Annotated in this window: 52 protein-coding genes, 1 tRNA gene and 1 pseudogene (1 of these 54 only partly in view); 28 read left to right on the forward strand and 26 right to left on the reverse strand. The window is 65.0% G+C overall.

Going from position 1 to position 56,490, the window contains the following annotated elements; genetic code table 11:
• The 7 genes and pseudogenes from V6M48_RS07215 to V6M48_RS07245 form a co-directional block, all read right to left on the reverse strand.
• Window positions 1–371, reverse strand: a pseudogene (locus V6M48_RS07215) (hypothetical protein); the annotation flags it as partial.
• A 7-nt stretch (window positions 372–378) separates the two neighbouring features.
• Complete coding sequence (locus tag V6M48_RS07220) at window positions 379–873, reverse strand: aromatic-ring-hydroxylating dioxygenase subunit beta (RefSeq protein WP_332811859.1); 495 nt, start codon at window positions 871–873, stop codon at window positions 379–381.
• Window positions 874–952: 79 nt separating this feature from the next.
• Window positions 953–2,260 carry an aromatic ring-hydroxylating oxygenase subunit alpha gene (locus V6M48_RS07225; RefSeq protein WP_332811860.1) on the reverse strand — a complete coding sequence of 436 codons (1,308 nt, stop codon included), beginning with the start codon at window positions 2,258–2,260 and terminating at the stop codon, window positions 953–955.
• Between the two features lie 89 nt (window positions 2,261–2,349).
• On the reverse strand, window positions 2,350–2,988 hold the full coding sequence (locus tag V6M48_RS07230; protein ID WP_332811861.1) for a TetR/AcrR family transcriptional regulator: 639 nt from the start codon (window positions 2,986–2,988) through the stop codon (window positions 2,350–2,352).
• 126 nt (window positions 2,989–3,114) lie between these two features.
• On the reverse strand, window positions 3,115–3,414 hold the full coding sequence (locus V6M48_RS07235; protein ID WP_332811862.1) for a putative quinol monooxygenase: 300 nt from the start codon (window positions 3,412–3,414) through the stop codon (window positions 3,115–3,117).
• Window positions 3,415–3,531: 117 nt separating this feature from the next.
• Complete coding sequence (locus V6M48_RS07240; RefSeq protein ID WP_332811863.1) at window positions 3,532–4,761, reverse strand: NAD(P)/FAD-dependent oxidoreductase; 1,230 nt, start codon at window positions 4,759–4,761, stop codon at window positions 3,532–3,534.
• A 122-nt stretch (window positions 4,762–4,883) separates the two neighbouring features.
• Complete coding sequence (locus V6M48_RS07245; protein WP_332811864.1) at window positions 4,884–5,810, reverse strand: LysR family transcriptional regulator; 927 nt, start codon at window positions 5,808–5,810, stop codon at window positions 4,884–4,886.
• 86 nt (window positions 5,811–5,896) lie between these two features.
• Here V6M48_RS07245 and egtD point away from each other — a divergent pair, with 86 nt between their 5' ends.
• Both egtD and egtB read left to right on the forward strand, forming a co-directional pair.
• A complete protein-coding gene (gene egtD, locus V6M48_RS07250; RefSeq protein WP_332811865.1) occupies window positions 5,897–6,856 on the forward strand; it encodes an L-histidine N(alpha)-methyltransferase in 960 nt (319 codons plus the stop codon).
• Complete coding sequence (egtB, locus tag V6M48_RS07255) at window positions 6,853–8,070, forward strand: ergothioneine biosynthesis protein EgtB (RefSeq protein WP_332811866.1); 1,218 nt, start codon at window positions 6,853–6,855, stop codon at window positions 8,068–8,070. The genes egtD and egtB overlap by 4 nt, the downstream gene beginning before the upstream one ends.
• A 36-nt stretch (window positions 8,071–8,106) precedes the next feature.
• On the opposite strand, the gene V6M48_RS07260 is transcribed toward egtB, so the two are convergent.
• A complete protein-coding gene (locus V6M48_RS07260) occupies window positions 8,107–9,453 on the reverse strand; it encodes an MFS transporter (RefSeq protein WP_332811867.1) in 1,347 nt (448 codons plus the stop codon).
• Window positions 9,454–9,587: 134 nt separating this feature from the next.
• Between V6M48_RS07260 and V6M48_RS07265 the strand changes: the two genes are divergently transcribed.
• From V6M48_RS07265 to V6M48_RS07280, 4 genes are all read left to right on the forward strand, one after another.
• Window positions 9,588–10,433, forward strand: a complete 846-nt coding sequence (locus V6M48_RS07265) for a DUF72 domain-containing protein (RefSeq protein WP_332811868.1) — start codon at window positions 9,588–9,590, stop codon at window positions 10,431–10,433.
• A gap of 10 nt (window positions 10,434–10,443) precedes the next feature.
• Window positions 10,444–11,601, forward strand: coding sequence for an aminotransferase (locus V6M48_RS07270; protein WP_332811869.1), 1,158 nt, complete (start codon window positions 10,444–10,446; stop codon window positions 11,599–11,601).
• A gap of 137 nt (window positions 11,602–11,738) precedes the next feature.
• On the forward strand, window positions 11,739–12,170 hold the full coding sequence (locus V6M48_RS07275) for a DUF4383 domain-containing protein (RefSeq protein WP_332811870.1): 432 nt from the start codon (window positions 11,739–11,741) through the stop codon (window positions 12,168–12,170).
• 287 nt (window positions 12,171–12,457) lie between these two features.
• Entirely contained in the window at window positions 12,458–13,729 is a 1,272-nt protein-coding gene (locus V6M48_RS07280) for a L,D-transpeptidase family protein (RefSeq protein WP_332811871.1), read from the forward strand.
• 60 nt (window positions 13,730–13,789) lie between these two features.
• Here V6M48_RS07280 and V6M48_RS07285 read toward each other — a convergent pair whose 3' ends face one another.
• Window positions 13,790–14,362, reverse strand: coding sequence for a murein L,D-transpeptidase catalytic domain-containing protein (locus V6M48_RS07285; RefSeq protein ID WP_332811872.1), 573 nt, complete (start codon window positions 14,360–14,362; stop codon window positions 13,790–13,792).
• A 288-nt stretch (window positions 14,363–14,650) separates the two neighbouring features.
• Between V6M48_RS07285 and V6M48_RS07290 the strand changes: the two genes are divergently transcribed.
• The 5 genes from V6M48_RS07290 to msrA all read left to right on the forward strand — a co-directional run bounded on the left by V6M48_RS07290 (window position 14,651) and on the right by msrA (window position 20,440).
• Window positions 14,651–15,700, forward strand: a complete 1,050-nt coding sequence (locus V6M48_RS07290; RefSeq protein WP_332811873.1) for an ATP-dependent DNA ligase — start codon at window positions 14,651–14,653, stop codon at window positions 15,698–15,700.
• Window positions 15,697–16,608 carry a non-homologous end-joining DNA ligase gene (gene ligD, locus V6M48_RS07295; protein WP_332811874.1) on the forward strand — a complete coding sequence of 304 codons (912 nt, stop codon included), beginning with the start codon at window positions 15,697–15,699 and terminating at the stop codon, window positions 16,606–16,608. The genes V6M48_RS07290 and ligD overlap by 4 nt, the downstream gene beginning before the upstream one ends.
• A gap of 291 nt (window positions 16,609–16,899) precedes the next feature.
• On the forward strand, window positions 16,900–17,550 hold the full coding sequence (locus tag V6M48_RS07300) for a response regulator transcription factor (protein WP_332811911.1): 651 nt from the start codon (window positions 16,900–16,902) through the stop codon (window positions 17,548–17,550).
• A gap of 81 nt (window positions 17,551–17,631) precedes the next feature.
• Complete coding sequence (locus tag V6M48_RS07305) at window positions 17,632–19,734, forward strand: PAS domain-containing protein (protein ID WP_332811875.1); 2,103 nt, start codon at window positions 17,632–17,634, stop codon at window positions 19,732–19,734.
• Between the two features lie 157 nt (window positions 19,735–19,891).
• The gene (msrA, locus tag V6M48_RS07310; protein ID WP_332811876.1) at window positions 19,892–20,440 is read left to right on the forward strand and encodes a peptide-methionine (S)-S-oxide reductase MsrA; all 549 of its coding nucleotides are present in this window, start codon (window positions 19,892–19,894) and stop codon (window positions 20,438–20,440) included.
• A gap of 118 nt (window positions 20,441–20,558) precedes the next feature.
• Here msrA and V6M48_RS07315 read toward each other — a convergent pair whose 3' ends face one another.
• A complete protein-coding gene (locus tag V6M48_RS07315) occupies window positions 20,559–21,536 on the reverse strand; it encodes an L-threonylcarbamoyladenylate synthase (protein WP_332811877.1) in 978 nt (325 codons plus the stop codon).
• A gap of 269 nt (window positions 21,537–21,805) precedes the next feature.
• On the opposite strand from V6M48_RS07315, the gene V6M48_RS07320 reads away from it, so the two are divergent.
• Complete coding sequence (locus V6M48_RS07320; RefSeq protein ID WP_332811912.1) at window positions 21,806–22,771, forward strand: PhnD/SsuA/transferrin family substrate-binding protein; 966 nt, start codon at window positions 21,806–21,808, stop codon at window positions 22,769–22,771.
• 55 nt (window positions 22,772–22,826) lie between these two features.
• Here V6M48_RS07320 and V6M48_RS07325 read toward each other — a convergent pair whose 3' ends face one another.
• From V6M48_RS07325 to V6M48_RS07335, 3 genes are all read right to left on the reverse strand, one after another.
• A complete protein-coding gene (locus V6M48_RS07325) occupies window positions 22,827–24,194 on the reverse strand; it encodes an MFS transporter (protein ID WP_332811878.1) in 1,368 nt (455 codons plus the stop codon).
• 174 nt (window positions 24,195–24,368) lie between these two features.
• The gene (locus V6M48_RS07330; protein WP_332811879.1) at window positions 24,369–25,580 is read right to left on the reverse strand and encodes an acyl-CoA dehydrogenase family protein; all 1,212 of its coding nucleotides are present in this window, start codon (window positions 25,578–25,580) and stop codon (window positions 24,369–24,371) included.
• A 151-nt stretch (window positions 25,581–25,731) separates the two neighbouring features.
• Window positions 25,732–26,484 (reverse strand): GntR family transcriptional regulator, encoded by a 753-nt coding sequence (locus V6M48_RS07335; RefSeq protein WP_332811880.1) that lies wholly within the window; start codon window positions 26,482–26,484, stop codon window positions 25,732–25,734.
• 483 nt (window positions 26,485–26,967) lie between these two features.
• On the opposite strand from V6M48_RS07335, the gene V6M48_RS07340 reads away from it, so the two are divergent.
• Complete coding sequence (locus V6M48_RS07340) at window positions 26,968–28,299, forward strand: MFS transporter (protein ID WP_332811881.1); 1,332 nt, start codon at window positions 26,968–26,970, stop codon at window positions 28,297–28,299.
• 71 nt (window positions 28,300–28,370) lie between these two features.
• On the opposite strand, the gene V6M48_RS07345 is transcribed toward V6M48_RS07340, so the two are convergent.
• Window positions 28,371–28,718: a GntR family transcriptional regulator gene (locus tag V6M48_RS07345; RefSeq protein WP_332811913.1), complete on the reverse strand. Its 348-nt coding sequence runs from the start codon at window positions 28,716–28,718 to the stop codon at window positions 28,371–28,373.
• A 58-nt stretch (window positions 28,719–28,776) separates the two neighbouring features.
• Window positions 28,777–29,370 (reverse strand): nitroreductase family protein, encoded by a 594-nt coding sequence (locus tag V6M48_RS07350; RefSeq protein WP_332811882.1) that lies wholly within the window; start codon window positions 29,368–29,370, stop codon window positions 28,777–28,779.
• A 232-nt stretch (window positions 29,371–29,602) separates the two neighbouring features.
• On the opposite strand from V6M48_RS07350, the gene V6M48_RS07355 reads away from it, so the two are divergent.
• Entirely contained in the window at window positions 29,603–31,261 is a 1,659-nt protein-coding gene (locus V6M48_RS07355; protein WP_332811883.1) for a peptide MFS transporter, read from the forward strand.
• A gap of 43 nt (window positions 31,262–31,304) precedes the next feature.
• Here V6M48_RS07355 and V6M48_RS07360 read toward each other — a convergent pair whose 3' ends face one another.
• Complete coding sequence (locus tag V6M48_RS07360) at window positions 31,305–31,760, reverse strand: DUF1003 domain-containing protein (RefSeq protein WP_332811884.1); 456 nt, start codon at window positions 31,758–31,760, stop codon at window positions 31,305–31,307.
• A gap of 225 nt (window positions 31,761–31,985) precedes the next feature.
• Here V6M48_RS07360 and glmM point away from each other — a divergent pair, with 225 nt between their 5' ends.
• The 6 genes from glmM (at window position 31,986) to folP (ending at window position 37,860) form a co-directional block, all read left to right on the forward strand.
• Window positions 31,986–33,320 (forward strand): phosphoglucosamine mutase, encoded by a 1,335-nt coding sequence (gene glmM / locus V6M48_RS07365; protein WP_332811885.1) that lies wholly within the window; start codon window positions 31,986–31,988, stop codon window positions 33,318–33,320.
• Window positions 33,320–33,541 carry a DUF1272 domain-containing protein gene (locus V6M48_RS07370; protein WP_332811886.1) on the forward strand — a complete coding sequence of 74 codons (222 nt, stop codon included), beginning with the start codon at window positions 33,320–33,322 and terminating at the stop codon, window positions 33,539–33,541. Before glmM ends, V6M48_RS07370 begins: the two co-directional genes overlap by 1 nt.
• Window positions 33,538–34,329: a bifunctional hydroxymethylpyrimidine kinase/phosphomethylpyrimidine kinase gene (thiD, locus tag V6M48_RS07375; RefSeq protein WP_332811887.1), complete on the forward strand. Its 792-nt coding sequence runs from the start codon at window positions 33,538–33,540 to the stop codon at window positions 34,327–34,329. The genes V6M48_RS07370 and thiD overlap by 4 nt, the downstream gene beginning before the upstream one ends.
• A gap of 148 nt (window positions 34,330–34,477) precedes the next feature.
• Window positions 34,478–35,080 carry a ribonuclease HII gene (locus V6M48_RS07380; RefSeq protein WP_332811888.1) on the forward strand — a complete coding sequence of 201 codons (603 nt, stop codon included), beginning with the start codon at window positions 34,478–34,480 and terminating at the stop codon, window positions 35,078–35,080.
• A gap of 181 nt (window positions 35,081–35,261) precedes the next feature.
• Window positions 35,262–36,395: a site-specific DNA-methyltransferase gene (locus V6M48_RS07385; RefSeq protein WP_332811889.1), complete on the forward strand. Its 1,134-nt coding sequence runs from the start codon at window positions 35,262–35,264 to the stop codon at window positions 36,393–36,395.
• A gap of 373 nt (window positions 36,396–36,768) precedes the next feature.
• The gene (gene folP / locus V6M48_RS07390; protein WP_332811890.1) at window positions 36,769–37,860 is read left to right on the forward strand and encodes a dihydropteroate synthase; all 1,092 of its coding nucleotides are present in this window, start codon (window positions 36,769–36,771) and stop codon (window positions 37,858–37,860) included.
• 111 nt (window positions 37,861–37,971) lie between these two features.
• Here folP and V6M48_RS07395 read toward each other — a convergent pair whose 3' ends face one another.
• A complete protein-coding gene (locus V6M48_RS07395; RefSeq protein ID WP_332811891.1) occupies window positions 37,972–38,481 on the reverse strand; it encodes a hypothetical protein in 510 nt (169 codons plus the stop codon).
• Window positions 38,482–38,690: 209 nt separating this feature from the next.
• Window positions 38,691–40,151, reverse strand: a complete 1,461-nt coding sequence (locus V6M48_RS07400) for a sigma-54-dependent transcriptional regulator (protein ID WP_332811892.1) — start codon at window positions 40,149–40,151, stop codon at window positions 38,691–38,693.
• A gap of 207 nt (window positions 40,152–40,358) precedes the next feature.
• Between V6M48_RS07400 and V6M48_RS07405 the strand changes: the two genes are divergently transcribed.
• The 6 genes from V6M48_RS07405 to V6M48_RS07430 all read left to right on the forward strand — a co-directional run bounded on the left by V6M48_RS07405 (window position 40,359) and on the right by V6M48_RS07430 (window position 44,380).
• Window positions 40,359–40,496, forward strand: a complete 138-nt coding sequence (locus V6M48_RS07405) for an aa3-type cytochrome c oxidase subunit IV (RefSeq protein ID WP_332811893.1) — start codon at window positions 40,359–40,361, stop codon at window positions 40,494–40,496.
• Window positions 40,497–40,500: 4 nt separating this feature from the next.
• The gene (locus V6M48_RS07410) at window positions 40,501–41,628 is read left to right on the forward strand and encodes an NAD(P) transhydrogenase subunit alpha (RefSeq protein WP_332811894.1); all 1,128 of its coding nucleotides are present in this window, start codon (window positions 40,501–40,503) and stop codon (window positions 41,626–41,628) included.
• Between the two features lie 22 nt (window positions 41,629–41,650).
• Entirely contained in the window at window positions 41,651–41,935 is a 285-nt protein-coding gene (locus V6M48_RS07415) for a proton-translocating transhydrogenase family protein (RefSeq protein WP_332811895.1), read from the forward strand.
• Entirely contained in the window at window positions 41,935–43,374 is a 1,440-nt protein-coding gene (locus tag V6M48_RS07420; protein ID WP_332811896.1) for an NAD(P)(+) transhydrogenase (Re/Si-specific) subunit beta, read from the forward strand. The genes V6M48_RS07415 and V6M48_RS07420 overlap by 1 nt, the downstream gene beginning before the upstream one ends.
• Before the next feature lie 110 nt (window positions 43,375–43,484).
• On the forward strand, window positions 43,485–44,222 hold the full coding sequence (locus V6M48_RS07425) for an aspartate/glutamate racemase family protein (RefSeq protein WP_332811897.1): 738 nt from the start codon (window positions 43,485–43,487) through the stop codon (window positions 44,220–44,222).
• Window positions 44,223–44,304: 82 nt separating this feature from the next.
• Window positions 44,305–44,380, forward strand: a tRNA-Val gene (locus tag V6M48_RS07430).
• A 6-nt stretch (window positions 44,381–44,386) separates the two neighbouring features.
• Here the strand turns inward: V6M48_RS07430 and V6M48_RS07435 are convergent.
• A complete protein-coding gene (locus V6M48_RS07435; protein ID WP_332811898.1) occupies window positions 44,387–44,983 on the reverse strand; it encodes an NADPH-dependent FMN reductase in 597 nt (198 codons plus the stop codon).
• Between the two features lie 762 nt (window positions 44,984–45,745).
• On the opposite strand from V6M48_RS07435, the gene V6M48_RS07440 reads away from it, so the two are divergent.
• Together V6M48_RS07440 and V6M48_RS07445 are read left to right on the forward strand one after the other, a co-directional pair.
• Window positions 45,746–48,055 (forward strand): EAL domain-containing protein, encoded by a 2,310-nt coding sequence (locus V6M48_RS07440; RefSeq protein WP_332811899.1) that lies wholly within the window; start codon window positions 45,746–45,748, stop codon window positions 48,053–48,055.
• 515 nt (window positions 48,056–48,570) lie between these two features.
• Window positions 48,571–49,899: a dicarboxylate/amino acid:cation symporter gene (locus tag V6M48_RS07445; RefSeq protein WP_332811900.1), complete on the forward strand. Its 1,329-nt coding sequence runs from the start codon at window positions 48,571–48,573 to the stop codon at window positions 49,897–49,899.
• 83 nt (window positions 49,900–49,982) lie between these two features.
• Here V6M48_RS07445 and V6M48_RS07450 read toward each other — a convergent pair whose 3' ends face one another.
• The 7 genes from V6M48_RS07450 to pstC all read right to left on the reverse strand — a co-directional run.
• On the reverse strand, window positions 49,983–51,518 hold the full coding sequence (locus tag V6M48_RS07450; RefSeq protein WP_332811901.1) for an OprO/OprP family phosphate-selective porin: 1,536 nt from the start codon (window positions 51,516–51,518) through the stop codon (window positions 49,983–49,985).
• Between the two features lie 137 nt (window positions 51,519–51,655).
• Entirely contained in the window at window positions 51,656–52,693 is a 1,038-nt protein-coding gene (locus tag V6M48_RS07455) for a substrate-binding domain-containing protein (protein WP_332811902.1), read from the reverse strand.
• A 169-nt stretch (window positions 52,694–52,862) separates the two neighbouring features.
• Window positions 52,863–53,561 carry a phosphate regulon transcriptional regulator PhoB gene (gene phoB / locus V6M48_RS07460; protein WP_332811903.1) on the reverse strand — a complete coding sequence of 233 codons (699 nt, stop codon included), beginning with the start codon at window positions 53,559–53,561 and terminating at the stop codon, window positions 52,863–52,865.
• A 36-nt stretch (window positions 53,562–53,597) separates the two neighbouring features.
• Window positions 53,598–54,299, reverse strand: a complete 702-nt coding sequence (phoU, locus tag V6M48_RS07465; RefSeq protein ID WP_332811904.1) for a phosphate signaling complex protein PhoU — start codon at window positions 54,297–54,299, stop codon at window positions 53,598–53,600.
• A gap of 10 nt (window positions 54,300–54,309) precedes the next feature.
• Window positions 54,310–55,104: a phosphate ABC transporter ATP-binding protein PstB gene (gene pstB / locus V6M48_RS07470; RefSeq protein WP_332811905.1), complete on the reverse strand. Its 795-nt coding sequence runs from the start codon at window positions 55,102–55,104 to the stop codon at window positions 54,310–54,312.
• Between the two features lie 23 nt (window positions 55,105–55,127).
• Window positions 55,128–56,378, reverse strand: coding sequence for a phosphate ABC transporter permease PstA (pstA, locus tag V6M48_RS07475; protein WP_332811906.1), 1,251 nt, complete (start codon window positions 56,376–56,378; stop codon window positions 55,128–55,130).
• A protein-coding gene (gene pstC, locus V6M48_RS07480; protein WP_332811907.1) for a phosphate ABC transporter permease subunit PstC crosses the window boundary here: on the reverse strand, window positions 56,371–56,490 show its final stretch. The gene runs 1,269 nt beyond the window's last position; only the last 120 of its 1,389 coding nucleotides appear in the window; its start codon lies off the right edge, out of view; the stop codon is at window positions 56,371–56,373. Before pstC ends, pstA begins: the two co-directional genes overlap by 8 nt.

Genomic DNA, 56,490 nt, shown 5'->3' on the forward strand with positions numbered 1-56,490 from the left:
CCGGCGTTGACGTTGGGCGCGATCGGCGCATCGGCGAACACGCAGGCGACACGCTCGACCATGCCCGACTGCACCGCGAGCGCCGCATATTGGATCATCTGGACCGCCGAGCTGCCCTCACCCTCGATCGAGGCGAGCAGCCGCAAGTCGCGCATGCCGAGATCGCGCTGGACGTTGAGCGGCAAGGTCTCGAACGGCTCGATCGGGCTGCGGTTCAGCAAGAGCCCGTCGATCGACGACAAGGCCAGGCCGGCGTCGGCGGCGGCGTCGCGTACGGCATCGCAAGCGAGGCGGCGCACGCTCGGCCCCGGTTTGCGCGAGAGGGCGCTGAAGCCAAGGCCGGTGATCGCTGCGATGGGACGGCCGGCCATATAGTGCTCAGATGATGAAAGGGAGGCCCGGGAGCGCGTCCGAGGCGGACACCAGATAGACGCCCTTGAAGGAGATCTTCAGCCCGTCGGCATGGCGACGCAGCCGATATTCGACCCGCGCCGGCCAGGTGACCGTCTCGCGGGTCGACTGGATGCGATATTCATAAAGGATCTGGGTGCAGAATATCGTGTAGGTGTCCGCGCCGGTGGCTTCGATCTGAAAGTTGGTCTGCGTGCGGACCATCGGCGACGCCGGCACCTGCGAATGGCGCTTGCCGGTATTCAGCTGGCGCATCCGGGTGGCGACCCGCGAGCGGTTATCGAAGATGATCGAGATCTTGTCGCCCGGCGGCAGGACGGCGCCTTCGGCGGTCGGCACCCAGTAGATCATGTCGTCGTCGACCAGCGCTTCCCACTCGCTGTAACGCGATTCATCGGCCAGCCGGGCCTCGAGCGCCAGGAATTCCTCGATCTCCAGACGCTCTTCAACCGAAACGTTCATTAATTCCCCCCAACACGGTCGGCAATCGGGCCACCATAAGCGGCCAAACAGGCCCGCTTCACACGGGCTCTCGCTAAATTCAGGCTGCCTTGACGAGGCGCGCGGGCTGGGGACCTCCGGTCATGACATCGCGATAGTGATGCCAGAAACCGCGATTGGTGAGCTCGTCGGTGAGGTGGCCGACCATGATACCGTCTTCCTCATGCTCGCGATCGATGCCGCGGCTGAGGTCGAGCCAGCCGCCCGACTGGCCTAGCGCTTCCTGGGTGCGCTCGGCGATCACCGCATCATCGGCGAGCAGGAACGCCGCCGGGCCAAGCGCGCCTTCGGATTGGCGCTTCAGGCGGTCGTTGACGCCCTTCTCGACGCCTTCGAGCAGCAACGGCGTGTGCCAGTGGATGCATTCGGTGGGGCTGACCGGCTCGAACATGCCGATATTGCCCTCGGCGAGGAACAGGTTCGGGAAGATGCAGGCGTGCGGCGGGCCCATCGTCAGCTTCTTGCGTCCGAGCTCCGCGCCATAGGTTTTGACCATGTTGGCGACATATTCGGGATAGCGGGTCTCGTCGCAGCCGAACCATTCGAGCACGGTCGTATAGGCTTTGCTGAAATCGATCTCGGTATGGCCCATGCCCCAGTAGCGCGCTTCGGAGACCAGATCCTCCTCGTCATTCTTGAACGCGGCGGCGTCATAGTTGGAGCGGATCGCCTGCGCGAACGAGGGGTGGACGAAATTGACGTGATAGCCGTCGACATCATTCTCCGGGAGCATCTTCCAGTTCGACTTGAAGCGATGCTGGACCCAGCCGCCGTCGAGCTTGAGCTTGCCGGTCGGCGACATCTCGCAGGCGCGGTCGATCAGCGCCGCCGACTTGCCGAGATGCTCCATCAGCGGAATGACATTGTCGTTGAAGCTGGCGAAATAGAAGCCGCGATAATTGTCGACGCGCGGCAGCCTGGTGAGGCCGAGCGCCTTGCGGTCGCCGGTGAGACCTGCCGGGTAGGGAACGTCGACCAGCTTGCCCTGAAGATCATAGGCCCAGCCGTGATATTTGCAGACGATCGCCCGTGCCGAGCCCCTGTCCTCCGCGCACAGCAGATTGCCGCGATGGGCGCAGCGGTTGACGAACACGTTGATCTGCTCGTCCTCGGCGCGAATGACGACGACCGGATCGCCAGCGATGCGGCGGCGAACGAAATCGCCGCGCTTGGGGATTTCCGACTCGTGGGCCACGTAGACCCAGCCCTCGCGGAAGATGCGCTGCATCTCGTCCTTGAAGATGGCCTCGCTGGTGTAGAGCGATCCATGGATACGGTCCTCCTGGATCAACGCGGCATAGTCCGGGCGAGCCTCGCTCGAACTGGCGGTCTTTCCGTGGAACGACATATCCGTCTCCCTTGCGTCCTTCGGCGGGTGTCAGAAGCCGTTATAATTGATCAAGCGATCAGTCAAGGCGTGGCCAACAAGCAGGCCGGTCAGGAGGCTTCGCTTTCCTTACGCAGGAGCGCACGAAATGTTTCGACGGGCTTGTTGAGGATCGCCGCGCAGATCTGCTCGCCCAGTAAGGCACGCGAGCGTTCGTCGGGCAGGTCTGCCCAGGCGGTGGTCCAGTTGAGCGCCGGCAGCAGCAGATGCCGCGCCGTCGCCGGATCGGTCTGGAGATGGCCGTCCTCGGTCAGCGAGAGCAGGAGATTGTCGAGCAACGCGCGATATTGCTCCGCCGGCGGGCGCAGACGAAGCCGTGCTTCGGCACCGAGCCGATCCCATTCGCGGATCCACACCCGGTGAACGTGGCGCAGCTCGCCGTGGACGACGCCGATATGGGCGGTGACGAGCGCAAGGAAGCGGGCCAGCGACCCAGGGCCGGCCCGGCTCAACGCCTCGTTCATCTGCGTGATGCCGTCGTTGATCCCCTTGCTGATCACCGCCTCGAGGAGGTCGTCCTTGGTCTTGAAGTGATAGAACATCGTGCCGGAGGTGAGGTTGATCGCCTGGGCGATGTCGCGGACCGAGGTCCGGTCGTAGCCCTGCTGCGCGATCAGGCGCGAAGCGGCGTCGATGAATTCGGCGATACGCGGCGTATCCGCGTAGGTGCGAAGTGGAGCCAGTGACATCCGCAAAATCTTTCTACAACAGCCACCCTCGAGAGGCTCTACTGTCTACGCCATTTCGGACCGATTTCAATGGCACGCCACGGTGGCGGCAAATAACAGCACCGAGCCCCGATCAGCTGCTCGGGCTCAGAAGCCGTCGACCACTTTTTGGACATGCTCGACCTGCGCCGGCGCGGCGAAACAATCTGCAACCAGCGAGCGCCACTCCTGGAAGGCAGGAGATTCGCGGAAGCAGATCATATGATCGTCGACGCTGTCCCAGCCGACGATCAGGCGATAGCGCTCGGGATGTTCGATCGAGCGATGCAGCGAGAAGCTGCGGCAGCCGCGTGCGGCGCGGAACAAGGGCTCGGCGGTGCTCACTCCGGCTTCGAAATCCTCTTCCGTGCCTGGCTTTATTTCGATCTGGGCGATTTCAAGGATCATCGCGGCCTCGCTGGTTGGGTGCTGGTGTCCGGTAATGACCTGCCGCGCTTTCCCTTATGGTGAAAGCCGAAAGCACATCGCTTCCAGTCTGCCGCTCCTTTGGGGGCGCAGCAAGGTCTAGCCGGCGGCGTACAACTGCTTGAGCGGGGTGGCAGCGTCGGCGAGCAGGCTTGGGTCGGGGCTGAGGCCTTCGGCGACCAGCTTGCGGCCCTGGACATAGTCGCGCGGCACGTTGACGCAGTCGAGCGCAATCACCTGACCCTCGCGCAGATAGACGACCGAGAAGCTGCGCGCCGCGGGATCGCCGCGTACCACGACATCGTCATAGCCGAGCGACAGGCCGACGGTCTGGAGCTTGAGGTCATATTGGTCGGACCAGAACCATGGCACGGCGTCGTAAGGCACGGGCTCGCCGACAATCGCCTTGGCCGCAGTGGTGGCTTGGTCGTTGGCGTTCTGGACCGATTCGAGGCGCAGCAGCGCGCCGCGCGCGAAGCGATTGTGGTGCGCGGCGCAATCGCCGACCGCGTAGATGTCGGCGAGGCTGGTCCGGCAATATTCGTCGACCTCGACTCCGTTCGAGACCCGCGCGCCGGCGGCGGCGAGCGGTTCGACATCGGGCATTATGCCGATGCCGACGATCACCATGTCGGCAGGAATGATCGTCCCGTCGTCAAGCCGCACGCCATTGGCCGTGCCGTTCTCGCCGAGGATAGCGTCGACCACGACCCCGGTCCTGAGGTCGACGCCGTGGGCGCGATGCTCGGCTTCGTAGAAGCGCGACAGCGGCTCGCCGGCGACTCTCGCCAGCACGCGGTCGAGCGCCTCGAGCAGCACGACCTTTTTGCCGAGCTTCGACAGCACCGCGGCGGCCTCGAGACCGATATAGCCGCCCCCGATCACCACCGTCCGCTCGACCTGGGAAAGCTCGGCCTTCATCTTCTCGACGTCGGCGCGGCAGCGGATGGTATGGACCCGCGCGAAATCGCCGCCGGCGCAGCCGAGCCGCCGCGCACTTCCGCCCGCCGCCCAGATCAATGCGCCGTAGCCGAGCATCTGCCCGTCCGCGAGTGTCACCCGATGCGCCTCCGCATCGACCAAGGTCACGCGGCCGCGCAGCATCGCGACCTGACGTTCCTCCCAATAAGCGGCGGGCCGGATCAGCAGCCGTTCGAATTCCTTGGCGCCGGCAAGATAATCCTTGGACAAAGGCGGACGCTCGTAGGGCAGCTCCGGCTCGTCGCCGACGATCGCGATGCTTCCTTCGAACTTCTGCTGCCGGAGCGCGATGGCTGCCTGCGCGCCGCCGTGGCCTGCGCCGACGATCAGGACGTCATATTGCTGCATCTCGCTGCCTCCAAACCACCATCAGCGGCCCTGTGTTCGTCGCCGCAGCGCCCGTTCGCAGGCAAAGTGGCGCGTTGCAAGTGCCGACGGCACCCGCCACGGAGCAAAGGCGGCGCATTCGATCAAGGCCGCCCGAGCAGCCGATCACGGTGCCGCTGAACCAGCTCCGTCATCCAGTCGGAAAAAGCCACGATCCGCCCGAGCCGGCGCGTATCCTCATGCGTCACCAGCCAGAAGGAGCGGGTGATCCGCACCTCCGGCACGATCCGCACAAGCTGCGGATCCTCATCGCCGATGAAGCAGGGCAGGACCGAGATGCCGGCCCCGGCCGCGGTGAGCCGATATTGGGCGTTGATGCTCGAGCTGCGGATCGTCAGCGCAAGGCCGGGCGCGACATCGTCCATGTAGCGCAGTTCCGGAGCATAGATGAAATCCGGAATATAGCCGATCAGAGGATGGGCGTGCAGCTCGGCGGCATCCTCGATCGTTCCGCCGTGGCGGTCGAGATAGGCACGCGATGCGTAGAGACGAAGGCAATAATCGGACAATTTTCGGCTGACGAGCGGTCCCTTGCGCGGCCGTGCCAGCAGCACGGCGACGTCGGTTTCGCGGCGCGAAGGGCTGAGGAAGCCGCTGTTCGCGACGAGATCGACCGACAGGCGCGGATGGGCCTCGGTAAACGCGCTGAGATGCTGCGCGACGAACCATGTCCCGAAGCCTTCGGAGACGCTGATCCGCAGCAACCCGCTCAGCCCCTGGCCATCCGCCGAGCGATTGTCAATCTCGCTCGCCGCCTGCTCCATCGCCTCGACCTTGAGGAGCAGGCGCTCGCCGGCCTCGGTCAGGGTCTGGCCGGCCCGGGTCTGCTCGAACAACGTCTGCTCCAGCGCTTGCTCGAGCCGGCGGAGGCGGCGCCCGACAGTGGTCGCGTCGACGCCGAGCGCGGCCGCCGCACGCGCGAGCTGCCCGAAGCGCGCGACAGCCAGAAAGATCTGCAGATCGTTCCAATGCACGACCTGCGCATATGCAGGCGTCCGCAAGGAGTCCATGGAGCGGGCCGCAACCTGGCTTGCGAAACACCCAAAGTTGCATCAAATGGAGCTGCCGAGCACGGCTCGCGGGGGAGGAAGCCTAGTTGCCGCAGCTTATCGACGTATTGGTCGGCGATTTCGAGCAGGCCGTGCTCACCGGACTCGCGCAGCCGCAAAAGGTGATCCCGGCGCGCTTCTTCTATGATCGCCGCGGCTCCGAGCTGTTCGAGCAGATCACCCAATTGCCCGAATATTATCCGACCCGGACCGAGACCGCGCTGCTGCGCGCACACGGTGAGGACATCGCACGCTATACCGGCACCGGCCGCACGGTAGTCGAATTCGGCTCGGGCTCCTCGGCCAAGACGCCATTGCTGCTCTCGGCCGTCCGGGCGAACACCTATGTCCCGATCGATATATCCGGCCCGTTCCTTGCGGACGCTGCGGCCGGGCTGGCGAAGGCTTATCCCAATCTGAAGGTGCTTCCGATCGCCGGCGACTTCACGCAGCCGTTGCGCCTGCCCGACGCCATCGCCGCCGACGCGCTGCTCGGTTTCTTCCCCGGTTCGACAATCGGAAATTTCGCGCCCCGTCAGGCCATCGACCTGCTGCGCAGCTTCGCTGCGACGCTCGGCGAGGATGCGCGGCTGGTGATCGGCATCGACCTGCGCAAGAACCCGCGGCTGATCGAAACGGCCTATGACGATGCCGGCGGAGTCACGGCGGCGTTCAACCTCAACCTCCTGCACCGCATCAACAACGAGCTTGACGGCGATGTCCCGATCGAATTGTTCGAGCATCGCGCCGTTTGGCAAGACGCGCTCGGACGGATCGAGATGCACCTCGCGGCGAGCCGGGATCTCAGCTTCGAAGTGGCCGGCCGGCGCTTCGCGATGAAGGCGGGGGAGACGATCCACACCGAGAACAGCTACAAATACCGGCCGGAGGAAGCGCGCTTGCTGGCGCGCGCGTCGGGGTGGGAGCCGATGGCCGCCTGGTGCGATGCGGACGCTTTGTTCAGCCTGCATGTGTGGCAGGCGCAGGGACGGAAGCTCGAACCATGATCCTCGCGCGGATCCTCGGCGGCGATCGCGGTGCGGCAATGCTCGAGCGTTACCGCGAGGTGCGGAGCGGGAGCGAGGCGCTGGCGGCGCCGCTTTCCGCCGAGGATTGCCAGATCCAGTCGATGCCGGACGTCAGCCCGACCAAATGGCATCTGGCGCACACCAGCTGGTTCTTCGAGACGTTCCTGCTGACGCCGCGGCTCCAGGGCTATGTGCCGTTCGATCCGGCCTATGCGGTCCTGTTCAACTCTTATTATGTCGGCGTCGGCGAGCGCCATCCGCGGGAGCAGCGCGGCTTGCTGTCGCGCCCATCGCTCGAGGAGGTGCGCGCCTATCGGCGGCACGTCGATACGGCCATGGCGAGGCTGATCGAGATCGGCGGCGCAGAATACGCCGACCTGATCGAACTGGGTCTGCAGCATGAGCAGCAGCATCAGGAGCTGATCCTGATGGACATCAAGCATGTGCTATCCTGCAATCCGCTCGATCCGGTGTTCGCGCCCTCGGCCGCGACGCCGTTCGAGCCGCCGCCGCCGCGTGCCTGGTGGCAGCATCCCGGCGGGCTGTGCGCGATCGGCCATGACTCTAGCGACGACAGGGCGGGGGCCTTCGCGTTTGACAATGAAGGGCCGCGGCACCGGATATGGCTCGAGCCGTATCGCATCGCCAATGCGTTGGTGACCGCGGGCGAATATATCGCTTTCATCGAGGACGGCGGTTACCGCCGGCCGGAATTATGGCTCTCCGACGGCTTCGCGACCGCACAGAAGGAAGGCTGGGAAGCGCCGCTCTACTGGCGGCGCGAGGATAATTACTGGAGCCAGTTCACGCTCGGCGGCCGCACCGCCGTCCACCCCGACGAGCCGGTGCTCCACGTCAGCTATTATGAGGCCGATGCGTTCGCGCGGTGGTCCGGGTGTCGGCTGCCGACCGAGGCCGAATGGGAAGTGGCGGTCGCCGCGAGCGGACCACGCCAGGTCGAGAGGATCGCCTGGCAATGGACCAGCTCTCCTTATGTCGCCTACCCCGGCTTCAAGCCGTCGGATGGCGCGGTTGGCGAATATAACGGCAAGTTCATGATCAACCAGATGGTGCTGCGCGGCGGATCGTCGGCGACACCGACCGGCCACGCGCGGCTCACCTACCGCAATTTCTTTCCGCCGGGCGCACGCTGGATGTTCTCCGGGATCAGGCTGGCGGACGATCCGAACTGACCTGCGGGCTGTTGAAGCTGCTGGGGAAGCGGCGGATCACCGCTCATCGAGCCTGAAGTCGGAATTGGGATTGAGGCTTTTCGGCCGCGCCTCGATCGAGAATTCCTCGCTCCGTCCGCGGCCGGCGAGCCACAGTGCCGCGAAACTGACCGCTGCTGCCACGCTCAGATAGACACCGACCCAGAACAAGCCGCCGTTGTCGGCAAGCCATTGCGAGATGATCGGCGCCAACGCGCCGCCGAGAATACCGCCCACGTTGAATGCGACCGAGGCCCCCGTGTAGCGCACCTGCGGCGGGAACAGGCCGGGGAGCCAGTCGCCGAGCGGGCCGTAGACGAAGCCCATCAACAGCAAGGCGAGCGAGAGATAGAAGAAGATCAGGATCAGCGATCCGCTGCCGATGAAGGTCGACAGCAAGAGGCCCGTCGGAATCGTTCCCAGGCATCCGGCCATCAGTATCAGCCGAGTGTCGGTGCGGTCCGACAGCCAGCCCGAGAGGAGGATGCCGACGGCAAGGAACAGGATTGCGCCCAGCTGCACGCTGAGGAAGGTCTCGCGCGGATAGCCGAGCGTGGTCGTGCCGTAGCCAAGCGCGAAGGCGGTCGCGATGTAGAAGATCGCGAAGCAGGCGACCGCGGTGAAGGTGCCGGCGAGCGTCTCGCGCCAATGATGGCGCATCAAGGTCACGAGCGGGATGCGCGGCGGTGCCTTTTCGGCGATCGCGGCCTCGAAGGCGGGGGTTTCGGTGAGCTTGAGCCGGATCCAGAGGCCGAGCCCGACCAGCACTGCGCTCAGCAGGAACGGGATCCGCCAGCCCCATTCGCGGAATTCCTCCGCGCTCAGGGTCAGGCCGAGGATCAGGAACAGGCCGTTGGCGGCGATGAAGCCAACCGGGGCGCCGAGCTGGGGGAACATGCCGAACCGGGCGCGCCAGCCCGGTGGTGCATTTTCGACCGCGAGCAAGGCCGCGCCGCCCCATTCGCCGCCCAGCCCAAGCCCCTGGCCGACGCGCAATATGCACAGCATCAGCGGCGCGAGCCAGCCGGCGGTCTCGTAGGTCGGCAGGAATGCGATCGCGGTGGTCGAGCCGCCCATCAGCAGCAGCGAGGCGACCAACGTCGATTTGCGGCCGATGCGGTCGCCGAAATGGCCGAACAGGCTCGCGCCGAGCGGGCGGGCGAGGAAGGCAAGGCCGAAGCTCGCATAAGCGGCGAGCAGTTGCGCCGAAGGCGAGCTCGCCGGAAAGAACAACGGCCCGAACACCAGCGACGCCGCCGTCGCGTAGATATAGAAATCGTAGAATTCGATGGCGGTACCGACGAGACTGGCGGTGAGCACCCGCGACGAGGAATTCTTATTGCCTTGCTGCTTGTGTCCGGCCATCGATCCCCCCAGCGCGAAAGCGCTACCAAATCGAGCGCGCGGCAAATAACAAGAGGGAAGAATCCCTCGACCGGAGCCGCTTTGGCGAAAGCGGCGCCAAAGTCCAGCAGAGGTGGAGTCCGGCAAGGGTGGCCATGAGCACGTCCGCAGCGTCACAGCCAAAGCCGGGATCGGGCTCGATCCACGTCGGCGTCGGCGGTTGGGATTTCGATCCGTGGCGCGGCACTTTCTATCCGCCGGGCCTCGCCAAGGCGAAGCAGCTCGAGCATGCGAGCCGCCGGCTGACCGCGATCGAGATCAATGCGACCCATTACAAGCTGCAGAAGCCAGAGCTGTTCAAGCGCTGGGCGGACAGTGCGCCCGACAGCTTTCGCTTCGCGGTCAAGGCATCGCGGTTTTGCACCAACCGTCGCGTGCTCGCCGAAGGCGAGGAGGCGATCGCCCGCTTTTGCGCGCAGGGCCTGACCGAATTGGGCGCGAAGCTCGGCCCGATCCTGTGGCAATTCATGGGCACCAAGCGCTTCGATCCCGACGATTTCGGCGCGTTCCTCGAGATGCTCCCGAAAAGCCAGGACGGCGTGAAGCTGCGCCACGCGATCGAGCCGCGGCACGAAAGCTTCAAGGATCCCGCCTTCATCGCGATGGCGCGCAAGGCAGAGGTCGCGGTGGTGTTCGCCGATTCCGACGATTATCCGGAGATCGCCGACGTCACCGCCGACTTCACCTACGTACGCCTGCAGCGATCGCGCGAGGATGAGCCGGCGGGCTATAACGCGGCGGCGCTCGACCGGTGGGCGGCGATCGCCCGGGAGTGGGCGTCGGGCGGAAGCCCGGAAGGCCTCGCCTATGTCGTACCCGAGCCGGCGCCGGTGCAGCCGCGCGACGCATTCGTTTTCGTGATCGCAGGCGCGAAGGTGCGCGCGCCGGCCGCGGCCGAGGCGCTGATCGCGCGCCTGGCGAGCGACACCGCGAAAGGCTGAGAGGCACACGATGAATCGCCTGTTCGCCGAACAGCCGGTGACGATCTTCGAGCATGTCTCGGGGCTTGCCCGCGAGCACGACGCGGTGAACCTCGGCCAGGGCTTTCCCGATTTCGGCTGGCCCGAAGACGTGATCGCGCGCGCCGCCGATGCGCTGATCAGCGCATCGAACCAATATCCCTCGATGCGCGGCCTCCCGGAGCTGCGCGAGGCGGTGTGCAACCATTATCGCGTCCACCAGGGGCTGGAGCTCGACGTCGGCCAGGTGACCGTAACCTCGGGCGGCACCGAAGCGCTGACCGCAGCGATCATCGGGCTGATCGAACCCGGCGACGAGGTGCTGCTGTTCGAGCCGCTGTACGATTCCTATCTTCCGATCGTGCGTCAGTGCGGCGGCATCGCCAGGATCGCGCGGCTCGAGCCTCCTGGCTGGCGAGTCACGCAGGCCTTAATCGATGCTTCCTTCAGCGATCGTACCAAGCTGGTCATCTTCAACAATCCCCACAACCCGACCGGCCGTCACTTCGACGAGGCCGAGCTCGCGCTACTGGCGGCGGCGTGCGTGCGTCACGACGTGATCGCGCTGGTCGACGAGGTCTGGGAGCATCTGCTGTTCGATGGGCGGCGGCATCGGCCGCTCTCGTCGCTCCCCGGCATGGCGGAGCGCACCGTCAAGGTCGGCTCGGCCGGGAAGATCTTCTCGGTGACCGGCTGGAAGGTGGGCTGGATGGTCGCGCCCGAGCCGCTGTCGGCGGCGATCGCCCGGGCGCATCAGTTCATAACCTTCACCACGCCACCCAATCTGCAATCGGGGGTCGCTTACGGGCTCGGCAAGGGCCAAGCTTATTTCGACGACATGCGCACGCAATTTGCCGCCGCACGCGAGAGGCTGGCGGCCGGCCTGAACGAGGCGGGGTTCGTGACCCTTCCGTCCGAAGCGACCTATTTCCTGTGCGTCGATCTTGCCGCATCGGGAATCGCAGCCGACGACCTCGATTTCTGCGAACGCGCGGTGCGCGAGGCGGGGGTGGCCGCGATTCCGCTCTCCGCCTTCTACGACCAGGAGCCGGTGCGCCATATCATCCGACTGTGCTTCGCCAAGCGCGAGGAGACGCTCGCCGCGGGGATCGAGCGCTTGCGTGCGGCGCGGCAATTGTTTGCCCGCTAAAGCAATATTCCAAGCACCGTTCAACAGGCCACGCCCGAGAAGATCGCCCAAGCCACGCTTTGCTGGTTAATCGGACCTAATTCATATATACTGTGGGAACAAGTGCTGCGTAGCCATAGATATGGGGAGGATGCATGATGACCACTCGTCACTTCGCTCTGGTGTTCGGCGTCACATTCCTGCTTGTCGGAATCGCCGGCTTCATTCCCGGCCTGACGCAAATGCCGCATGCTCAACATCCGCAGCTGCAGGTGGATGCTTATTATGGCCTGTTGTTCGGCCTGTTTCCGGTCAATGCCCTGCACAATCTCGTGCACCTGCTGTTCGGCGTGTGGGGCGTTGCCGCTTATTATGGCCTGGGCGGAGCGCGCCTTTACGCGCGCGGCGTCGCGATCGGCTATGCGGTGGCGACCATTGCCGGCTTCGTGCCGGGGCTCGACACCGGCTTCGGCCTGGTGCCGCTGTTCGGCAACGACATCTGGCTGCACGCGCTGCTCGCCCTCGCCGGCGCTTATTTCGGCTGGGTCCATCGCGACAGGCCGGCCGAGACGATCATCCCGGCAGCCTGAATTGGCGATACATCAAGATCGTGGAGAAGGGCGGCTGCTTCAGCCGCCCTTTTTCTTCGTGCAGCTTGGCGCATTGATCCATGTTTGGATGCGACGCTGCGCGATGCGCTGCGTTTCGGCTCCGCATGCTGGGCTTTTTCGGCTCCGCATGTTGGGCGCGAGTGAACTATGTCCTTTGCGATCAGATTGTTGCGACAAAGCGACTCGCGCTCCCGAAAAAGGGCCGAGAGCGCCAGTCAGGCTGGGGAAAGGTAGCTCGGCGTAGGAGTTTGCGTTAAGGACAGGCCATGAAATATTTCTATCTCGTTTCCGCATCATTCCTTCTCGCCGCCATCGGCGCGCCGGCGCGCGCGCAGCTTCAAGATGGCGAGGCGCCGACGCCAGAGCAGGTCGCCGCGGGCGAGGTGGTCGCCAATCCGGTCGAGGAGAAGGAGCAGGCGCTGCGCGCGCTTCACGCCCAGATGGCGGCAGTACGCTGGACCCGCCCGGCCGCAGAGGAGCTACTGGCGTACATCCAGCGCATCGGCGAGGAAGGTCTCGACCCGCTCGATTATAGCGCCGACCGGCTGGAGGCTGCGCTCGCCGGGCGCGACGATGCGGCGCTGTCGTTCACCGCGACCGACATCTTCCTGCGTGTCTCGGCCGATCTCGCGCTCGGCCATGCCCGCTCGGACGGGCGCGTCGACTGGTTCGCGTCCGACGACGATCTCAACAGCAATATCCAATTCGAGCTGATGCAGCGCGCCATCGCGAACAACAACATTCGCGACACCTTGATCTCGCTGCTGCCGACCCACCCGCAATATGCCGAACTCAAGGCGGTGCTCGCGTCGACGCAGGACCAGGCGACGCGCGACGTGGTGCGCGCCAATCTCGACCGCTGGCGGTGGCTGCCGCGCGACCTCGGCAAGCGCTACGTGATCGTCAACGTCCCCGCCTACACCGCTGCGCTGGTCGAAGACGGGAGGGTGGTCGCACGCCACAAGGTGATCGTCGGCAAACCGGGCACGGCGACGCCGCAGCTCAGCGCGGTCGCCACCGGCGTGATCTTCAACCCATGGTGGGAAGTCCCCGAGAGCATCTCCGGCGAGGTGCGCGGGAAGAGGGGCTATGTCTCGGTGAAGAACGGCGACAAGGTCCGCTATCGGCAGCCGCCGGGGCCGTCGAACGCGCTCGGACGAATGAAGGTCGTGATGCCGAACGACTATGCCATCTATCTGCACGATACGCCGTCGAAGTCTTTGTTCAAGAAGCAGGTGCGCGCGTTCAGCCACGGCTGCATCCGCACCGAGGATGCGCTCGGCTTCGCGCAGCTGCTGCTTGCCAATCCGGCCTGGGACAAGGCCGCGATCGACCGCACGATCGCAGCGAAGAAGACCGTCAAGGCGGAAGCGACGATCAGCACGCCGGTCTATATCGCTTATTTCACCGCGGCGGCGTTGCAGAACGGCGGCGGGATCCGGAGCTATCCGGACCTTTACGGCCGCGACGCGAAGGTCGTGACGGCGCTCAACAGCCGCAGCGGCGAAGTCGACATCGCTTCGGCTGGGACGCAGTAGGAACAAACGAGCGCCGGCCCGCGCGAGGGCTGGTCGGCCGATCAATCCGCCGGGCGGAGATCAGACCTTGTCGGCGTAGAGCAGGCGGCCCGGCCCGAGACGGTAGAGCACATATTGAAGGTTGGTCTCGGACAAGGCGAAACAGCCTTCGCTGCGGCCGAGCTTGCCGTGCTGCGCGACCACCCCCGGCTCCGCATACCAGGCCGAGTGAACGACGATCGCCCGGGTCTCGGCATTGCTGTTGGAGTAATCGAGGCCCCTGAGGTGCAGCGAGCGGCCATATTTGCCGTAATAGATCCTGCCGGTGACATAAGCGCCCGCCGATGAGGCTTCGGAGCCCGGGACGTTCGAGAACCGCTCGAGCCACCCCGAGTGGGCGGGGTCGGAGCCGCGGCCGTGCGCGACCTGGTAGCTGGTCACCATGCCGCTCGCGACATCGAGCAGATAGAAACGCGGATCGCGCGAGGCCATCGCGAAATCGCTGATACCGATCACATCCTTGTGCGGGATAAAGGCGCTCTTGGCGGCGAGCGCGGCGCGGGCGCGCTCGAGCAGCTGGGGGTTGATCTGAGGCTGGAGAGGCTTTGGGGTCGCGAAGACGGTCGCGGCCGCGGCCGGACGCGCGGCAGCCACCAGTCCTGCTGCGGCTCCCACCTGGAGCATATGTCGACGCGTCAGAAGCAGACCCATTCTCCCCGGACCGGTAACAATAAGGCTTTTTTGCTGCGATCTCAACGCAGCTGGCGGCGCGGCGCGTATTTCCGTCCCGCCGTGGAATCACTTCGTCGCATTATCGGGAACAAAGATTAAGGAAGGTTAACCGATCAGGCGCTTTGCATCGTCGCTGACCGCGGCGGGCGAAGTGATGGAACCGCAGGGCAAACAGCGGAGTCTTTCGTCCATCGGGGAGGCAGGAGCGCGATGAGCGGGTTCGATCGATTGAGCGTCAAACCGGGCTTGCCGCCGATGGAGGCGAAGCTGGTCGATGCCCTGCCGACCGATCCGGGATGGCAATATGAGCCGAAATGGGACGGTTTTCGGTGCCTGATCTTCAAGGCGGGAGACGAGATCGAGCTCCAGTCGAAATCGGGCAAGCCGCTCGCCCGTTATTTCCCCGAGATCGTCGCCGCCGTCGGCGCGCTGAAAGCGGACACGATCGTGCTCGACGGCGAGCTGATCATCCCGATCGGGGATCATCTGTCGTTCGATGCGCTGCAGATGCGCCTGCACCCGGCCGAAAGCCGAATCCGCCGGCTGTCGCGCGAGACGCCGGCGGAGCTGATGCTGTTCGACTGCCTCGTCGGCGAAGCTGGCGAAAGCCTGCTCGACCGTCCGCTCTCCAAGCGGCGTACCGCGCTCGAGCAGTTCTACGCGCGCGAAGGCGCGCCCGGCTTCAGGCTCTCGCCCTGTACTGAGGATCCGGATCTGGCTCGGCAGTGGCTCGATCAGGCGGGAGGAGCGCTCGATGGGGTGGTCGCCAAGCGGCGCGACGGCGCTTACGAGGCCGGCGAGCGAGCCATGCTGAAGGTCAAGCAGATGCGCACCGCAGACTGCGTCGTCGGCGGTTTCCGCTATGCCGCAAAGAGCCGGGAGGTCGGCTCGCTGCTGCTCGGGCTCTACAATGACGAGGGCAAGCTCGATCATGTCGGCTTCACCTCGTCGATCCCGGCGGAGGCGCGGCCGGCACTGACCAAGAGGCTGGAGGCGCTGAGCGAGCCGCCGGGCTTCACCGGCAACGCCCCCGGTGGCCCGAGCCGCTGGAGCACCGACCGCTCGGGCGACTGGCAGCCGCTGCGGCCCGAGCTGGTCGCGGAAGTGCGCTACGATCATGTCACCGGCAACCGCTTCCGCCACGGCACAAAATTTCTGCGCTGGCGCCCGGACAAGGCGCCCGAGCAATGCCGCATGGACCAGCTCGAGCCTGAGGCTCGACCGGCGCAACTCGCCGCCAGCCTGGAGGGCGCATCATGAGCAAGCGCGCGCAACAACAAGAGACCCGCCATGAAGCCATGGTCGCCGGGGTGAGGCTCACCCATCCCGACAAGGTGCTTTACCCGGACCAGGGGATCACCAAGATCGAGCTTGCCGATTATTATGCTGCCGTCGCCGAGCATATGTTGCCGCACGTCGCCAATCGACCGATCACGATGGTGCGCTGCCCGACCGGCCAGGAGAAGAAATGCTTTTACCAGCGTCACGCCGGCTCAGGAGTGCCGGAGCAGCTGAGCGAAGTGAAGGTGCCGGGCTTCGATGAACCCTATCTCTACATCACCGATCTCTCCGGGCTGATCGCATTGGTGCAGATGGGCGTGCTCGAAATCCATCCGTGGGGGGTGACGACAGGCCATCCCGACAGGCCGGATCGGATCATCTTCGATCTCGATCCGGCCGAGGAACTGAGCTTCAGCGCCGTGGTGCGCGCCGCCCATGACGTGCGCGAGCGTCTTGCCGCGCTCGGCCTCGTCAGCTTCGTCAAGACGACCGGCGGGAAGGGCCTGCACGTCGTCCTGCCGATCGAGCCAGCCGATTGGCCCGCCGCCAAGGCATTCGCCAAGGCGCTCTCGGAGAGCATGGCGAGCACCGCACCGGAGCTTTATCTGACCCGCATCTCGAAGGCCGAACGCAGCGGCCGGATCTTCATCGACTATCTGCGCAACGATCCGACCTCGACCGCAGTGGGCGCTTATTCGACGCGATCGCGCAAAGGCGCTCCGGTCGCTTTGCCTCTGGAATGGGGTGAGGTGACGGCGACGCTCGACCCTTCCGCCTTCACGGTGAGAACGGTGCCGGCCTTGGTCGCGCGACGCAAGGCGGACCCGTGGGCGGCGCTGCTCGGGATCAAGCAGCAGCTGCCGCCGATCGAGACGATCCGGGGCTGATGCTAGAGCGGGCGGGGCGGTGATGCGGCGGGTACCTCGGGGTTTTACGGTAACGTAATAACCGGCTTCTTTTACCGCTTCTGCGCTTTTATACCTCGAGAACTGCGGTGCTCACTTGTGCGCCTTGGCCCGTCGGCAAGCAGCGTCGGCGATCGATCCCACAGCGGTCCGTCGAGGGCGTGTGGCCTCGACCGCTGGCTTATCGGAAGCAGGTTGGAGCGGTTGTTTCCAGAGTGTCAACGATCCTCGGGCACCGAATTGCTCAGCCCGAGACAGTGAGGAACTCCTCCAATTCAAAAGAACGTCTACATCGTTGACGACGACCGTGAGGTTCGCCGCTCGTTGAGCTTCATGTTGAGCACCGCCGACCTCAGCTCGCGTCCATTCGGCAGCGGTCTCGACTTCATCGAGGAGCTGGATGAGCTCAGGCCCGGCTGCATCCTGCTCGACATAAGGATGCCGCAGGTCGACGGCTTCCACGTGATGGCTGAACTCGCCCGCAAGCGCGTCGAATGGCCCGTCATCGTGATGACCGGCCACGGCGAGGTTTCAGTCGCGGTGCGCGCCATGAAGCTCGGTGCGGTCGATTTCATCGAGAAGCCGTTCGAGGAGGGCGTGCTGCTCAGCAGTCTCGAACGCGCCTTCAGCTTGCTCAAGGATCGTGGCGAGACCGCCGAGCGAAGGCAATCGGCCGAGCGGCGGGTGAACGCGCTCACGACGCGCGAGCGGGAAGTGCTGCAGGGGCTGATGGGCGGTTTGCCCAACAAGCTGCTCGCGCGTCGGCTGGGCATCAGCCTGCGCACGGTGGAGATGCACCGCGCGAACATGATGGACAGGCTGGGCGTGACCAGCCTTGCCGAAGCGCTCACCTTGGCCGTTCAGGCCAGTGTCGAGCCTCTCGAGGCTGAAGCGAATTCGAACGGTGCGGAAGCAGGATCGTGAAAGTGGGGACGCGGAAGCTGAAATGAGGTTGTGCGATGATCACCGATCATCGCACAACCTGATCCTCACAACGGGGGCGGCATGACTGAGTGGAGGAAGCTCGTAGATTATTCGGACACGCGGACCATCGCGATCGTCGCAGGCGACGACGACGCGGCCGAAATCGCGCGCGTGGTGGCCGACGATTCCGTGACGCAGCTGCGCATCGGCGTGGCCGATCTGATCTCCGGGATCAAATCTAACGAGCTTGGCATCGCCGTGATTGCGGAGGAGAATCTCACGCCGCGAGATTTAACGGCGATCAGCAAGGCGCTGGCGAAGCAGGATCCCTGGTCCAACTTCCCGATCATTCTTCTCGCCGATCGTGCCACGCTTTTCGACAGCGCTGCCGTCGAGACGCTCGATTTCGTGAGGATCGTCGAGAGACCGCTCCATCCGGTGAGCTTGAGCGCGGCCATCCGCGCTGCCTTTCGATCGCGCTCGTTGCAGCGGCAGGCATGGCAATATGCGCAGGACCGGATGGAAGCCGAATCCACGCTGCGCCGGTCGGAGAAGCTTCTCGCGACCAAGGTCACGCAACGGCTCGCGGAGCTCAAGGCACTGAGCGAACAGCTGGCCGCAGAGGTCGAAGAGCGCAAGGGCGCGGAAGAACGGCTGCGCGAGAGCGAGGAACGCTACCGCTATACGGTCGAGCTCAGCCAGCAGATGGTGTGGACCGCCGATCCGGAGGGACGGGTGATCTGGAGCAGCCCCGGATTTCGCCGCGCGACCGGTCTCAAGCTCGGACGGCCGTCGCGCGGATGGCTGTCGCAAGTCATCCATCCCGATGATGTCGACAGGGTCCGCAACGCGTGGAACGAGGCGCGCGAGCGCGGCAAGGCGTACAATACCGAATACCGGATGCGCGTGATCGACGGATCGTACCGCATGTTTTCGACCCGCGCGGCACCCCGCCGTGACGATAATGGCACGATCATCCGCTGGTACGGCCTGGCCGAGGACGTCCACGAGAAGAAGCTCGCGGCGATCGCGCTTGCCCAAGCCGAAGAACGCTATCGCCTTGCCGCGCGCGCGACTAACGATGCGATCTGGGATTGGAATTTGTTGACCGATATGGTCGAGTGGAGCGAGGCGGTGTTCGTCTATCGCGGCGACCAGCCCCGCGCCGATTCCACCATCCATTGGTGGGAGGACAATATCCATCCCGACGACCGCACGCGGGTGATCAACAGCCTCGCCGCGACGCTGAAGAGCGATCGCTCGCGATGGTCGGCCGCGTACCGGTTCCGCAAAATCGACGGCGGCTATGCCTATGTCTATGATCGCGGCTTCATCATTCGCAACGAGGACGGCAAGGCAATCCGAGCCGTCGGCGCGGTGGTCGACCTCACCGAGCGGCGAAGGGCCGAGGCGGAGCTGCGGCGCACGCAAGCCGAGCTGATCCACGTCTCGCGGCTGAGCGCGATGGGCACGATGGCCTCGACGCTCGCGCACGAGCTCAACCAGCCGCTGACCGCCGTGACCAGTTACGTGCGCGGCAGCAGGCGTTTGCTCAGCCATATCGACGATCCGAACGCGCAGCAGGTCTGCGACGCGCTCGAACACGCCGAGGAAGGGGCGTTGCGCGCCGGGCAGATCGTGCGCCGGCTGCGCGAGCTCGTCGCGCGCGGCAACGTCGCCGTCGGCACCGAGGATCTCGAGAAACTGGTCCAGGATGCGAGCGTGCTCGCCTTCGTCGACGAGCATCTTCACGGCATCAGCCATCGCGTGCTGATCGATCCTGCCGCGCGCTGGGTCCAGGTCGATCGGATCCAGATCCAGCAGGTGCTGATCAACCTCATCCGCAACGCGGTCCAGGCGATGCAGCATTCGGAAGAGCGCGAAGTGGTGATCGCAACCAGCGCCGGCTCGGGTGACCTCGTCGAGGTGTGCGTCTCCGACACCGGAAGCGGGATTCCGCACCAGGTCCGCGACGCGTTGTTCTCGCCGTTCCGCAGCACCAAGTCCGGAGGATTGGGCATCGGCCTGTCGATCAGCCGCACCATCGTCGAGGCGCATCATGGCAAGATCTGGGCCGAGGACCGGCCGGGCGGGGGAACGATCTTTCGTTTCACCCTGCCGCGAGCGGCGGTGCCGATCCCTGGTCTTTCCGACATGATCGACGCCGACACGACGGTCGATTGAAGCGGCCCGAAACCGGTCCAAGCTCCTGAGCAATATGGAAAGACGCGGCAGGGCGGCACAACCGGCGCACCTGACCGGGGCGATTTAGCTCGCAAAAAGCTGTTTAAACGGGTCGTCCCGGCGACTATCTTCCTCACAGGCAAGCAGCGAGGCGATCATGGCTGAAGAACAAGCGACCCTGGCGGGCGGATGCTTCTGGTGCACCGAGGCGGTGTTCAAGGACGTGATCGGCGTGAGCAAGGTCGAGAGCGGCTATATCGGCGGCTCGGTGCCGAACCCGACCTACCGCCAAGTGTGCAGCGGTGACACCGGACATGCCGAGGCGGTCCGGCTGACTTTCGATCCCGCTCAGATCAGCTATGACGAAATTCTCGACATCTTCTTTGCGACCCATGATCCGACGCAGCGCAACCGCCAAGGGAACGACATGGGCACGCAATATCGCACCGCCATCTTCCCACATTCGCCCGAGCAGGAGGCGGCGGCGCGCGCCGGCATCGATCGAGCGCAGGCGGATTGGGAGCGGCCGATCGTGACGACGATCGAGCCGCTGTCGGTCTGGTATGTCGCCGAGGGCTATCACCAGGATTATTTCGAGCGCGAGGGGGACAGCAATCCCTATTGCATGGCGGTGATCGCGCCCAAGCTGAGGAAATTCCGCAAGAGCTTTGCCGAGCGGCTCAAGACCGCCGAAGCGTCGGGCTGAAGCACGCGGCTGGGGCGGCGTCACGCTGCCCGCGCCGCGGACCTTGCTCTTGCTGCGCAGTGGATGATCCCGCTCCCGCTTGCGGAAGGGGACGCTTGGACTCGGCGCATGAATCCTGTCAGTCGGGTGGCTCGTCAGCCGGCTCGTCGCGCCTTGGCGCCGCGGCCCGCGCAAGCCGGTCGTTGATCGCAATGCCCAGTCCCTCGCGCGGCACCGGCGCGACCGCGATTGCGGCGCTGCGCTGGGTCTCGGCTTCATACAGGCGGTCGAACAAGGTTGCCGCAGCCTCGACGAGATCGCCCGAGATGCTGAGATTGCTGTCGCCCTGCACGCCGCCGAAGCCGATCATCCACTCGCCGGGCCCGGGCGCGGCGGCGTCGATTCGGAGCGGCTTGGCCGGCGCATAATGGCTTTGCATCTGCCCCGGCGCCTCGATCGCGCCGACGGGTGGCGCAGAAAGCGTGACGCCAAGCTCCGCTTCGCCCAGCGGCCCGGGACGCAGCAGGCGCGCAACGCCATCGCTCACGCCGACGATCGTCGATTCGATGCCGTGGCGCGTCGGCCCCGCATCGAGGATCAATGGGATGCGGCCGCCAAGGCTCGCCAGGACATGCTCGGCGCGTGTCGGGCTGATCCTGCCGCTCGCATTGGCCGACGGCGCCGCGAGCGGACGGCCGGTCGCTGCGAGCAGCGCCTGCATCGCCGGGTGCGCGGGCACGCGCAATGCGATGGTCGGAAGCCCAGCGACAACCAGCGAGGAGATCGGCGCATCGTCGCGGAGCGGAAGGACGAGAGTCAGCGGCCCTGGCCAGAAATGGGCGGCAAGCGTCCGGGCGAGCGGCTCGAAGAGGGCGATCCGCTCGGCTGCATCGAGATCGGCGACGTGGACGATCAAAGGATTGAAGCTCGGACGGCCCTTGGCGGCGTAGATGCGGGCAACGGCCTCGCCGTTGGTCGCGTCCGCAGCCAGCCCATAGACGGTCTCGGTCGGCAGCCCGACCGGCAGGCCCCGAAGGATCAGGCCGGCGGCTTCGTCGACCGCGCTGTCGCTGAACGGGAGCAATCGTGTGTCGTACGCGGCCGGCGGTGCATTCATGGCAATCCGGCTACAGCGCGGGCGAGGCCAAAGCCAGTCGTTCGGCATGGCGAGCGCCGCGCCCCGTCTAGGCAATCGCGCAAATCCGCCCTAGAGGATACCCGCTGCGGCTCCTTCGCGGACGGCAAATCGTGACCGGTTCGAGTTCGGAGAATGTGCGAGGCGCCGCATCGATCATCATAGGGCGCGCGCAGCCTTCCGCAGCGCGAGCCCCGAAAGAGCGCTCATAAATCGACAAAACGGGTGGAGCAGAGGATATGTCATTGCGGGTGAAGTTTGCGACCGGTTTCTACCAGTGGATGGTTCCGTTGCTGCTCGGGGACGTCAAGCCGGCCGGGGTCGACCTCGACATCGAGGTGATCAATAATCCTCGCGAGATTTTCGAGCGGATGCACAAAAACCAGGAGTTCGACGTCTCGGAAATGTCGATCTCCGAATATACGGCACAGGTGAGCAGGGGCTCCTCGCCGTTCATCGCGCTGCCGGTGTTCCCGATCCGCGCCTTCCCGCACGGGTTCCTCGTGGTGAACCGCAAATCCGGGATCAGCACGCCCAAGGACCTCGAGGGCAAAAGGGTCGGCGTTCCTTATTATCATATGACCTCGGCGGTCTATGCGCGCGGGATGCTCGAGAACGACTTCGGCGTCGACACACGCAAGATCCACTGGGTCGAGGGCGGGATGGACAAGCCCGGACGGCACGGCAATCCCGAGAAATGGCCGGACTCACCGGGGCTCGACCTCAAGGTCAACGACAGCGAATATTCGCTCGACCAATTGCTGGAGAGAGGCGAGCTCGACGCGACGCTTGGCGCGCTGATGCCGCCGTCGTGGTGGACGAACCCGGACATCGAGCGGCTGTTCACCGACAATACGGCGGCGGAGATCGATTATTATCGCCGCACCGGCATCCTGCCGGCGAACCACATCATCATCATGCGGCGCGCGCTGCTCGACCAGGAGCCGTCGCTCGCGGCGAGCCTGGTCGAGGCGTTCACCGCCTCCAAGGACCTCGCCGTCAAGCGGCTCAAGGGGCATATCTTCGGCCATTGGCCGATCCCGCTCAGCGAGCCGCTGTTCCGCACCATCGACGATGTGCTGGGCGGAGACCCGTGGCCGTTCGGGATCGAGCGCAACCGCAAGATGCTCGATGCCGTGACCAGCTTCATGTCGCAGCAGCATATGATCGAGAGACCCGTCAGCCCCGACGAGCTGTTCGCCCCAGGCATGTCATAGGCTGCGGTAGACGCCGAACCCCAAGGCAACGATCGTCCGATCGGCGCCTTGAGGTTCAGTGGGACAGGCGGCGCATGCTCAGCAGCGCCGCGCCCGCGGAGAGCGCCGCGGCGAGGAACAGCGCGACCGCACTCGACGGCGCGGAAACGCGGAACAGCAAAGCGACCGCGACCGCACCCGCGGTCTGCCCGGTGAGCCGCGAAATCGCGATCATCGCCCCCGCGCTGCCGCTGCGCTCGCGCGGCGCCGATCCCAGCATCAAGCGGTTGTTCGGCGTCTGGAAGAAACCGAAGCCAAAGCCGGTGAGCGCCATCCGCCAGCCGATGTCGAACGACGATGGCTCACCGGAGAGCGTTCCAAGCAGCAGCAGGCCCGCGGCTGCCAGCGAGAGGCCGATGCCGCCCATGATCGGCGCCGGAAAGCGCTCGACCAACCTTCCAGCGAGTGCTGCGGCGACCGCCACCGCCGCCGGCCAGGGCGTCATCAGCAGCCCGATCTCGAGCAGATCGAACCCGAACCGCTCGTGCAGGTAGAAGGGCAGGCTGATGAACGCCCCGATCTGCGCGGCGAACGAGCAGATCGAGGTCGCGTAGGAAAGCTTGAGGACCGGTATTCGGATGAGGTCGATCGGCAGGAACGGCCGCGTCTGGCGCTTCTGGTGGCGGACGAGGATGATCGCGGCGGCGATCCCGACCACGGCCTCGATGGCCGTGAGCAGCGAGGCATTGCCGTGCGCGACGCCGGAGCAGGCGAGGAAGATGGCCGCGAAGGCCACCGCCGTCAGCACGGCGACGCGATATTCGAAGCGGCTTGCGGCCGGCGGGACATGCGGCAGCGTTCGCAAACCCACCGCGACGCACAGCAAACCCAGCGGCGGACTGAGCGCAAACAGCCATTGCCACGGCGCGACGGACAGGATCGAGCCGGCAGCGAGGGGCCCGAGCGCCGAGAAGACGCCGATCACGAATGCATTGTAGCTGACGCCGCGGCCGAGCTCGCTGTGCGGATAGGTGTGGCGTACGAGCGCACCGTTGAGCGCCATGATCGTGCCGCCGCCGAGCCCTTGGACGAAGCGCGCGAGCGCAAGGCTCGTCAGATCGGTGGCGAGCATGCAGCCAATCGACGCCAGCATGAAGCCGACGACGCCGGCCAGATAGACACGGCGATAGCCAAGCACTTCGCCGAGCCGCGCGGCGGGGAGCAGGGCCATCGCAGCCGCGACCTGGTTGGCGCTCATGATCCAGGTGGCCGATGCCGCGTCGACGCCGAAGTCGCGCGCGATGACCGGCAACGAGACGGTGATCAGCGCGGTATCGAAAACCATCATCACGATACCCAGCCAGACGGCGAGGGCGGACCAGTAACGGTGCGGGACCGGCAGGCCGTCGGGTGCGGACGCCGTGGCGGGGCCGCCCGCGGCCAAGGCTTCGGATCCCCTGGTCAACGCGAGCCGGAGCCGCGGCTGCGTTCGGCGCGAGGCCCGCCCAGCAGCGCCGGCCGCCGCGGCGAGAGCCGGGGGAGGATCGAAGAAAAGCTGAAGCAAACGGACATCGAGGGGCCCGTTACAGCGGCAGCCCGGGCGCCATCAATCCGGTCATCAATATTGTCCCTTGGGTTCGAGACCGAAGGCGTGCTGGCCGTACATCGTGGCGACCACATCCCAATTGTAGCTGACATGCTTGCCGGCCGCGCGCACGTCCCGCCAGAAACGCTGCAGCGCGTTGTGCGTGTAGAGTCCCTGGCCACCGAAGCCGGCATAGACCGCCTCGACCGCCCGCACCGCCAGATCGAGCGCGAAGCCATGGTCGCGGCGGCAACGGATGCGCGTCGCGACCGAGATCTCCTCGCCGGCCTGGATCGTGTCGCGGATCTCGTCGAGATCGCGCCGCAGCAGGAGCCTGGCCGCGTCGAGGCAGGCGGTCGCTTCGGCATAGCGGATCTGCACGGTCGGGAATTCGGCGACGCGCGCGCCGGCGCCATGCGCACCGCCGCGGGTCGAGCGCTCCTGGATCGACGCGAGAAAGGCGTCGGCCGCGCCTTGCGCGCCGCCCAGCGCGCTCGAGATCAGCATCGTCGACGAAACCGCATTGAACGGGGTGCGGTAGAGCGGATTGGCGTGGATGCGCGCGCCAGGGGTGGTGCCGGCACGCAAATCGTCGAACGTGACGGCACGATGCGCCGGAACGAACAAGTCGGTCGCGACGATGGTCTTGCTCCCGGTCCCCGACAGTCCGATCGTGTGCCAATCGTCGTCGAGCGTGAAATCCCGTGCCGGCACCAGGAGGAAGCCGGGCTGCGGCCGTCCGCCCTGCTCGGCCGACTCGAAGACGACGCCGAGCACCGCCCATTGCGCGCCGTCGATGCCGCTGGCGAACGACCAGCGCCCGCTGATCCGATAACCGCCATCGGCAAGCCGGGTCGTCGCGATCGGGGCGTAGGAGCCGGCGCAGCGCGCTTCGTGATGATCACCCCAGACTTCCTCCTGAGCCTCGGCGGGAAACAGCGCGATCAGGAAATTGCTGACGGCGTAGGCGCTGTAGACCCAGGCGGTCGATGCGCAGCCGCGGCCGAGCTCGCAGGTGATGTCCATGACGGTGTGGAAATCCTGCTCGAAGCCGCCGTAGCGCTTCGGCTGCAGGACGCGGTAGAGATCGGCTTCGCGCATCACCTCGATGACCTCGTCGGAGACGCGCCGCTCTTTCTCGGTCTCGGCGGCACGTTCGGCCAGCAGCGGCACGAGGGCGCGCGCCCGCTCGAGGAGCGTGGCCGGCGAAACGGCAGCGCTGGCCGTGGGAGACTGGACGTTCATCGATTTCCTCGACTGAATGGGTGAGGCGCGGCTCCAGGCCCACCGACATGTTCTAAAGATATAACAAGATCGCCGATTTATCCACGCCGCGCAAGGCGCAAATGCCGCTGGCAAGTCCGGCAGCCCGCCAATCGCGCCCTGCCGAAGCGCGCTAGGGCTGGAGCTTAAGCGAATTACGGACCTGGTACATGTCGGGCCGTGCACAGCCGACCACATATTCGATCACCAGGCCGCTCTCGTCCTTGATCACCCAGGTGATCTGCAGCAGCGCCGAACCGATCGGCACGTTGAGATATTCGACGGCGTCAGGCCCGCCGAGGATCGCGCTGAAGGCCTGCTCGGCGGAATAGAATTTGATCTTCTTGCGGAGCAGCCAGAGCAGGGATTCCTTCTCGACGTCGCTCCGCGTGAACTGTCTGCCGAGCTCTTCGCGGGTGAAGATGCGCAGATAGAAGAAGGGCGTGCCCTTGTAGCTGCGGACCCTGATCGTCTCGAGCACCTTTTCGTCGCTGGTGAGCGCCATCGTCTTCTTCACGATCGGCGGCGGAACGACGTAGCTGAATCCGGCCAGCTTCGAGTCCGAGAGCGTCCTAAAGCTGTCGGTGAGCTGGAACAGATCCTCCATCGTATGCGGCGCGGGCGGGATCGGGACGACCTTGTTGACGAATGCGCCGACGCCTTGGGCGCGCGTAATCCATTTGTCATTCTCGAGTTCGTCGAGGGCGCGGCGGATGGTGATGCGCGAGACGTTGAACATCTTGCACAGCTCGACCTCGGTCGGAATCTTGGCGCCCTCGCCATATTCGCCCCGCTGGATGCTCTCGAGCAGGAGAAGGTAGACCTGGTGGTAGAGCGGCACCGCGGCGTCCCGATTGGCCGCCGGCGCCGATTGTGATCTGGCCATTTGAATCCGTACCCCACCTAAGCTCGTTGCGCGCCATGCCGTGGCGCCGCGTCAGAGTCGATCGCGAGACGGCGTTCGCCACTCCCGTTCCCCGGCCGCCGCGGCTTTACCCGATATTGAATATGCGATAATCGCCGCTCACAGCCAAAGGAAATAGTTGAAGTGTTGACGAGGCTTATGCTGACCCGCCGGTCGTGAGCTCCCCAAATCGATGATCGAGCGCCGCCGGCTCCTCGCTGACCCCGGGATGCTCTGCCATCAAGCGGATCGGCATGCTCCGTCACGACCCACCGTCAGCCGCGGCGACGCGCAGCAGCTATCATCCGGTGGCCGGGACGATCGTTTGCGTTGGTCTATCCCGCAGTATTCGGAGCAGACCTAGAAAAGGCGGTATTGAGCATGGCGTATTCCGGATCAGACAAAGCGGTTGGAGTCGGGCCGCTCGCGGAGGCCCTCGACACGCGTCGTGTGACCATTTGGCAAATGGCGCTGATCGTGTTGATGCTGAGCGCGCTGATCCTCGACGGTTTCGATTCCAAGCTGCTGTCTTATGCGGCGCCGCTGATTCTCAAGGAGTGGAACCTCACCCAGGCCGCCTTCTCGACCGCGCTGGCCGCGGCGATGGCAGGCATGGCAATCGGTGCCGCGGTCGGCGGATGGCTCGGTGACCGGAGCGGCCGGCGCAACGTCATCGTCGGCAGCCTGATCCTGTTCGGCGCCGCGACGATCGCCAGCGGCTATTCGTCCAACAAGGAATGGATGACCGTGTTCAGGCTGATCAGCGGCGTCGGTTTCGGCGCGATCGTGCCCAACGCCATGGCCCTCTGCGCCGAATGGCTGCCGCCGCGCCTGCAAAGCCGAGTGATCGCGATCATGGCGGTCGGCTCGCCGGCAGGAGGAATGGTCGGCGCCGGAATCACGATCACCTTGCTGCCGGAATATGGCTGGCGGGGCGTGTTCATCATCGCCGGCATCGCCACCGCCGTGCTGGGATTGATCATGCTGGTCTGGCTCCCCGAATCCCCGACATTCTCGCTGCTGAAAGGGCGCGAGAAGCAGCTGGAGAAGGATTGGCGCCGCATCATCCGCAGTCCGCTGCCGGTCGACCAGAGCGCCTTGGCCGCAGCGGCGGCCGAACGGAAGCGGGAAGGGCCGCGGCCGCGAAAATCGATCTTCGTACCGGAGCTGCTCCGCCTCAACGTCGGCATGGCGCTGCTGATCTCGACCGGGCCGTTCGCGATCTACATCTTCGGAAGCTGGATGCCGGTGATGCTGACGACCGCCGGCCTCAAGATCAGCGACGCTATCCAGGGCAGCTTCGTGCTCAACCTGCTCGCGGTCATTGCCGGGCTCAGCGCCGGCGAACTCGTCCGCCGCTACGGCACCTTGATCATGTACATCGGCTGCGGCATCGTGATGATCGCGTCGCTGGTCACGGTGGCCGCGGTGCTGGCCTGGAGCGACGCTCCCGGCCTGGGCTGGTCGAAGATCATCCTGCTTGGCGCGCTCGGCGGCTACGGCGCCGGCGGCGGCGCTCTCGTCAGCACCGCCTCTTCGAACATGACCGCCTCCTATCCCGCCGACCGGCGCGCGACCGGCGTCGGTTTCGGCGTCACCTCCGCGCGCATCGGAATGATCATCTCGATCTTCGCCGGCGGGCATCTTCTCACCGGCTTCAACAACGACCCCAACGGCCTGTTCCTGGTCGCGGGCCTGGCGATGCTGGTGGTGATCGGCAGCGCCTTCATCATCGACCGGCATATTCCGGGCCGCAGGAGCGCGAGCGCCGAACTCAAGCCTGCGCCTGCCGAATGATCGGCGAAACGGGCAGCTGACGGGCCGGCGACCCGGTCCAGCGCCGGTCGGGGCCTTTCCAGCGCAGGCTGTCAGGCGTTCGCGTGTTCGACCAGCTCGTCGAAGTCGAGATCGAGGCGGCGGATCTGCGCCGCGATCACGGGCCAGCGGTTCTCGAGAAAATCGCGGCGCTCGGCAGTGCGCAGCCGAGCGCTCGCGCCCTGCGCGACGAACATGCCGACGCCGCGCCGCACGATGATCAAGCCTTCGTCCTGGAACGTCTGATAGGCCTTGGCGACAGTCAGCGGGTTGGCGCCATGCTCCGCCGCGAGCGAGCGCACCGAAGGCATCGGATCGCCGTCGCGCACGGCACCGTCGAGGATCATCGCCGCGATGGTGTCGCGCAGGCGCAGATAGACGGGGCGTTCTTCGTGGAACATTGCCGCCATGCTGTCCTAATACAGCAGCGCGGTCAAGGTTCGCCCAGGAGAGGTCGTCCTAGCTCGTCGTGGCGTTTGGCTGCCAGGTCGACGCCACGTCCTCGAATGCCGGGCGCGGCCGCTCCTCGAGGGGACGGCCGGGCGTGCCGATGAAGAAGAAACCAGCGAGCTTCTCCTCCCCCGAGGTGAATTCACGCCTTATCTCCTCGGAATAGGTCGGCCATCCGGTAATCCAGCCGCCCGCATAGCCGAATGCCGCGGCTGCAATCAGCAGGTTCATGCATGCCGCTCCGCACGAAAGCTCCTGCTCCCAAAGCGGGATCTTGGTGCCGATCACCGGCGAGAAGATCACGACGATCAGTTCGGGCGCCTGATGCGCGAACTGCTCGTTGGCCTCGATCCTGCCGGGCGCCGGATCGGGGTCCTCGATCAGCGACGCGCGCTGGACGAGCGCAGCGAAATCGGCGCGTCTTTCCCGCGGGACATGGACGAACCGCCAGGGATTGAGCTTGCCGTGATCCGGCGTGCGCGACGCCATCTCGATGATCTCGCGAAGCTCCGCCTGGCTCGGCCCCGGGGAGACCAGCTCGCGCGGCTTGCCCGAGCGGCGGGTCTTGAGGAAGGCGAGGAGCGAGGAGCGATCGTTGAACATGCACGGGTCCTTTTCGGCAAGGCGGCGCCAGCCCGCTCTGCCGCCAGCGCTTCGGCCGAGCGACGCGAGTGGCCGCAGCGGGAGAGTGGGCTGGTGCCGCCCGAGGGGAGGCCTAGCAGCCGGAGACAGCGGCAACAATCTGCTTCACGCCGGCCGTTGCGGCGATCGACTTTGGCCCCTAGTTTGACGCACGATCAGCCGCCGCCGCGGCCTCAAGTGCATGGAGCAGCGTGTGGCTACTGAAACCGTCATCGCCCTCATCTCGGTTGGCGCCCTGCTGGTCCTGCTCGCGACGGGCGGGGTTGTCGCGGTAACCCGCAACCCCGAATTCGCAGGCCACCCCAAAGGACTGTACGTCCTGTTCTTCGCCGAGATGTGGGAGCGCTTTTCCTATTACGGAATGCGCGCGCTGCTGATCTTCTACCTCACCAAGCACTGGCTGTTCGCGGACGGGCCAGCCAACATGATCTACGGCGCCTACACGTCACTGGTCTACATCACGCCGCTGCTCGGCGGTTACCTGGCGGATCGCTATCTCGGCCAGCGCAAGGCGGTGCTGTACGGCGGCATCCTGATCGCCTGCGGGCATTTTCTGATGACGATCGAGGGAAGCGGCGGGCAGAACGACCCCGCGATCAGCATCTTCTGGCTGGCGCTGGCATTCATCATCGTCGGCACCGGCTTCCTCAAGGCAAGCATCTCGGTGATCGTCGGCCAGCTTTATCCGCGCACCGACGTGCGCCGGGATGGCGCCTATACGATCTTCTACATGGGCATCAACGTCGGCGCGGCGATCGGCACGATCATGGTCGGCTATCTCGGCGAGACCTATGGCTGGCGCTACGGCTTCGGCCTTGCTGGGATCGGCATGCTGCTCGGGCTCGTGGTGTTCATCTGGGGGCGGCCGCTGCTGCTCGGGCGCGGCGAGCCGCCGAGCCTCGACAAGCTGAAGCAGCGGATCGCCGGCGTCAGCTTCGAGAACTTCATCTATCTGCTCGGCCTTGCGGTCGTGCTTGCGACCTGGGCGCTGATCCAGTTCCAGAATGCGGTCGGCTGGCTGCTCTTGCTGTCCGGCGCGGTGATGCTGCTCTACATCGTGGTCGAGGCGTTGAAGATGCCGCGCGACGATCGCGACCGGCTGTTCGCGATCATTTTCCTGATCGCGCTGCAACCGGTGTTCTGGGGGCTGTTCGAACAGGCAGGGGGCTCGCTCAACCTGTTCACCGATCGCCATGTCGACCGGGCTGGCGTGCCTGCTTCGCTGTTCCAGTCGATCAACCCGATCTACATCGTCCTGCTCGGTCCGGTTTTCGCCTGGCTGTGGACAAGCCTGGGCCGCCGCGGCCTCGAGCCGTCGACGCCGGCCAAGTTCGGACTCGCGTTGCTCCAGGTCGGCTTCTCGTTCCTGGTGCTGGTGTGGGGCGCACAAGCGGTCGGCATCGGCAATCCGACGCCGGTGATCTTCATCTTCCTGATCTATCTGTTCCAGACGACGGGCGAGCTGTGCCTGTCGCCGGTTGGGCTGAGCGCGATGAACCGGCTCGCGCCGCGCCAGATGGCAGGGCTGATCATGGGCGCATGGTTCTTCGCGACCGCGGGCGGCAATTTCGTCGCCGGGATGATCGGCCAGGCGACCGGCGCCGAGCATGTCGGGGAGGCGGGCGGGACCGCCGCGAAGGCGCTGTTCCTCGACGTCTATTCGACGATCGGATGGATCACGATCGGCATCGGCGTGCTGGTGATGGTGGTCTCGCCGCTGGTGAAGCGGCTGATGCATCTCGATACGCTCAAGGACGAGGACGAACTCGCCGGCTACAAGGAGATCGGCGAGCGCGAGGCAGCGGGTATGTTCCCCGACCGCGAAACCAAGCCGGGACCCGACAAGATCTGATCGGTCCGCGAAACGCAGCTCGCGCTCTGGATCGCCCCGGGCGTCAGGGCGCCTGGTCGATCGCGTCGAGCACCACTTCGGGCGCGACATCTCGCTTGAGCTCATGGACTTCGGCGCCGGCCTCCTCGCCGACGCCGAGACGATCGGCGATCGCCGCGACCATCGCCACGAGGCGGGTCACTTCATGCTCGGCGAGCAGATTGATCTGGAGATCGAGATCGGCCCTCTTGTCCGCCGCAGCCGCCATGCGGTTCTGGCTGATCAGCACGAATGTGGAAAGGAAGATGGCTTCGACCGAAGCGACCATCGCGAGCACCACGAACGAGGGATCCCAGCGAGGAACGCCCGGTATCCAGCCGAGGTTGGCGATCACCCACAGCCCGAACAATGTGAGGTGGAGATAGACGAAGGGCATTCTGCCGGTGAAGCGAGTGATCGCGTCGGCGATCTTTTCCTGCCGGGTCGCCGCCGCCGCCTCGGCTTTGCGCCGGCGTTGCAATGCGTCGATGTTGCGTCTGAGCGCGGAAGCGAGATTCTCGGGCCCCGGCGGCGGAACCGTCGGACCGCGCTCCGAGCCGGCACGGCGGGAAGGGGAGGATGTTTCGATGATGCACCTCGCAGCGCGCAAACAACCGCCAGCCCTCGCGGCGGGTTCCTGCACGGCGCCGATCGCGCTATCACGCGGGCTAGGCCAAAGGCGGGCCAGTGGGCGGGATAGAGTGGCATGACGCGTAAATTCTTCGGTACCGACGGCATCAGGGGGCGCACCAACGAAGCGCCGATGACAGCCGAGATGGCGCAACGAGTCGGGCAGGCCGCCGGGGCGCATTTCCTGCGCGGCGACCACCGCCATCGCGTGGTGATCGGCAAGGACACGCGGCTTTCCGGCTATATGATGGAATCGGCGATGATCTCCGGCTTCACCAGCGTCGGCATGGACGTGGTGATGGTCGGGCCGGTCCCGACTCCGGCCGTGGCGATGCTCGCCCGATCGATGCGCGCGGACCTCGGCGTGATGATCTCCGCCAGCCACAATCCGTATATCGACAACGGCATAAAATTGTTCGGTCCGGACGGCTATAAATTGTCGGACGAGGATGAGCTCGAGATCGAGGCGCTGATCGAGCGGGGGCCGAAGCTGGTGCCGCCGGCCGAGATCGGCCGCGCACGCAAGATCGAGGATGCGCGCGGCCGTTACATCCATTTCGCCAAATCGACCTTCCCCGAGGAGCATAGCCTCGACGGGATGAAGATCGTGGTCGATTGCGCAAATGGCGCCGCCTATCAGGTCGCGCCCTCGGCGTTGTGGGAATTGGGGGCCGAGGTCGTCTCGATCGGTGTCAGCCCGAACGGGCTCAACATCAACGAAGGGTGCGGCTCGACCGCGCCGCAGGCGCTGCAGCAGCGTGTGGTCGAGGAGGGCGCGGATATCGGCATCGCGCTCGACGGCGATGCCGATCGGCTGATCGTCGTCGACGAGAAGGGCAAGGTCGTCGACGGCGACCAATTGATGGCGCTGATCGCGCTCTCTTGGGCGCGGCGAGGGTTGCTGCGCGGCGGCGCGGTGGTCGCGACGGTGATGTCCAACCTCGGGCTCGAGCGCCATCTCGAAGCCAATGGAGTGGGGCTCGTCCGTGCCAAAGTCGGCGACCGCTATGTGCTCGAGGAGATGCGGCGCGGCGGCTATAATGTTGGGGGCGAGCAATCCGGGCATATCATCCTCACCGACCACGCCACGACCGGCGACGGCCTGGTGGCGGCGCTCCAGGTGCTGGCCGAGCTGGTCGAGACGGGGAAGCCGGCGAGCGAGCTTCTCCATCAGTTCGACCCGCTGCCGCAGCTCCTGAAGAACGTTCGCTTCGGCGGCGGCCAGCCGCTGGAGAATATCGGGGTCAAGGACGCGATCGCCGATGCCGAGGCGCAGCTCGCGGGCAAAGGCCGGCTGGTCATCCGCAAGTCCGGCACCGAGCCGCTGATCCGTGTCATGGCGGAAGGCGAAGATCCGGCGCTGGTCGAGCAAATGGTCGACCAGATCTGCGAGGCGGTGAAGGCGGCCTGATGCTCGAAATGCGCCCGGACTGCGAGCGTTGCGGAGCGGACCTCCCGCCATCGGCCGAGGCCTATATCTGCTCGTTCGAGTGCACGTTCTGCGGCGAATGCGGGCCTGAGCTCGCCGGCATATGTCCCAATTGCAGCGGAGTCCTGGAACGACGCCCGTCGCGCGCCGAGGCGTTGCTGGCGCGCTATCCTGCCGGCGCGGTACGGAAGGGGCCGGGTTGAAACCACCGCGGGTGCTGATCATCGCTGGCTCCGACAGCGGCGGCGGAGCGGGCATCCAGGCCGATATCAAGACGGTGACGTTGCTCGGCGGCTTCGCGATGACTGCTGTGACCGCGATCACCGCGCAGAACACGCTCGGGGTCGAGGCGGTGATGCCGGTCCCCGCGGAGATGGTGCTCAGGCAGATCGATGCGGTCGCAAGCGACATCGGGATCGACGTCGTCAAGATCGGCATGATCGGATCGGCGGCGACGGCCGAGGCGGTTGCCGAGCGGCTCGCGGCAATGGCGGGCGTTCCGATCGTATTCGATCCCGTGATGGTCGCCACCAGCGGCAGCCTGCTCGCGGATGACGCGACGATCGCAGCGTTCGTCAGGATCATGGCGGCGGCAACAATGGTGACGCCCAACCTTCCCGAACTGGCGGCGCTGACCGGACGAACCGTCAATGATGCCGCGCAAATGGAGGAGGCGGCCGCGGCGCTTGCTCGAGAGCGGGAGATCGCCGTGCTCGCCAAGGGCGGTCATCTTGGCGACGCGATATTGACCGACCTGCTGGTCACGCCGGGGGGCGAGGTGATCCGCTGGCAGAGCGCGCGTATCGACACGCGCCATAGCCACGGCACCGGCTGTACCCTGGCGAGCGCGGTTGCGGTCGGCCTCGGGCGCGGGTTGCGCCTCGCCGACGCGATCGAGGTCGCGCGCGAGTTTGTGCGGAGCGTCATGCTTGCCGCACCCGGCTTTGGTGCCGGACATGGCCCCATGGGGCACGGCCTGGGCGAGCCCTAGACTTGAAAGAGCATGCTTCACGCTTTCGGTGAAGCGCGAAGCGCTTCCACCTCAAACAATCAGGCTCTGGCGCGGCTTTTTCCACAGCAAAGCAGGGACTGACGAAGTTTCGCTGGAAGACGCAGCCGGCGGTGAATAGGCTGCGGCGATGGCGGGACCCTGCTTCAAGATCGAAAAGAACTTCCCGGAACCGCTCGCCGGCGTCGACGAGGCCGGGTGCGCACCGCTCGCCGGTCCGGTGGTCGCGGCAGCGGTCGTGCTCGATCGGGCCAAGTTCCCGCGCGGCATCGACGATTCGAAGGCGATCCCCGCGAAAGCGCGCGAAGCGATCTATCTCAAGCTGCACAAGGTGGCGAGGATCGGCGTCGGCATCGCCAGCGTCGAGGAGATCGACCAGCTCAACATCTATTGGGCCCGGATGTTGGCGATGAGCCGCGCGGTCGACGCGCTCGGCTTCGACCCGGCGATGGTGCTGGTCGACGGCAACCGCTGTCCGCGCTGGGAACGGCCATCGCAGGCGATCGTCGGCGGCGACGCCAAATGCCGCTCGATCGCCGCAGCATCGATCATCGCCAAGGTGACACGCGATCGAATCATGGAAGAGCATGCGCGCGAACACCCCGGCTACGGCTGGGAAACCAACAAGGGCTATCCGACGCCTGAACATGTCCGTGCGCTCGATCGCCTCGGGCTGACTCCACTCCATCGCCGCAGCTTCGGACCGGTCCGCCAGCTAATGCTCGCTTTGTGAGTCTTTCGCGCCACACCACTTCATATTGAGTCTGAAGATTGGCCCCCCGGCTAGATGTAGCGCGGGACTCCTTTCGTTCCTGGAACGGTTAACAGTTGTTAACGGCTCCCCGTAAGCAGTTGTTCTTGACCGCAGAGTCCGTCTGACTCACCTTGGCGGCGTAACCGGGGGATTATCGCCAATGACCGTGATGGGGCGTGTGAGAACGAGTGCGCGGCGCGTTGCGCCGGAAACGGCGGAGGCGCCGGACCTGCCGGTCGGGCAGATCATCGAGGACGATTGCATCGCCGCCATGGCGCGCCTTCCGGCCGCCAGCGTCGACATGGTGTTCGCCGATCCGCCTTATAATCTGCAGCTCGGCGGCGATCTCTTCCGTCCCGAAGGCGGCAGGGTCGACGCGGTCGACGACGCCTGGGACAAGTTCGACACGTTCGAATCCTATGATTCGTTCACCACTGCGTGGCTCCGCGAGGCCCGCCGCATCCTCAAGCCAAACGGCACCTTGTGGGTGATCGGCAGCTATCACAATATCTTCCGCGTCGGCGCGGCGTTGCAGGATGCCGGCTATTGGATCCTCAACGACATCATCTGGCGCAAGGCCAATCCGATGCCGAACTTCCGTGGCACCCGTTTCACCAATGCACATGAGACGTTGATCTGGGCGTCGCACAGCGAGGACAGCCGTTACACGTTCAACTATCGCGCGATGAAGGCGCTCAACGACGAGCTGCAGATGCGGTCGGACTGGGTGCTGCCGATCTGCTCGGGCGGCGAGCGCGTCAAGACGGACGGGGTCAAGGCGCATCCGACGCAAAAACCGGAGGCCTTGCTCTACCGGATCCTGCTCGCCTGCACCAACCCGGGCGATGTCGTGCTCGACCCGTTTTTCGGCACCGGCACCACCGGCGCGGTTGCGCGGCGGCTGGGGCGGCGCTGGATCGGGATCGAGCGCGAAAAACGCTATGTGAAGGTCGCGCGCGAGCGAATCACCTCGACCCTCGAGCTCGACGAAAGCGCGATGCGCACGATGCAGTCGAAGCGGGCGCAACCGCGCGTCCCGTTCGGCGCGCTGGTCGAGACCGGGCTGATCGCCCCAGGCGCAACCTTGACCGACGCCAAGCTGCGCTGGAATGCCCGCGTCCGCGCCGACGCTTCGGTCGAAATGGACGGCAAGCAGGGCTCGATCCATCAGATCGGCGCCAGCGCGCAAGGGGCGCCTTCGTGCAACGGCTGGACTTTCTGGCATCTGCAGCAAGACGATGTCCTGGTGCCGCTCGACGAGCTGAGGCAGCGTTACATCCTGGGACAGGCGTGACAGTCGGACTCGACTCCGATCCGAAATGGATGCATGCAAAAAAGCGGCGGCCGCCCCTTGGACTGTCTGCCCTTTAGCGCTGCTGGAACGCCGGGGGGCGAACCGACACGGGGTCAGAAAGTGTTTCAGGGGCCGGAATCAACCGGTCTTCGAAGTGTCAGTGTTCCCTTCTGCTCTTTGATCCAGCGGCCGCCATTTCTTTTGCTTCCGATATTCAGGGCATCGGCTGGCCTAGCTTCGACCGGCATAACCTCGCCTCGCGCCGAGCCGCGTCAACCTTGCCGCGTCGCAGACTTGCCCGCGGCCGGCGCATCTGAAATGAGCACGGCCGACCTATTTGAATAGAGCCTGGTGAGCGGGAGGAGCCGAGCGCATGGCGGATAAAGTCTATCTTCGCCCGGCCGGCTTCATCGACGCGCCGTTCGGCCTCGACGGCAAGGTGGCTCGCCTGGCCGGCGGGCTGCTGTGGTTCTCCCAAGTGGAGATGATCGTCGGCGGCGCAGGCGCCACCGATCTGGTCAGCGTCCCCGACATCGATCGGTTCATCGCGGACCTAGGCGCGGACCAGCGGCCGGCCGCGGCGGCGGCCTGGGCGAACATCATTGCGCCGCGCCTGCCGCTCAAGCTCGGCGAGCGGGTGGTGCGGCTCGACCAGCCGCAGGTCGTGGGCATCGTCAACGTCACGCCTGACAGCTTCTCGGACGGTGGCCGCCACGGCGATGCCGCGGCGGCGGGCAATGCCGGCTTCGCCATGGCCGCGGCCGGGGCAGCGCTCGTCGATGTCGGCGGCGAATCGACCCGCCCCGGTGCGCAGCCGGTTTGGGACGAGGATGAGAAAGCGCGGGTGTTGCCGGTACTCGCGCAGCTGCTCGGCTCTGGTACAGCCGTCTCGCTGGACACGCGCAAGGCGGCGGTGATGGAGGCCGCGCTGGCGATCGGCCCGCTGATGATCAACGACGTTTCGGCGCTGACCTATGATCCGCGCGCGGCGGAGGTGGTTGCGCGGTCCGCTTGCCCGGTCGTGCTGATGCACCACCAGGGACCGCCGGAGACGATGCAGGAGGCGCCGCGCTACGCGCGGCCGGTGCTGCTCGAAGTCTATGATTGGCTCGAAGAGAGGATCGAGGCGGCCGTCGCGGCGGGTGTCGAGCGCTCGCGGATCATCGTCGATCCAGGCATCGGCTTCGGCAAGACAGTGCAGCACAATCTGCAGTTGTTGAACGGCCTGGCGATGCTCCACGGCCTCGGCTGCCCGGTCATGCTCGGTGTGAGCCGCAAGCGGATGATCGGCGCGCTTGCCGGCGAAGCGCCCGCCGATCAACGGCTGCCAGGATCGATCGCGCTTGCGCTCAAGGGCGCCGATCAGGGCGTGCAATTATTGCGCGTCCACGATGTGGTCGAGACGGTGCAGGCGATCCGGGTGTGGCGCGGGCTGAGGGACGCCGCGCTCACGCCTCCTCTATAACGGCAGATCTAGAGCGGAATGCGCGATATCTGGATCACGCATCCCGCTCTAATCATTTGTTACCGCATCGTTTTCTGCGCAAAACCGGTTCCCACTTTTGCGCACGATGCTCTAGCGGCTAAGATCCGCGTCCGGAGCTTTGCCAGGCGGCAACGGCCACGCCAGTGCATGCATCAGATCGGACAGAGGGGTCACGTAAGCGACGTCGGCAGGTGCCGTCGCGCGAAACTTGATCTGCCAATTGCCGTTCACATAGCAATAAAGATCGGCCTCCGATCGATACGGCTTGGGTGCGCGATTGCCTATCGCGTCGAGTGCGTAGACCGCCCTCAGCCCAGCACGGGGATGGCGCGCGGACGGCGACGGCACGGCGCCTTCTTCGACGAGCTTCGCTCCGGGATGTCGGCTGATGATGCCTTTCACCTCTTCGAACTCGGCCATGCAAAGGCTGGCCTGCGCCGCCGACAGGTCCTCGGCGGCGGACACCGCTGGCGAGGGATAGATGTAAACCGTGACGTAGAAATCCCCCAGCCGATAATTCGCGCCGACATCGGTGCCGTTCGAGGAGAAATCCATAACGTCGGTGCGGCGGAAGCGATCGACCGCGGCTGGAAAAGCCATTCCGCTCGGCTCGTGAAAAAAGGTCGCATCCGGGTCGACCCGCAGCAGTGTCTGGCCAGCAGCAGCTGAAGGAACGAGCAAAGCCGCCAAGATCCAGCCCATCGCGCACCGCATCGCGTCACCCCCCGCACAGCGAGCGGCGAATGTCGTCGGGAACGGAGGCGAAGTAAAGCGCGGGCTGAGTCGTCCCGCCCGACGGCCAAAGCTCTCTAGGCAGCCGCTTCGCCGATGCCGAGCTCGGCGAGCTTGCGGTACAATGTCGAGCGTCCGATGCCGAGACGGCGGGCGACCTCGGTCATGCGGCCGCGATAATGGCCGATCGCGAGGCGGATGACGTCGGCCTCGATCGCGTCGAGCGGGCGCAGATTGCCGTCGGGGGCGTAAAGCGTGATCCCCGGCGCGCTGTTGAACGCGGCCGCCGCCGAGGCGCCGTTGAGGACGCGGGCGTGATAATCGTCGGCGCGCTTGCTGAAGGTCGATTCCTGCGCGATTTGCGGGAAATCCGCAGCGGTGAGGGCATTGCCCTCGCACAGCACCGCGGCACGGAACAGGACGTTCTGGAGCTGGCGGACGTTGCCCGGCCATCCATAGCGCATCAGCACCGCGAGCGCGTCGTCGGTGATGCTGAAATGGCGCATGCCGGGCTGGTCGGCGATTCGCGCGAGCAGGTGGCGGGCGAGGCCGGGAATGTCGCTCCCCCGCGCGCGCAGCGGGGGGATGTCGCAATGGACGACATTGAGGCGATAAAAGAGATCTTCGCGGAAACGGCCCCGCGCGATCTCGTCGGAGAGGCTGCGGCTGGTCGAAGCGATGACGCGCACGTCGACGGTCTGGACGATGCGGCTGCCGATACGCTGGAACTCGCCCGTATCGAGGGCGAGCAGCAGCTTGACCTGGACCTCGAGCGGGAGATCGCCGACTTCCTCGAGAAACAAGGTGCTGCCGTCGGCTTCCTCGAAACGGCCGATGTGGCGGTCGAACGCGCCGGTGAATGCACCCTTTTCATGGCCGAACAGCGCCGATTCGATGTGATTGGACGGAATCGCCGCGCAGTTGAGGCTGATGATCTGCCGCTTGCCGCGCGGCGAGGCCGTGTGGATCGCCTGGGCGAGGACTTCCTTGCCCGACCCGCTTTCGCCCTCGATCAGGACCGGAATGCGCGCGCGGGCGGCCTTGGCGGCGATCGCGAGCGCGGTGCGGAACTCGGGCGCGGAGCCGACGATCTCGTCGAACGCCAGCGGCTTGGTGATCTTTTCCGAGAGCGGGCGAAGCTCGCCGCTCGATTTGCGCCGATCGGTCGCCGCGTCGAGCGCCGCGAGCAGCCGATCGGGCGAGAGCGGCTTGACCAGGAAATCATGGGCGCCGGCACGCATCGCTTCGACCGCGACCGCGACGCTGGTGTGGGCGGTGAGGACGAGCAATGGAAGATCGGGGCGCACGGCGCGGATCTGCTCGATCAGCTCGGTGCCTTCGGCGCCGGGCAGCAAATGGTCGAGCAGGATCGCATCGATGTCCTTGCCCTCTTCACCGACGAGCAATTTGTGCGCTGCGTCGACATCGGGGGCGCCCATCACCCACCAGCCGGCGCGCGCGCCGATGGCGGTCACCAGGCGGCGTTGCGCGGGTTCGTCGTCGATCAGCAACAAACAGCGGGTGGCGTCAGGCCGCATTGTGCCCCCTTTTGAGAACTTGGTTGAGGGCAATTAAACCTAGTCTCGTAAAATTCGGCTTAATGCGCTGCAAATTTGGGTTGCCAAGTCGAGCTCCCCATTTTGCGCACCGTCAAATTTGGCCATCGTGATTTGGCGTAATTTGGGCTTGGGGTGGCGCACGCAGCTTGATAAGAAGCCCGGCAACAGAGGCATGACGAGGACAAGATGGCAGCCGAGGGTCAGAGTCAGAACGACATGCAAGCGCATGTGAAGAGCTATTCGGATTTCGCAGTGATGATGAAATGGGGTGCCATCCTCAGCGTGATCACCGCCCTGATCGTCATTCTGATCATCCGCTCGTAACCGAGTGAAAATCGCGATCCTCCACGAAAGCGCAGAGGGGGAGCGCCGCGTCGCCGCCACGCCCGAGACGGTTCGCAAATATAGCGCGCTCGGCGCGACCGTGGCGGTGGAGACGGGCGCCGGGCTCGGTGCCGCGATCGCCGATTCCGAATATGAAGCCGCCGGCGCGGCCGTGGGGCCGCGCGCTGCAGTGCTTGGCGACGCCGATGCCGTGCTCGGCGTGCAGGGGCCGGACGCGGCGGCGCTCGCGGGGGCGAAGCCAGGCGCGCTGATTGTCGCCAGCCTCAATCCTTTCGCCGAGCGTGCAAGGATCGAAGCCTATGCCGCTGCCGGGCTCGAGGCGCTGGCGATGGAATGGATGCCGCGCATCACCCGCGCGCAATCGATGGACATCCTCTCTTCGCAGTCGAACCTCGCCGGCTACAAGGCGGTGCTCGACGCCGCGGCCGAATATGGCCGCGCATTGCCAATGATGATGACCGCCGCCGGCACGATCTCGGCCGCGCGCGTGTTCGTGATGGGCGTGGGCGTCGCCGGCCTGCAGGCAATCGCCACCGCGCGGCGGCTCGGCGCGATCGTCTCGGCCACCGACGTCCGCTCGGCGACGCGCGAGCAGATCGAGAGCCTCGGCGCAAAGGCGGTGTTCGTCGAGGATGTGCCGGGCATCGAAGGCGAAGGATCGGGCGGCTACGCGACCGAAATGTCCGAAGACTATAAGGCGCGCCAGGCCGAGCTCGTCTCGAGCCACATCACCAAGCAGGATATCGTCATCACCACCGCACTGATCCCCGGTCGACCGGCGCCGCGGCTGATCAGCGATGCGCAGGTGGCATCGATGCGGCCGGGCGGCGTGATCGTCGATCTCGCCGTCGAGCAGGGCGGCAACGTCGAGGGTGCGGTTGCCGGCGAGGTGGTCGAGCGCCACGGTGTCAGGATCGTCGGCCATCGCAATGTGCCGAGCCGGCTCGCCGCCGACGCCTCGGCACTCTACGCGCGCAACCTCTACAATTTCCTCAGCGCCTTCTGGGACAAGGAGGCGGGCCGCGTGCTGCTGCCCGACGACGACGAGATCGTGAAGGCGATCAGGCTGACCAAGGACGGCAAGACGGTCAACGAAAGGCTGTCGAGCTGATGGCATCGACCGGGAGCTAAAGATGAGCTTTGTATCGATCCTCTCGGTCTTCGTGCTGGCCTGCTTCGTTGGTTATTATGTCGTCTGGTCGGTCACTCCGGCGCTGCACACGCCGCTGATGTCGGTGACCAATGCAGTTTCCTCGGTGATCATCGTCGGAGCGTTGATCGCCAGCGCCGCCGCCGGCTCACCGAGCGCCAAATGGCTTGGGCTGCTCGGGGTGGTGATGGCGAGCATCAACATCTTCGGCGGGTTCGCGGTCACGGCGCGCATGCTCGCGATGTACAAGAAGAAGGAGCGGCGCTGATGCATGACGCTGCCGCCGTTCCGGCCTGGGTTGCGACTGCCTATCTGATCGCCGGCATCTGCTTCATTCTCGCGCTGCGTGGCCTCTCGAGCCCGGTCAGCTCGCAGCGCGGCAACCGCTTCGGCATCGTCGGCATGGCGATCGCGGTGGCAACGACATTGGTCCATTATGCGCCGCGCTCCCCTACGGGCGCGTTCGACAGCCTGCCGCTGGTCGAGATAATGATCGCAATCGCGATCGGCGGCGCGATCGGGCTCGTCGCCGCCCGGCGCATCGCGATGACGGCGATGCCGCAATTGGTCGCCGCCTTCCACTCGCTGGTCGGTCTCGCCGCAGTGCTCGTCGCGGCCGCCGCCTACCTCAACCCGCAGGCGTTCGGCATCGCCGATGCGGACGGCACGATCCACGGCGTCAGCCGGCTCGAGATGGGCCTTGGCGTTGCGATCGGCGCGATCACCTTCTCCGGATCGGTCATCGCCTTCCTCAAATTGAACGGCAACATGTCGGGCAAGCCGATCCTGCTGCCGGCGCGCCACCTGATCAACCTCACCACCCTGGCGCTGATCCTCGGGCTGATCGGCTATTTCGTCACCGACCAGAGCCCGTGGGTGTTCTGGACGATCACCGCTCTGTCGTTCCTGATCGGCTTCCTGCTGATCATCCCGATCGGCGGCGCGGACATGCCGGTGGTGGTCTCGATGCTGAACAGCTATTCGGGCTGGGCGGCGGCGGCGATGGGCTTCACGCTGGGCAACAGCGCGATGATCATCACGGGCGCCCTGGTCGGAAGCTCGGGCGCGATCCTCAGCTACATCATGTGCCGGGCGATGAACCGCAGCTTCATCAGCGTCATCGCCGGCGGCTTCGGCGGCGATGCGATCGCGGGCGGCGGCGGCCCGGCGATCGACCGTCCGTACAAGCGCGGATCGGCCGAGGATGCGGCATTCCTGATGAAGCAGGCCGAGCAGGTGATCATCGTTCCCGGCTACGGGATGGCGGTGGCGCAGGCGCAGCATGCGCTGCGCGAAATGGCCGATCTGCTCAAGAAGGAAGGGGTCGGCGTCAAATATGCGATCCATCCCGTCGCAGGGCGAATGCCAGGCCATATGAACGTGCTCCTGGCCGAGGCCAACGTTCCCTATGACGAGGTGTTCGAGCTCGAGGACATCAACTCAGAATTCGCCCGCACCGACGTTGCGTTCGTGATCGGCGCCAACGACGTCACCAATCCCTCGGCCAAGACGGACAAGACCTCACCGATCTACGGCATGCCGGTGCTCGACGTCGAGAAGGCGAAAACCGTGCTGTTCATCAAACGCTCGATGGGCGGCGCCGGCTATGCCGGGGTCGAGAACGAATTGTTTTTTCGCGACAATACGATGATGCTTCTTGCAGACGCCAAGAAGATGGTGGACGATATCGTCAAGGCGCTCGCTTAAGGCAGCACCCGCGCGGTCCAGAAAAGCCCAACGTTAACCGAACCGAATGCAGGTCTGTCCTAGGCAGGTGCAAGCTCCTCAAAAAGGGGCGGGGGAAGGGACGGTCCACGGTGCGCAAATTGGGTTTGATCGGCGGGATGAGCTGGGTCTCGACCGCCATGTATTACGAGCAGATCAACAAGGGCATCGCGCGCCGGGTCGGCGGCGTCGGCAATGCGCACCTGCTGATCGAGAGTTTCAACTTCGCACCGGTCGCGCAATTGCAGGCCGAAGAGCAATGGGATGCGCTGGCGGCCTTGCTCGCGGCGTCGGCCCAGCGGCTCCAGCAGGCAGGCGCCGAAGGGCTGCTCCTGTGCAGCAACACGATGCACAAGCTCTATGACGAGATCGCCGCGACGGTCGAGATCCCGATCCTCCACATTGGCGACGTCACTGCCGCGAAGATGGTGCAGGACGGGGTGCGGCGGGCGGGCCTGATCGGCACGCGTTTCACGATGAACGAGGCTTTCTATCGCGACCGCATCGAGCAGCATGGCATCGCTATCGCGACGCCCGATCCGGCGATGATGAAGGAGATCGACCGGATCATCTATGAAGAGCTGACCCGCGGGACGATCTCCCGGGTGTCGCAGCGCACGCTCAAGACCTGCCTCACGATCATGGGCCAAGCGCGCAACCAGGCGGTGATCCTGGGCTGCACCGAGCTGGTCATGCTCGTCGATCCGGTCGCCAACGTGATCCCGGTCTACGATACGACCGCGCTCCACTGCAAAGCAGCGGCGGCCTGGATCATGGGCGAGGAGGCGCAAGCGGCGCCGCAGGTTGCGCTGGCCGCCGTCGGCCGCTGACCGCGACGTTCGCCCGAGGCTTTGCCGGGCGCGGGCTTGCTCTCGGGCGTCCGAAATGGCAGTGCGCGAGCTTCCGCAGCGCGGGCGCTTAGCTCAGTTGGTAGAGCATCTCGTTTACACCGAGAGGGTCGGCGGTTCGAGCCCGTCAGCGCCCACCAGCACCTTTAGTCGGCAGTTTCCATAATCCGCGGATCCTGCATCCGCAGGCGCGCGAACTCATAGACCTGCCGCCCGATCAGATCGAGCTGCGCCGCCGCGCCTTCGTCGCTGCATTGGCCATCGTTGAAGATGCGGGCGGAGGTGTTGATCGCCGCGCCGAGCGGGGTCGGCCAGCCACGCAGCGCATGGACGATGGACCGCAAGGTCGCCAGCGTGCTGCCGGTTGCCTGCCAGCCATAGGCCGTGACGATAAGCCCGACCGGGACGCCGTCGAGATAGACGCGTTTGTCCTTGGCCGTATCCTCGAGATAATCGAGCGCATTCTTCACCATCCCGGAAATCGAGCCGTGATACGCCGGGCTGGCGACGATCACGCCATCAGCCTGGCGGATACATTCGACCAGCTCGCGGCCTTGGGCGGACTCGCGGCTTTCGGGGGTGAGATAATGGGGCAGGACGCTGATCGTCTCGTTGCCGAACAGCCGCACCCGCGCTCCCTCGCGCTCGGCGGAAGCGAGCGCCAGCGCCAAGGCTTGCTCGGTCGATGAACCCGGCAAGGCGGTTCCGCCAATACCAACAATCAAGGGTTGCGCTACCGCCATTCGGCTCTCCTGAGTTCAGGAGCGATGCTGTTGCGCCTCCTGCTTGTCAAGGCGCGAGCCCGGCCAATCATTGCTTGCGCCGGTGAGCCCGCGAGCCACCGCACAGGCAGGCGACACGGGCCGCACGGAACTTTTCCCCCCTTCGTCCGCTCTGCAACCAGAGGGAGGCCGTTCTGGACCAAGCACTTGACTATGCGCAGCTCGAGCAGGGCGCGCGCTATCTCGCATCGCTGACGCACGACGACGCGGAGCGCCGAGAACATCTCGGCTGGGCCAACCGCTATAATCGGCTCAAGATCGACGCGAGCGAAGGCTCCGGCACCGCGCGCGCTTAGCGCTGACGCACCCTTTCTCGAGCGTCGATTAAACGGCGCCGTCGAGGTCGTTTCCAGCAAGTCCATAATTGGATTCTCCACAGAGCGGCGGCTCGCCAGCAGCGGTCGAGACGCGCCGGTCCGTCGCGTTCTGCGCCTCCTCCTGCTTTGCCGCTCGACCCGCACCGTCCAGCTTCCCCCCCGCGTAACAGATGGTGCGCGCTGTCAGTGCCGCCGGTGCCGGCATAGCAATGCTCGCTTGCGCCTTTGGTAAGTTCAAAGTTTCGCGGCACGAGGTGACCGCGAAGCACCCGCTGCTCGGGCCCCGAAATGCCGGTCCGGCGCGGTTTTCGGCGGGGGCGGGGCGGCGCCTACCGCGGCGCCACGGGCATCATAGATACCAATTTGATAACCTTTTTCTGCGATGGCCAATCCGGAATTAAACATGATGTGGTCCGCACTCCTTCCCAAAGCCTTGAAACCCCGCAGCAATCGCGGGCGTATCCTGCTGTGGTCGTGCCTCGCGGGACTGATCTTCGGCACGATTCAAGCTGGTGTGCCGCTCGAGGAGAAGCTGCGCGACGTTCGCAACGAGGCGCGGCGGCATCCGGTTAGCGGTGACATCACCTTGGTCGCGATCGATGATCGCAGCCTCAACGAGCTTGGAAACTTTCCGTGGCCCAGGAGCCACCAGGCGGCTTTGGCGGACAAGCTGGATCGCATGGGGGCCAAAAGGGTGTTCTTCAACATCCTCTTCACCTCGAGCACTGATCCCAAGAACGATCGCGAATTCGCTCGCAGCATAGAACGTCTCGGCGGGAGGGCAGTCCTCGCGTTGCAATTTGATGATGATGCAGTGACGAAAAAGCGTGTCGAGAGCTACCCGCTGTCCGAACTTGCTGATCATGCAACTCTTGCACACACCAATTTCCGCTTCGACGCGATGGGTGCGGTTCGACGCCTTCCCTTCGCGCTTGATTTTCAGAAGGGGACATTCCCCTCCTTCGCCTCCGTGCTGGGCCGGAGCGAGCAACGATCTCAGAATTTCCTTGTCGACCATGCGCTGGACCCTTCGTCGATACCGACGGTGAGCGCGGTCGATGTGCTCAAAGGCAGGGCTCCACGCAGCCGGATCGAAGGCAAGGATATTGTCATCGGCACGACCTACGGAGCGCGAGGCGCGAGCTATGTGGCCCCGGGGCACGGCGTCATGTCGAGCGTCTATCTGCATATCCTCGGCGCCGAGACGCTCAAGGAGGGGCCGCCCGTCGAGTGGCCGTGGCTGATCGCCTTCATCCCGGCGCTCGCGATCATCACAGTCTGTGGGTTCGTGCGGCGCAAGCTCTTCTCGGTCGCGCTGCTTGGTGGCGGAATCGCAGGCGCACTTGTCCTACCGTTTTTCCTCGAGCGGCATTTGATTTTCGCCGAAGTCGTGCCGTCGCTGTTCCTGATGAGCGCCGTGGCCGCCTGCTTGAGCTGGTCGACCCTGCGTCGCATGTACCGCGCGCGCGGCACGACGAATGCCGTTTCCGGGCTCCCAAACCTCAATGCGCTGCATCAGCAGAAGGTGGAACACAAGCGGGCGCTGGTGGCTGCGCGGGTCCACAATTATGCGGCCATCGCCGCCGCGCTTCCGGCCGGGAGCGAGAAGGCGTTCATCGACCAGATCGCCAAGCGGCTGATGGTCGGCGCTTCGGATGCAATTCTCTACCAAGGCGATGAAGGCATCTTCATGTGGTTCGCCGATGCCGGACCAACGCCGACCGGCGAACATCTCGACGCTCTGCACACTTTGTTCCGGAGCCCAGTGATCGTCCACGACAAGCAATATGATCTGACGATCACCTTCGGATTCGAGGCGGAGGCGGAGCGCTCGATCCCCAATCGGCTGGCGAGCGCGCTGCTCGCCGCCGACCAGGCACTGAGCCAGGGGCTGAAGTGGAAGGAGCATGACCATAGCATCCACGAGGATACGGCCTGGAAATTGTCGCTCCTCAGCCAGCTGGACGCGGCGGTCGACGGTGGCGACCTGTGGGTCGCCTACCAACCCAAGCTCGACCTCACGACCGGCAAGGTCGCCAGCGCCGAAGCGCTTGCGCGCTGGACTCATCCCGAGAAGGGGGCGATCAGTCCGCTCGAGTTCATCCTCGCGGCCGAGCAGAACAACCGGATCGAGAAGCTCACCTATTTCGTGCTCGAACATGCCGTTCGCGTTGCGGCCGCGATCAATGCGCAAGGCATGGATTTCAGCATCTCGGTCAATCTGTCGGCGCGGCTGATCGAGGATCAAGGGCTGGTCGCGAAAGTGACCGAAACGCTCGCCAAGCATGGGCTCAAGCCTCAGCATCTGACGCTCGAAGTCACCGAGACTGCGGCACTGAGCAGCAGCCTCCCGAACATGCAGACGTTGCAGCAACTGCGCGATCTTGGCGTCCAGATTTCGGTCGACGATTATGGCACCGGCCTCTCGACTCTCGATTATCTGCAGAGAATTCCTGCGACCGAGATCAAGATCGACCGAAGCTTCGTGATGGCGATGCGCGAAAATCATGGCGCCCGCGTGATGGTCAATTCGACCATCCAGCTCGCCCATTCGCTGGGCCAGAAGGTCGTTGCCGAAGGGGTCGAGGATCAGGAGACGCTCGACGACCTCACCAACATGCATTGCGACCTGGCGCAAGGCTATCACATCGGCCGGCCGGTCCCGTTCAAGGCGTTGAGCAAGCAATTACTTGGGCAGAGGAGCCGCGCCGCATAGCCGCACCAATCTGGATTAGTTAACGACTTGTTATCCTTAATCGTTACGGTTAAGATCCCCTTACCACAGCGCGATTCGCCGCGCGTGTCGGAAGAAGGGGAATTTGAATGAGCAAGAAAATTGCCACACGCTGGGATCCGACCGTGGGCTGGGGTAAGGGCGCCGACCGCGGCTGAACCCGCCCAAGAATTTAAAGAGCCCCGGTCTCGGCCGGGGCTTTTTTATTGCCTTGGGAAGATTGGAAAAATCGAAAAACATGGCGACTTCAACTCGGCTGATCGTAGCCCGCTTTTGATCGTTTCTTGGCCGCACCGAAGCTGAGCACGGCCTCGTCGCCGGCCGGGTAAGACGACCCGAACGACTCCCCGCTGATTGCTTTTCGCGCGCCTGTCGATCATGCCGAATCGGCAACGATAAGGCGCGGTGAACGGTCCACCGAACGCGCGACCGGATGGAGAAGAGGCTTCCGTGCCGCGCCTGTGCGCGACTGCCATCGATGGCCGAGCAGGGGAAATATGACGACAGCGCGAAAGCCGTTCTGGAGAAGCCTGTACGTCCAGGTGTTGATCGGCATCGCGCTCGGCATCCTCGTCGGCTGGCTTTGGCCCGACGCGGGACGTGCGCTGAAGCCGCTCGGCGACGGCTTCATCAAGCTCGTCAAGATGATCATCACCCCGATCATCTTCCTGACGGTCGTCACCGGTATCGCCGGAATGGTCGACCTGCGGGAATTCGGACGGGTCGGCACCAAGGCACTGGCCTATTTCCTGACCTTCTCCACGCTCGCGCTGGCGATCGGGCTCGCGGTCGGCAATCTCGTGCAGCCGGGGAGAGGCCTCAATGTCGATCCCGCAACGCTCGATCAGGGCGCGGTCGCTTCCTATGTCGGCAAGGCGCACGATCAGAGCGTCACCGGCTTCGTGCTCGGCATCATTCCCGACACCTTGATCAGCGCCTTCACGTCGAACGAGATCTTGCAGGTGCTGTTCGTGGCGATCCTGTTCGGGATCGCGCTCGCGCATCTCGGCGAAAAGGGCGAGCGGCTGGTAGGCAGCCTGCGAACCCTGACCGCGGTCGTGTTCCGCATCGTCCACATGCTGATGTACGCTGCGCCGATCGGCGCGTTCGGCGCGATGGCGTTCACGATCGGCGAATATGGGATCGGCGCGCTGGCCAACCTCGCCGGCCTCGTGCTCACCTTCTACGCGACCGCATTGCTGTTCGTGATCGTGGTGCTCGGCGTCGTCGCGCGCCTGGCCGGTTTCTCGCTGCTGGCGCTGGTGCGCTATCTCAAGGACGAGCTGCTGCTGGTGCTCGGCACATCGAGCTCGGAAAGCGCGATGCCGTTGCTGATGGAGAAGCTCGAGCGCGCCGGTGTTCCCAAGCCGGTGGTCGGGCTGGTCGTGCCGACCGGCTATTCGTTCAACCTCGACGGCACATGCATCTACATGTCGCTGGCGGCGCTGTTCATTGCGCAGGCGACGAACACGCCGCTCTCTGCCGGCGATCAATTGCTGCTGATGGCGGTGGCGATCCTGAGCTCCAAGGGGGCGGCCGGCGTCACCGGATCGGGGTTCATCGTGCTTGCGGCAACCCTGTCGGTGGTTCCGGCGGTGCCGGTGGCCGGCATGGCGCTGATCCTCGGCGTCGACCGGTTCATGAGCGAATGCCGTTCGCTGACCAATTTCATCGGCAACGCGGTCGCGACAATCGTCGTCGCGCGCTGGGAAGGCGCGATCAATGTCGGCCGGCTCAACCGGGTCCTGGCCGGTGGAGCGGGCGAGCTGACGGAGGAGGAAAGCGATGCGCTTCAGATCGAAGGCAAGATCGAAGCGCTGTCCTGATTGCAATGTGAAAAAAGCTCCCGCCGGGGTAACCGGCGGGAGCATCCGCATGAGTTTGCGAAAAACCTCCGGGAGGGGAGGGGTTAGAAGTCGACCTGGGCGCGGAGCGCGACGCTGTTGCTGTTGTACTTGCGCTGATCGACGGGCGCGGTCGAAGTCGGCTCGACAATCGCTGCCGAGGGGCCGCCCTTCACCTTGGTATGCGCGAACTGAAGCAGGAAGCGGACATAGTCTTCCGGGATCCAGATCAGGCTCGCGAGATACCCGGTCTGGGTGCCGCCGCGGCTGAGGCTGTTCGAAGCCGCCGCCACGCCAGTCGTGAAGTTGTTGGTGAAGCCTTGTTGGAGATCCTCGGTCATCAGATCGAGGTAATCGTAGCGGGCGTTGACCTGCAATGCGCCCCAGCCGCCCTTGCTGAACGGCTTGAGCACCTTGGTGCGGTCCCACGCGCCGTTCTTATAGCCACGGGTCTCGCCGGTCAGGAAATAGCCCGCCTCGGCATACCAGCTGAAGAAAGTCGGATCGTCCGACGGGACGAGCGCCGTGTTCGCGGTCGAGAAGGCATCGAGTCCGGTCTGGATGTCGCCACGCGAATAGGCATTGACCTTCGCCCACTGCGCTTCGCCGACGACGTGCAGCGAGTTGAACACCCCGCCGAGCTCGAAGCCGTAGATGTCGTCGCTCTTGGCGGCAAACGCGCCAGTGTCGACGAAGCGAACGTCGGTGGTCTGCAGGAACGGGCGCGCGCGATAGCGAGCGAGCTGGTTGGTCGAGGGAGCGCCGACGGAGCTCGAAGCCGTGCCGGCATTGTTCGATTGAAACTCGCGGTGCTGGAAGTTCGCGCCGAGGTGGATCATGCCGCCCATGAACTGGGGCGAATAGGTGGCGCGTGCCGCACCGATCCAGCCTTCGTTGTCGAACGAGCCATCGATCGAGTGGGCGGCGAAGATGCCGGCGTTGAAGCGAGCGATATTCGCCTTGTCGACCAGTCCCACCGACAGACCGATGCGGCGCGTGTGGCCGAAGGCATCGTTCATCTGCGCGCGCTCGAGGAAGCTGATGAAGCGCGAGCTGGTGATCTGCTCGAGGCTTTCGAACGTCTCGTGATTGCCGATGGCGATCGACCATGGCTTGCCGGAAGGTGCGTAGGTAAGGATCGCGTCGCCGAACCCAACGTTCGAGTTCGCGAAATCCATCTCGAACTTGTAGCCGAAGCCGCCGGGGACGGTGCCTTCGGCACCAAGGCGGATACGCCGGACGCGGCTGTTGAAGCCGAGGTTCCGAGTCACGATCGCGTCATCGGGATTCTCGATATAGCCAACGTCATATTGGATGCGGCCACGCGGCTTGAACGACCAGCCGGCCTCCTTGTCCTCATATTGAGGAGCGCCTTTCCAGCTCGGGGTGGCTTTGCCCATCGCCGATTTGAGCTCGTTGAGCTGCTCTTGCATCGCCTCGACCTGGGCTTCGAGGAAGGCGGCCTTGGCGGCGAGCTCCTCGTTGGTGGCCGGGGCTTCGGGCGCGACCTGCACCTCGGCGTCAGCGCCGTCGGGCGCCTGCGCAAATGCGCTGCCGGAGAAAGTGAGTGCGCTGGTCGCAAGCAGCGCGACAAAAAGCATGTTCCGTTTCATTTGAAATTTTCCCCCGAAATCGGATGTTCTGATTGGCTCGCCGCCCCGCTTAGCGATGCGGGGCGACGGCGTTGTGACGGTTTGATTGCGTTTTCATGACAAGGGCACCGGGGGTGCCCATGAGGTTATTTCAGGCTGGCAAGGGCAACCGGTGAGAGGCTGCGGGCGGCCTTCGCATAATTGGCCCGAACGGCATCGGGCGAGGCGATCAGGCCGCGGCGCGCGAGGTAGCCATTGCGGCCCCAGGTCGACTCGCGGGTGAATTCCGCAACGAACTGGCGAATGCCGGGGATGGCCGCGACATGCGCATTCTTCACATAGATGAACAAAGGACGAGCGCCCGGGTAGCTGAAGCTGGCGATGTTGTCGTAAGTCGGAGCGACACCATTGATCGTCGCGCCTTGCAACGTTCCGGCATTCTCCTCGAGATACGAATAGCCGAACAGGCCGTAGGAGCCGGGCGAGGCGGCGAGCTTGCGGACGATGAGATTGTCGTTCTCGCCGGCTTCGACGAAGGCGCCGTCCTCGCGGATGCCGGTACAGATCTTCTTGAACTTGGCCTCATCGCTCTTCTTGAGCGCAGCCATCGACGGGTTCTTCTCGCACGGGGCGGTCATCAGCAGCTCGGTGATCGCGTCACGCGTGCCGGATGTGGGCGGCGGACCGAGAACGCGGATCGCAATGTTGGGAAGCTTGGCGTTGACGTCGCGCCAGGTCTTCGCGCGATTGGGCTTGCCGAACGGGGTTGCCGCAATCGCCATGTAGATGTCGCGCGTCGTGAGGTTGAGCGCCGGCGAATTCTTGGCGCCGGCAAGCACGATGCCGTCGAGGCCGACCTGGATTTCGGTGATCTTGGTGACGCCGTTCTGGGCGCAGAGTTTCGCCTCGGACGCTTTCATCCGACGCGAGGCATTCTCGATGTCGGGAAAGCGCTGACCTACGCCGCCGCAGAAAAGCTTCATGCCGGCGCCGGTTCCGGTCGATTCGATGATCGGTGCGGGAATGCCCGGATTGGCTCGCGCGAACCGCTCCGCAACCGCAGTCGAGAAGGGATAGACGGTGGACGAGCCGACAATGTGAATGCTGCGTCGTGACGCAGCCCAGACCGGTGTAGCCGCAACGGCTGCTAAGCTGATGGCGGCAACGGCCGTCCTGATTTTCATTGGAATTTCCCTTCGCTTCGGCCGCCGCATTGGCGGCAGCTCCGCTGCGAGAGCTAATCCGATTCGGTGACAAGCGAGCGAAGGTAGGAAGTCGGAACGATGACAGTGCCGTCACATTACTGTCATGAAGAGCGGTCCAGGCTTGGCTGCGCGCGCCAAAAAATCCCGCTTAACCGATTTCTTCGGAATCGAGGGCATAGCCCGCCGAGCGGACCGTGCGGATGATATCGCGGCGGCCACCATCGTTGAGCGCCTTGCGCAGCCGGCGGACATGGACGTCGACGGTGCGAAGCTCGATGTCGCTGTCGTGGCCCCAGACGCTGTCGAGTAACCGCTCGCGCGAAAAGACACGGTTCGGATGCTCGAGGAAGTGACGCAGCAGCCTGAATTCGGTCGGTCCGAGCGCAACCGCCTTGCCCGAGCGCCTGACCTTGTGCGCGACGACGTCCATCTCGAGATCCGAATAGTTCAGCACCTCGCCGGCGAGCGCGGGCCGAACCCGGCGAAGCACGGCGCCGACCCGTGCGATCAGCTCGCGCGGGCTGAACGGCTTGGTCAGATAATCGTCGGCGCCGGTCTCGAGCCCGCGGATCCGATCGAGCTCCTCGCCGCGCGCAGTGAGCATGATGATCGGGACGTTGGCGGTAGCAGTGCTCCGGCGCAACCGGCGGCAGACCTCGATCCCTGAAATGCCCTCGATCATCCAGTCGAGAATGACGATATCCGGCACATTTTCCTGAGCCAGAAGCAAGGCTTCCTCACCATCGGCCGTCGAGCGCACGTCGAATTGCTCGCGTTCGAAATGCCACACGAGAAGGTCGGCAAGGACCTTGTCGTCCTCGACGAGGAGCATCTTGGCGTTGCTCATTTCGGTGTGCTCATTCCCGTGTGCTCATTGCCGGGCTCATGGCGTTGCCGAGGGGTCTTGCCCGCGCGGCCGGTCCATCAGCCGCTCGCCGGTCGCGGTAAAATAGACCATTTCCGCAATATTGGTCGCATGATCGCCGACCCGCTCGATGTTCTTCGCGACGAACAGGAGGTGTGCGGAACGGCTGATGTTTTGCGGATCCTCCATCATGAAGGTGACGAGGGCGCGAAAGATGCTGTTGTAAAAATCGTCGACGGCCTGATCGCGCTCGCAGACCGCCTGCGCCTTCTCGGCATTGCGCTCGACAAAGGCGTCGAGGACGTCGTGCACCATCTCGGTCGCGATTCGCGCCATTTCGGGGAGCAGCGCAAGCGGCTCGATCTTACCCGCGCCGTCGACCTGCGGAACCCGCTTGGCGATATTCTTGGCATAGTCGCCAATCCGCTCGACCAGGCCGACGATCTTGAGCGCCGCCACGGCTTCGCGAAGATCGTCGGCCATGGGCGCGCGCAACGCGATCAGCTGCACGACCTTGCGCTCGGCCTCCGCCTCCATCACATCGAGCTTGCGGTCATTCTCGACGACGCGAAGCGCGCCTTCGACGTCGCGCTGCATCAGGCAGCGCATCGATTCGCGGATCGCGTGCTCGGCGAGCCCGCCCATCTGGCAGATGAGCGCGCGGAGTTCCGCCAGATCTTCGTCGAAAGCCTTGAGGGTGTGTCCGCCAATCGTGGCCATGTGCTGATCCTTAACCGTAACGTCCGGTGATATAGTCCTGAGTGCGGGGCACCTGCGGCCGCGTGAAGATGTCGGACGTCTCGCCATATTCCACCAGCTCGCCGAGGTGGAAGAAGGCGGTGCGCTGCGACACGCGCGCGGCCTGCTGCATGTTATGAGTGACGATCACGATCGCGTAGCGACCGCGAAGCTCGTGGATCAACTCCTCGATCCGCGCGGTGGCGATCGGATCGAGCGCCGACGCAGGCTCGTCCATCAGGATGACCTCGGGATCGACAGCGATTGCGCGGGCAATGCAGAGCCTTTGCTGCTGCCCGCCCGAAAGCGCGGTGCCGCTCTCGTTCAGCCGATCCTTCGCCTCTTCCCACAGTCCGGCGCGCTGCAGCGAGCGTTCGACGATCTCGTCGAGCGCGGTCTTGTCGCGCGCGAGCCCGTGGATGCGAGGGCCGTAAGCGACATTCTCGTAGATCGACTTGGGAAAGGGATTGGGCTTCTGGAAGACCATGCCGACACGCGCGCGCAATTGCACGACGTCCATCGACGAGGAATAGATGTCCTCGCCGTCAAGCTCGATGCGGCCTTCGACGCGTGCGCCGGGGATCGTGTCGTTCATGCGGTTGAGCGTCCGCAGGAAGGTCGATTTGCCGCACCCTGAGGGCCCGATGAAGGCGGTTACGAACTCGGTCGGAATATCGAGCGAAACGTTGTCTACCGCCTTCTTGTCCCCGTAATAAACGTTGACGCCGCGGACGCGGAACTTGACGTCCTCGAGGCCGCCGCACGGCGCCGCGCCATCAATCGCCATAATCTCTTTTGCGGTCATGATTTTCACCAGCGTTGCTCGAACTTGTTGCGGAGATAGATAGCGAGTCCGTTCATCGCCATTAGGAAAGCGAGAAGCACGAGGATCGCTGCGGAAGTCTTCTCGACGAAGCCGCGGTTGACCTCATCGGACCAAAGGAAAATCTGAACCGGAAGCACGGTGGCGGGCTCGTTGATTCCTCCGGGTGGCGTGGCGATGAACGCGCGCATGCCGATCATCAGCAGCGGCGCAGTCTCGCCAAGCGCGCGCGCCATGCCGATGATCGTGCCGGTGAGGATGCCGGGCAGCGCGAGCGGCAGGACATGGTGGAATACCATTTGGACCTGGCTCGCGCCGACGCCCAGCGCGGCTTCGCGCACCGATGGCGGCACCGCCGTCAGCGCGTTGCGGGCGGCGATGACGATCACCGGCATCGTCATCAATGCCAGGGTCAAGCCTCCGACGATCGGCGCCGAGCGCGGCATGTGCATGAAGTTGAGGAAGACGGCGAGGCCGAGCAGGCCGAAGATGATCGACGGCACTGCCGCGAGATTGTTGATCGAAACCTCGATGATCGTCGTCCACCGGTTCCTCGGCGCATATTCCTCGAGATAGACCGCGGAGAGCACCCCGATCGGAAAGGCGATCACGATCGTCACCAGCATGGTCAGCAGTGACCCTTTGAACGCGCCCCAGATGCCGACGACGGTGGGATCGGTCGCATCGGACGAGGTCAGGAAGCGCAGATTGAAGCCGCGCTGCAGCGCGCCGGCGGACTTGAGCCGCTGAGCGGCCTGCTTCAGCTCAGGAGGACCCTCGCCATCGGCGGCGGCATCGAGCGCCGATGAGATCGGCAACCAGAACGTGGCATTGCGTCCCAGCAACGACGGCTCCTCGGCGATCGCCTCCCGGACACGCAGCCAGGCGGCCTCAGATATAAGCGTCGGACCGAGTGGTCCGTATTGGGCTTGCGCTGCCGCCGCCACAGCGCCCTCGATGTCTGCCCCGGCGAGCGCGGTTTCGGCGTCCGGACCCTGCAGCGTGGCAGGATCGAGAAAGAGATCGGAACGCGGAAAATCGACGTCGATCCTGACCCGCGTTTCCATGAAACCGCCGAGGCCGTTCACCGCCATCGTGATCAGCAGGAACAGCAGGAAGCCGATACTGAGCACGATCGCGGCAAGGCCGATCCGCCTGAAACGGCGCTCGCTCGCGTAGCGGCGGCGCAGACGTTCCTGCATCGCCTTGCCGGACCATTGGGTGGCTGCTCTATTCATAAGCTTCCCGATATCTGCGCACGACCTGGAGCGCGATGACGTTGAGCAGGAACGTGATCGCGAACAAGGTAAGGCCCAATGCAAAAGCGGCGAGCGTCTTCGGGCTGTCGAA

The organism is Sphingomonas sp., assembly GCF_036677245.1.
Classification (GTDB): domain Bacteria; phylum Pseudomonadota; class Alphaproteobacteria; order Sphingomonadales; family Sphingomonadaceae; genus Allosphingosinicella.

What these genes read in the sequence shown, in the direction of transcription:
- V6M48_RS07220 (WP_332811859.1), bottom strand. Translation starts at nt 873, where the DNA reads ATGAACGTTTCGGTTGAAGAGCGTCTGGAGATCGAGGAATTCCTGGCG.
- V6M48_RS07225 (WP_332811860.1), bottom strand. Translation starts at nt 2,260, where the DNA reads ATGTCGTTCCACGGAAAGACCGCCAGTTCGAGCGAGGCTCGCCCGGAC.
- V6M48_RS07230 (WP_332811861.1), bottom strand. Translation starts at nt 2,988, where the DNA reads ATGTCACTGGCTCCACTTCGCACCTACGCGGATACGCCGCGTATCGCC.
- V6M48_RS07235 (WP_332811862.1), bottom strand. Translation starts at nt 3,414, where the DNA reads ATGATCCTTGAAATCGCCCAGATCGAAATAAAGCCAGGCACGGAAGAG.
- V6M48_RS07240 (WP_332811863.1), bottom strand. Translation starts at nt 4,761, where the DNA reads ATGCAGCAATATGACGTCCTGATCGTCGGCGCAGGCCACGGCGGCGCG.
- V6M48_RS07245 (WP_332811864.1), bottom strand. Translation starts at nt 5,810, where the DNA reads ATGGACTCCTTGCGGACGCCTGCATATGCGCAGGTCGTGCATTGGAAC.
- egtB (WP_332811866.1), top strand. Translation starts at nt 6,853, where the DNA reads ATGATCCTCGCGCGGATCCTCGGCGGCGATCGCGGTGCGGCAATGCTC.
- V6M48_RS07260 (WP_332811867.1), bottom strand. Translation starts at nt 9,453, where the DNA reads ATGGCCGGACACAAGCAGCAAGGCAATAAGAATTCCTCGTCGCGGGTG.
- V6M48_RS07265 (WP_332811868.1), top strand. Translation starts at nt 9,588, where the DNA reads ATGAGCACGTCCGCAGCGTCACAGCCAAAGCCGGGATCGGGCTCGATC.
- V6M48_RS07270 (WP_332811869.1), top strand. Translation starts at nt 10,444, where the DNA reads ATGAATCGCCTGTTCGCCGAACAGCCGGTGACGATCTTCGAGCATGTC.
- V6M48_RS07275 (WP_332811870.1), top strand. Translation starts at nt 11,739, where the DNA reads ATGACCACTCGTCACTTCGCTCTGGTGTTCGGCGTCACATTCCTGCTT.
- V6M48_RS07280 (WP_332811871.1), top strand. Translation starts at nt 12,458, where the DNA reads ATGAAATATTTCTATCTCGTTTCCGCATCATTCCTTCTCGCCGCCATC.
- V6M48_RS07290 (WP_332811873.1), top strand. Translation starts at nt 14,651, where the DNA reads ATGAGCGGGTTCGATCGATTGAGCGTCAAACCGGGCTTGCCGCCGATG.
- ligD (WP_332811874.1), top strand. Translation starts at nt 15,697, where the DNA reads ATGAGCAAGCGCGCGCAACAACAAGAGACCCGCCATGAAGCCATGGTC.
- V6M48_RS07305 (WP_332811875.1), top strand. Translation starts at nt 17,632, where the DNA reads ATGACTGAGTGGAGGAAGCTCGTAGATTATTCGGACACGCGGACCATC.
- msrA (WP_332811876.1), top strand. Translation starts at nt 19,892, where the DNA reads ATGGCTGAAGAACAAGCGACCCTGGCGGGCGGATGCTTCTGGTGCACC.
- V6M48_RS07315 (WP_332811877.1), bottom strand. Translation starts at nt 21,536, where the DNA reads ATGAATGCACCGCCGGCCGCGTACGACACACGATTGCTCCCGTTCAGC.
- V6M48_RS07330 (WP_332811879.1), bottom strand. Translation starts at nt 25,580, where the DNA reads ATGAACGTCCAGTCTCCCACGGCCAGCGCTGCCGTTTCGCCGGCCACG.
- V6M48_RS07335 (WP_332811880.1), bottom strand. Translation starts at nt 26,484, where the DNA reads ATGGCCAGATCACAATCGGCGCCGGCGGCCAATCGGGACGCCGCGGTG.
- V6M48_RS07340 (WP_332811881.1), top strand. Translation starts at nt 26,968, where the DNA reads ATGGCGCTGATCGTGTTGATGCTGAGCGCGCTGATCCTCGACGGTTTC.
- V6M48_RS07345 (WP_332811913.1), bottom strand. Translation starts at nt 28,718, where the DNA reads ATGTTCCACGAAGAACGCCCCGTCTATCTGCGCCTGCGCGACACCATC.
- V6M48_RS07350 (WP_332811882.1), bottom strand. Translation starts at nt 29,370, where the DNA reads ATGTTCAACGATCGCTCCTCGCTCCTCGCCTTCCTCAAGACCCGCCGC.
- glmM (WP_332811885.1), top strand. Translation starts at nt 31,986, where the DNA reads ATGACGCGTAAATTCTTCGGTACCGACGGCATCAGGGGGCGCACCAAC.
- V6M48_RS07370 (WP_332811886.1), top strand. Translation starts at nt 33,320, where the DNA reads ATGCTCGAAATGCGCCCGGACTGCGAGCGTTGCGGAGCGGACCTCCCG.
- V6M48_RS07380 (WP_332811888.1), top strand. Translation starts at nt 34,478, where the DNA reads ATGGCGGGACCCTGCTTCAAGATCGAAAAGAACTTCCCGGAACCGCTC.
- V6M48_RS07385 (WP_332811889.1), top strand. Translation starts at nt 35,262, where the DNA reads ATGACCGTGATGGGGCGTGTGAGAACGAGTGCGCGGCGCGTTGCGCCG.
- folP (WP_332811890.1), top strand. Translation starts at nt 36,769, where the DNA reads ATGGCGGATAAAGTCTATCTTCGCCCGGCCGGCTTCATCGACGCGCCG.
- V6M48_RS07395 (WP_332811891.1), bottom strand. Translation starts at nt 38,481, where the DNA reads ATGGCTTTTCCAGCCGCGGTCGATCGCTTCCGCCGCACCGACGTTATG.
- V6M48_RS07400 (WP_332811892.1), bottom strand. Translation starts at nt 40,151, where the DNA reads ATGCGGCCTGACGCCACCCGCTGTTTGTTGCTGATCGACGACGAACCC.
- V6M48_RS07405 (WP_332811893.1), top strand. Translation starts at nt 40,359, where the DNA reads ATGGCAGCCGAGGGTCAGAGTCAGAACGACATGCAAGCGCATGTGAAG.
- V6M48_RS07415 (WP_332811895.1), top strand. Translation starts at nt 41,651, where the DNA reads ATGAGCTTTGTATCGATCCTCTCGGTCTTCGTGCTGGCCTGCTTCGTT.
- V6M48_RS07420 (WP_332811896.1), top strand. Translation starts at nt 41,935, where the DNA reads ATGCATGACGCTGCCGCCGTTCCGGCCTGGGTTGCGACTGCCTATCTG.
- V6M48_RS07435 (WP_332811898.1), bottom strand. Translation starts at nt 44,983, where the DNA reads ATGGCGGTAGCGCAACCCTTGATTGTTGGTATTGGCGGAACCGCCTTG.
- V6M48_RS07440 (WP_332811899.1), top strand. Translation starts at nt 45,746, where the DNA reads ATGTGGTCCGCACTCCTTCCCAAAGCCTTGAAACCCCGCAGCAATCGC.
- V6M48_RS07445 (WP_332811900.1), top strand. Translation starts at nt 48,571, where the DNA reads ATGACGACAGCGCGAAAGCCGTTCTGGAGAAGCCTGTACGTCCAGGTG.
- V6M48_RS07450 (WP_332811901.1), bottom strand. Translation starts at nt 51,518, where the DNA reads ATGCTTTTTGTCGCGCTGCTTGCGACCAGCGCACTCACTTTCTCCGGC.
- V6M48_RS07455 (WP_332811902.1), bottom strand. Translation starts at nt 52,693, where the DNA reads ATGAAAATCAGGACGGCCGTTGCCGCCATCAGCTTAGCAGCCGTTGCG.
- phoB (WP_332811903.1), bottom strand. Translation starts at nt 53,561, where the DNA reads ATGAGCAACGCCAAGATGCTCCTCGTCGAGGACGACAAGGTCCTTGCC.
- phoU (WP_332811904.1), bottom strand. Translation starts at nt 54,299, where the DNA reads ATGGCCACGATTGGCGGACACACCCTCAAGGCTTTCGACGAAGATCTG.
- pstB (WP_332811905.1), bottom strand. Translation starts at nt 55,104, where the DNA reads ATGGCGATTGATGGCGCGGCGCCGTGCGGCGGCCTCGAGGACGTCAAG.
- pstA (WP_332811906.1), bottom strand. Translation starts at nt 56,378, where the DNA reads ATGAATAGAGCAGCCACCCAATGGTCCGGCAAGGCGATGCAGGAACGT.